Raw genomic sequence first — 57,044 nt, forward strand, 5'->3', positions numbered from 1 at the left:
CGCCGAGTACGGCGTGACGGGCGTCGTCCATCTCGCGGCGCGCAAGCAGGTCGCGGAGTCGGTGGCCCGGCCCACCCGCTACTACCGGGAGAACGTGGGCGGTCTGGCCACGCTGCTGGACGCCGTCGCGGAGGCGGGCGTCGGACGGCTGGTGTTCTCCTCGTCGGCGGCGGTGTACGGCAACCCGGACGTGGACCTGATCACCGAGGACACCCCGTGCGCCCCGGTCAACCCGTACGGCGAGACCAAGCTGGCCGGGGAGTGGCTGGTGCGGGCGGCCGGGCGGGCGCACGGTGTCTCGACGGTCTGCCTGCGCTACTTCAACGTGGCGGGCGCGGCGGCGCCGGAGCTCGCGGACACCGGTGTGTTCAACATCGTGCCGATGGTCTTCGACCGGCTCACCCGTGACGAGGCGCCGCGGATCTTCGGCGACGACTATCCGACGCCGGACGGCACCTGTGTCCGGGACTACATCCACGTCGCCGATCTCGCGGAGGCCCACCTGGCGGCGGCGCGGCGGCTCGCCGCGGGGGATCTCGGCGGCGATCTGACCCTGAACATCGGCCGGGGCGAGGGGGTCTCGGTGCGCGAGCTGATCACCCTCATCGGCGAGGTCACCGGTGACCGCCGGGCGGCCCTGGTCGAGGGCCGCCGCCCGGGGGACGCGCCGCGCGCGGTGGCCTCGGCCGAGCGGGCCGCCGAGACGCTGGGCTGGCGGGCCGGCCGCGGGGTACGGGAGATGATCGAGTCGGCATGGGCGGGCTGGCGCCTGCACCACGGCGGATAGCCGCGGGCACGGCCGGCGGACCGGTCCGGACGCGGGTGGCCGGCGCCACCGGACCGGTGGGTGAGCCGGCACGGCCGGCCCCCGGCCGGCGCGTGAGGCGGCACGGCCGGCCGTCGGCCCGCACCTGATCCGATGTGGCCGTCTCCGGCCCGCAAGCCGGCCGACATGCCCGGCATCGCTGGTCGCGGGGGCGTCCCCCCTTCTGACCTGCGGAACGTTTCCGCAGGTCAGGGCACATGACAACGGTGTTCAGTGCCGCGTTGCCAGATACCCCCCACCCGTAGTTGACTGGGCCTCCGGGCAGGTACACGGAAGGCGGTAGTCATGGGGGCAGGGCACGACCACGGACATGCGCACTCCCACGCGCCGGCTCCGGGTACGGCCACGGCCGCGTACCGGGGCCGGCTGCGGATCGCGCTCGGCATCACCCTCACGATCATGGTCGTCGAGATCGCCGGCGGCCTCCTCGCGGACTCGCTCGCGCTGATCGCGGACGCCGCGCACATGGCGACCGACGCGGTGGGCCTCGGCATGGCGCTGCTCGCCGTCCACTTCGCCAACCGCCCGCCGAGCACCAACCGCACCTTCGGCTACGCCCGGGCCGAGATCCTCGCCGCCCTGGCCAACTGCCTGCTGCTGCTCGGGGTCGGCGGATACGTCCTGTACGAGGCGGCGCAGCGGTTCGCCGAGCCCGCGCAGACCCGGGGCGGCCTGATGATCGTGTTCGGTCTGATCGGCCTGTTCGCGAACTCCGTCTCGCTGCTCCTGCTGATGCGGGGACAGAAGGAGAGCCTGAACGTGCGCGGCGCCTTCCTGGAGGTGGCCGCGGACGCACTGGGCTCGGTGGCGGTGCTGCTCTCGGCGACGGTGATCCTGACCACCGGCTGGCAGGCGGCCGACCCGATCGCCTCGCTGATCATCGGTCTGATGATCGTGCCGCGCACGCTGAAGCTGCTGCGCGAGACGCTGGACGTGCTGCTGGAGGCGGCCCCCAAGGGGGTCGACATGGCGGAGGTCCGATCGCACATCCTGGCGCTGGACGGCGTGGAGGACGTGCACGACCTGCACGCCTGGACGATCACCTCGGGCATGCCGGTGCTCTCGGCGCACGTGGTGGTCAGCTCCGAGGTGCTGAACGCCATAGGGAACGAGAAGATGCTGCACGAGCTGCAGGGCTGCCTCGGCCACCACTTCGACGTGGAGCACTGCACCTTCCAGCTGGAGCCGGGCGGGCACGCGGAGCACGAGGCGCGGCTGTGCCACTGACCCGTACGGACTGCCGTTCGGCGCACCCCCGGACGGTTCCCGGCGGCGGACGCCGGGCACGATGATCTACCGGGTCCGGCTCCCGGTGCCGCGCCGCGCGCGTACGCGCGGACGTGCCGGGAGTGCCGGATTCGTACGGCAGACTTGGGGTGCTAGGACCGAAGCGAAGGATGGGTATGCCGATCACACCTGCCACCGCGACGCACAGCTCGTCGAACGGCACCGCAGAGGCGATTTTGCTGGAACTGGTCGACGAGAAGGGTGTGACGATCGGCACCGCGGAGAAGCTCACCGCGCATCAGCCGCCGGGGCAGCTGCACCGGGCGTTCTCGGTGTTCCTCTTCGACGAACAGGGCCGGCTGCTCCTCCAGCAGCGGGCGCTCGGCAAGTACCACTCCCCCGGTGTGTGGTCCAACACCTGCTGCGGTCACCCGTACCCCGGTGAGGCCCCGTTCGCGGCGGCCGCCCGGCGCACGTACGAGGAGCTGGGCGTGTCGCCGTCGCTGCTGGCGGAGGCCGGCACGGTCCGTTACAACCACCCGGACCCCGCCTCGGGCCTCGTGGAGCAGGAGTTCAATCACCTGTTCGTCGGCCTGGTGCAGGCACCGCTCGGCCCGGACCCGGAGGAGGTCGCCTCGACCGCCTTCGTGACGGCGGCCGAGCTGGCCGAGCGGCACGCCCGCGACCCGTTCTCGGCCTGGTTCATGACCGTGCTGGACGCGGCCCGCCCGGCCGTCAGGGAGCTGACAGGCCCGTCCGCCGGCTGGTGACCTGCCCGGTCCGGTTCAGGGGAGCGCCGCGGGCTTGAGCGGCAGGGCGGCCCAGATCACCTTGCCGCCGCTCGCGGTGTGCTCCACGTCGACCACGCCGCCCGCTTCCCGGGCCACCTCGCGGACCAGGAGCAGTCCCCGGCCGCCGGTCTGGCCGTGGTCGGCCTCCAGGGCGGTCGGCCGGTAGGGATGGTTGTCCTCCACGGACACCCGCACCCACTCGGCTCCCACCGCCACCTCCACGGCGAGCACCGGCGACAGCAGCGCCGCATGCCGTACCGCGTTGGTGACCAGCTCGGAGACGATCAGCAGCAGGCCGTGCACCAGGTCGTCGGAGACCGGCACGCCCTGGCGCAGCAGCAGGTCCCGTACGCCGTGCCGGGCCTGCGGAACCGAGGCGTCCACCGCGGCCGCGGTGAACCGCCAGACGCCTTCGTACGGCAGGGGGTCCGGTGGCCGTTCGCCGCTCCCCGCCGGGCGCGGGCCGTCCCCGCGCCCGTGGTTGTCCATCGTCCGGTCGCCACCCTCGCGCTCGATTGTCACCACACGTCGAGTGTTGGTAACGATGCGCTCCCGCCCGGATACCTGAACACAAGTCAGCGGGTATCGAACGGTTTCTGACCGACTGCGCATGAGCCGGTCGCGGATGGGACTGATCCTGTTCCCTGGACGCCGGTTCGCGAACTAGTCGGGTTGTACGGGTTCGGCCTGCCGCGGCGCGGAGGCCCTCCGCTACGATCCGCCGCATGGAGCCCCAGCTGTCCCACCAGGTCACCGACTCCGTCGCCACCGTGGTGATCCGTCATCCCGCCAAGCGCAATGCCATGACGACGGCGATGTGGCGTGCCCTCCCCCCGATGCTGGACGCGTTGGCCCGTGATCCCGGTGTCCGGGCGCTGGTGCTCACCGGCGAGGGCGGCACCTTCTGCGCGGGCGCCGACATCTCCACGCTCCAGGGCTCACCGGAGGAGGCACCCGCCCTCGCGGTGGCGGCCGAGGAGGCCCTGGCCGCGTTCCCGAAGCCGACCGTCGCCGCGGTGCGCGGGCACTGCGTGGGAGGCGGGGCCCAGCTGGCCGCGGCCTGTGATCTGCGGCTGGCGGAGGAAGGCGCGCTGTTCGGCGTGACCCCGGCGCGGCTCGGCGTCGTCTATCCGGCCTCCTCGACCCGCCGCCTGGTCTCCCTGGTCGGCCCGGCCACCGCCAAGTACCTGCTGTTCACGGCCGAGTTGATCGACGCCCGGCGGGCGCTGGGCACCGGCCTGGTGGACGAGGTGCTGCCCGAGGGCGAGCTGGACAAGCGGATCGCCGAGCTGACCCGGGTCCTGGTGTCCCGCTCGCAGCTCACCCAGGCCGCGGCCAAGGAGTTCGCCGACGGCCGCACCGACCGGGCCGCCCACTGGACCGCTCAGGCCCGCGGCAGCGGCGACACCGCGGAGGGAGTCGCCGCGTTCCTGGAGCGCAGGCAGCCGCGCTTCACCTGGAGCGTGTCTACGTCAGGCTGAAGCGGCTCGCGTCGCGGAACTCCGCGACGAGGTGCGCGGGTGCCTTCTGCGGCGACCCGGCGTCGTACGGCGGCTGGGGGTCGTACTCGGTCAGCAGCTGGACGGCCTGGGCGTGTTCGTCGCCGGCGATGACGCCGAGGAGCGTGAGGCCCATGTCGATGCCGGACGACACGCCCGCGGCGGTGACGTACTTGCCGTCCACGACCACCCGCTCGCCGGTCGGCTCGGCCCCGTATTCGCGCAGAAGGTCCAGGGCGAGCCAGTGCGAGGTGGCGCGGCGGCCGCGCAGCAGCCCGGCCGCGCCCAGCAGCAGCGACCCCGTGCACACGGAGGTGGTCCAGGTGCTGGTGGCGTCGGCCGCGCGCAGCCAGTCCAGCAGCACGGGGTTCTCCATCTGCGGGGTCTGTCCCGGCCCGCCGGGCACGACCACGAGGTCCGGGGACGGCACCTCGGCCAGGGCCCGGTCGGCGGTGATCGCCAGGCACCCGGTGTCGGAACGGACGGGCCCGGTGCGCTCGGCGACGAACACGGTCTCGGCGTCCGGGAGCCGGCCGAGTGTCTCGTAGGGCCCGACGGCGTCGAGGGCGGTGAAGCGGTCGTAGAGGACGATGGCGATCTGCATGCGCTTTCCTTGTCGTCGGGGCGGTGCCGGAAGGCCGGGCCGGGTCAGGTCACGGGGGCCGGACGGAAGCGGCGGCGGTACTCCGCGGGAGAGGTGCCGAGGGTGCGCAGGAAGGCACGGCGCATGGCCTCCGGTGTGCCGTAGCCGCTGGCGCGGGCGACCTGCTCGACACCGTCGGTGGTGTCCTCCAGCAGGCGGCGCGCGTGTTCGAGGCGGACCCGGTCGACGTACCGGCCGGGTGTCGTCCCCGTCTCGGCCTGGAAGGCCCGGGCGAAGTGGCGCGGGGAGAGGGTGGCACGGGCGGCCAGCGCCTCCACGCCGAGGTCGCCGTCCGGGTGCTCGGTGATCCACTGCTGGACGTCCCGCAGGGGCTCCCGCCGGGCCGTCTGGGCGGCCAGCTGGGCGCTGAACTGCGCCTGGTTGCCCGGCCTGCGCAGGAACACCACGAGCTGGCGGGCGACGGCCAGCGCCGTCTCCCGGCCCAGGTCCTCCTCGACCAGCGCGAGGGCGAGGTCGATGCCCGCGGTGACCCCGGCGGAGGTGGCCACGTGCCCGTCCCGGACGAAGATGGGGTCGGGGTCGACGCGGACGGCGGGGTGTTCCCGGGCGAGCTGCTCGCAGTACGCCCAGTGCGTCGTGACGCGCCGGCCGTCCAGGAGCCCGGCCCGGGCCAGCGGGACGGCGCCGGTGCAGACGGAGACCAGGCGCGGGGCCCGCGGGCCGTGCACGCGCAGCCACTCCACCAGCCGCGGGTCCGGGTCGCGGCTGCCCTGACCGCCGGGCACCAGCAGGGTGTGCGGATCCGCCGTGTCCGCCAGCGGCCCGTCCGGTACGAGGGCCAGCCCGCTGGAGGTGCGTACGGGCCCGCCGTCCACGGAGGCCGTGCGGATCCGGTACGAGCCCGGGACGTACAGCTCGGCTCCGGCGAAGACCTCCAGCGGTCCGGTGACGTCGAGACTCTGGAGGCCGTCGAAGAGGGTGAGGAGGACGGTTCGCTGCTCCATGACCCCGATTGTTCGCGGACCCGTGGAGGGCCGCAACGACGCCTTTCCCACCTTTTCGGCCATCCGGGGGTTCCGTGGCGCCGCACGGAGGTACCCGGATCCCGCACCGGTCACCGGGACCGGGCGGGAAGGAGAGTCTCGTGTTCCGTGCCATCGCAGACGTACTGCGGCAGACCGGCGGGGCCGTCGCCACGGTGGTCACGCTGCCGTTCCGGGCGGTCGCCCGGCTGTTCGGCGGAGCGTCGTCCTCCGCACACGGGCGCCGGGCCTGACATCGGCCCGGCGCCCCGCCGGGAGACCGCCCTGATCCCCGCTCGGCGGCGTCACCTGCCACAATTGCCGCGCAACCTCAGTGGAGAAGGCGGTACGGGAACGTGACGACACCCGGATCCATCGAAGCAGGATCCATCGAAGGCAGGATCGCCGGCGAGCTCGGCGTACGTGAGCGGCAGGTGAAGGCCGCGGTGGAGCTGCTCGACAGCGGTTCGACGGTGCCCTTCATCGCTCGCTACCGCAAGGAAGCGACCGAGATGCTCGACGACGCGCAGCTGCGCACGCTCGAGGAACGGCTGCGCTATCTGCGGGAGCTGGAGGAGCGGCGGGCCTCGATCCTGGAGTCGGTGCGGGAGCAGGGCAAGCTCACCGAGGAGCTGGAGGCGCAGATCCGCGGCGCCGAGACCAAGGCGCGGCTGGAGGACATCTACCTCCCCTACAAGCCAAAGCGGCGCACCAAGGCGCAGATCGCGCGCGAGGCCGGCCTGGAGCCGCTCGCGGAGCGGCTGCTGGGCGACCCGTCGGTCGAACCGGCGGCGGCCGCCGCCGCGTTCGTGGACGCGGACAAGGGCGTGGCCGACGCGCAGGCCGCGCTGGAGGGCGCGCGGGCGATCCTCACCGAGCGGTTCTCCGAGGACGCCGACCTGATCGGCGAGCTGCGCGAGCGCATGTGGGTGCGCGGGCGGCTCGCCGCGAAGGTGCGGGACGGCAAGGAGGAGGCGGGTGCCAAGTTCGCCGACTACTTCGACTTCGCCGAGCCGTTCACCGAGCTGCCCTCGCACCGGATCCTGGCGATGCTGCGCGGTGAGAAGGAGGAGGTCCTGGACCTCGTCCTGGAGCCGGAGGAGGCCACCGACGGTCCCTCGTCGTACGAGGGCATCGTCGCGTCGAGGTTCGGGATCGCCGAGCGGGGGCGCCCGGCCGACAAGTGGCTGAAGGACACGGTCCGCTGGGCCTGGCGCACCCGGATCCTGGTCCACCTCGGCATCGACCTGCGGCTCAGGCTGCGGACGGCCGCCGAGGACGAGGCGGTGAACGTGTTCGCGGCGAACCTCAGGGACCTGCTGCTGGCCGCCCCGGCCGGCACCCGCTCGACGCTGGGCCTGGACCCCGGTTTCCGTACGGGCGTGAAGGTCGCCGTGGTCGACGCGACCGGCAAGGTCGTCGCCACGGACGTGATCCACCCGCACGTCCCGGCCAACAAGTGGGACGAGGCGATCGCCCGGCTGGCGCGGCTGGCGCGGGAGCACGCGGTCGACCTGGTCGCCATCGGCAACGGCACGGCGTCCCGGGAGACCGACAAGCTCGCCGGTGAACTGATCGCCAGGCACCCGGAGCTGAAGCTCACCAAGGTCATGGTGTCCGAGGCCGGCGCGTCCGTGTACTCGGCGTCGAGTTACGCCTCGCGGGAACTGCCGGACATGGACGTGTCGCTGCGCGGCGCGGTGTCCATCGCGCGGCGTCTGCAGGACCCGCTGGCCGAGCTGGTGAAGATCGACCCGAAGTCCATCGGGGTCGGTCAGTACCAGCACGACCTGTCCGAGGTGAAGCTGTCCCGTTCGCTGGACGCGGTCGTCGAGGACTGTGTGAACGGCGTCGGCGTGGACGTCAACACCGCGTCCGTGCCGCTGCTGTCGCGGGTGTCCGGCATCTCCTCGGGTCTCGCCGAGAACATCGTGGCGCACCGCGACGCGAACGGGCCGTTCAGGTCGCGCTCCGAGCTGAAGAAGGTGGCGCGGCTCGGCCCGAAGGCGTACGAGCAGTGCGCGGGCTTCCTGCGGATCCGCGGCGGCGACGACCCGCTGGACGGCTCCAGCGTGCACCCCGAGGCCTATCCGGTGGTACGCCGGATGGTGAAGACCGCGGGCCAGGAGGTGGCGTCCCTCATCGGCAACACGGGCGTGCTGCGCTCCCTGCGGCCGGCCGACTTCGTCGACGACACCTTCGGTCTGCCGACCGTCACCGACATCCTCAGGGAACTGGAGAAGCCGGGCCGCGACCCGCGGCCGGCCTTCAGGACGGCCACCTTCAAGGAGGGCGTGGAGAAGATCTCCGACCTGTCCACGGGGATGATCCTGGAGGGCGTCGTCACCAACGTGGCCGCCTTCGGCGCCTTCGTGGACATCGGCGTCCACCAGGACGGCCTGGTGCACGTGTCGGCGATGTCGAAGTCGTTCGTCAAGGACCCGCGCGATGTCGCCAAGCCCGGTGACATCGTCAGGGTGAAGGTCCTGGACGTGGACATCCCGCGCAAGCGCATCGCCCTGACCCTGCGGCTGGACGACGAGGCCGCGCAGCAGGGGCAGGGCGGCGGCCGGCAGCAGCGCGGCGGCGGTGCCCGCCCGCCCCAGCAGCGGCAGGGCGGCGGCGAGCGGCAGAGTGGCGGCCAGCGACAGGGCCGCGGCGGCGACCGCGGTGGACGGCAGGCTCCGGCACCGGCCAACAGCGCGATGGCGGACGCGCTGCGGCGTGCCGGGCTGCTGAACTCGAACGACAAGCGGCGCTGAGCCGGCGGGCGGGGCCGTGCGCACGTCGCACGGCCCCGCCCGTCCTGCCCGGCCCGCGGCCCGGCCTCGGCAGGCCGCGGGCGAGGGGATCTTCCGTCACGGTCAGCGGGGACGCCGTCCGTCACCGGTCAGTGGTGGTGGCCGTAGACGATCGCCCGGGTGCCCGCGCGGGCGCACGCCTCGTCGGCCGCGGCCCGCGCCTCGGCCGCCTCCGCCGACCGGCCCGCCGCCTCCAGGGCCAGGGTGAGATTCGATCCGGTCAGTCCGGTCGCGTACCAGTTGTCGTACTCTCGCCGGATCCGCAGCGCCTCCTGGAGGGCGACGATCGCCTCGTCCGTCCGGCCTGTCGCGTACAGGGCCCAGCCGAGGCTGCTCAGGGAGTCGCCGTGGTAGATGCGGTCGTGGTCCCGGTGGAGTTCGCAGGCCAGTACGAAGGCGGCGGCCGCCTCGGCGTGGTGTCCCCCGGCGTCCAGGGCCAGTCCGATGTTGTGCTGGGCCCGGCCCTCGTTCCAGCGGTCGCCCAGTTCGCGGAACCGGCCGCGGGCCCTGGTGTGGGTGGCGAGTGCCAGGCCCGGATCGCCGGACCTGCGCTGGGCGAGCCCCAGGTTGTTCCAGGCCATGCCCTCGCCCGTCGGGTCGCCCACACGGCGGAAGAGGTGTGCGGCACGGGTGAGCGGTTCGATGGCCTCACCGGCGGCTCCCCCGCGCGACAGGGCCGAGCCGAGCTGGTTGCAGACGGCGGCCTCGGCGCGCTCGTCGCCGAGCCGGCGGGCGAGGGGACGCGCCGCGCGGCCGACGGCGATCCAGTCCTCGAAGAAGCGCCGCCAGCGCAGGTATCCGGCCAGGCTCAGGGCGAGGCCCACCCGCGCCTCGGGTTCGTCGTCCTCCGGCCACAGCACCGCCGCCACGAGATTGGCGTGCTCGCCGTCGAACCAGGCCAGTGCGGCCTCGCGGCGGCGGACGGCGTCGGGGGAAGGGTCGTGCACCGGAGAGGGCATGTGGCGGGCGCACTCCGCGGCCTGCCGGCCGTAGTGCCGGCGCACGCGCGCCCGGGCCGTGCGCGCCGCCGCGACCAGCTCCGGGTCCGTGGCGGCCCGGGCGCAGGCGTAGCTGCGGACGAGCCCGTGCAGGTGCCAGCGCTCCCGGCCCTCGTCGCCCGGCTGGTCCCGGGTCACCAGGTGCGCGCACGCGAGGTCGTCGAGGACGTCGAGGGTCTCGGACGCCGGCAGTCCGGTGACCACCGCGGCCGTGTCCGTGTCGTAGTCCGCGCACGCGATCTGCGCCAGCAGGCACATGGCCCTCGCACGGCCGGCCGTCAGCCTGCGCATGGACGCCTCGAACACGGGCGCCAGCGCCAGCGGCCTGCCGTACTGGTCGACCCCCGGGCCGCGCAGGGTTCCGGTGGGACGGTGCCCGGAGCGCAGCTCCTCGACCAGGGACGCGACGCGGCCCCGTGAGCGGTGGTGCCGCAGCAGCGCCGCGGCGATCTGGAGGGCGAGGGGCATGTGCCCGCACAGCACGGTCAGTTCACCGACCGAGTCCGCCTCCCGCTCCAGCCGGTCGTCCCCGTGCAACGCCTCGGCGATGAGCGCGGAGGAATCGCTCGGGCACAGCGGACCGAGCGACAGCTCCCGGACCGGCAGCGAGGGATGGGACTCCCGGGAGGTGAAGACGACGCGGTGGGCGCCGCTGCCCGGCAGCAGCGGCGGGAGCTGCCCGGGTTCGCGGACGTTGTCGAACAGCAGCAGCACCCGCCTGCCCTGGTCGGCGAGGGTGGCGAGGCGGCTGAGGTACAGGGCGTGCTGGTCGACCTCCTCCGACGGCAGGTGGGCGCTGCCGACCCCCAGGGCGTACAGCAGGGAGGCGACGGCTCTGGCCGGGGACACCGCGGCGTCGTCGTAGCCGGCGAGGTCGAGGAAGAGGACCCCACCGGAGAACCAGCCCGCGTCCCTGGCCGCATGGGCCGCGCGCAGCGCGAGTGCCGTCTTGCCGATGCCGCCGAGTCCGGTCACCGCCCACGGGCGGGCCGGTCCCGGGGCCGCCGTGCCGTCGGGCGGGCGTAAGCCCCGCAGGAGCGCGGCCAGTTCGGCTTCCCTGCCGGTGAACCCGACCGGCGCGGCCGGCAGGGCGGACAGCACCTCCGGTCCGCCCGCCGGCTGCGGGTGGGACGCGCCCAACGACACCGGGCCGTAGAACCGCCCGTCGCGCAGGTCGACATGATCGCCGTACCGGGGGCCGCCCGGGGACTCGCTCTGTGCTGTGTGCACCCGATCCTCCCCCAACCGGTGCCACGCAGGGCCTCTCCGCCTCTTCGAAGCCCCACACGTTAGGGCATTTCGCGGTGCCTCGACCGGTGATCGGAGGATTCCGTCTCGGCCGGGGCCTGTCCGGCGGTCCGCGGCCCTACCGCTCCGTCACCTTGCCGTCGGCCACCTCCAGGCGCCGGGTCACCCGGACCGCGTCCAGCATGCGCCGGTCGTGGGTGACCAGCAGGAGGGTGCCCTCGTAGGCGTCGAGCGCCGACTCCAGCTGCTCGATGGCCGGCAGGTCCAGGTGGTTCGTGGGCTCGTCCAGGACGAGGAGGTTGACGCCCCGGCCCTGGAGGAGGGCGAGCGCGGCGCGGGTGCGTTCGCCCGGGGAGAGGGTCTCGGCGGGGCGCAGCACATGGTCGGACTTCAGGCCGAACTTGGCCAGCAGGGTGCGGACCTCCACCGGTTCGGTGTCGGGGACGGCCGCGCAGAAGGCGTCGAGCAGGGTCTCGGGGCCGTGGAAAAGCTTGCGGGCCTGGTCGACCTCGCCGACCAGGACACCCGAACCGAGGGCCGCGTGTCCGGAGCCGAGCGGGATCCGGCCCAGCAGCGCGCCGAGCAGGGTGGACTTCCCGGCGCCGTTGGCTCCCGTCACCGCGATCCGGTCCCCCCAGTCGACCTGGAGCGACACCGGGCCGAAGGTGAAGTCGCCGCGCCGGACCTCGGCCTCCCGCAGTGTCGCCACGACCGCGCCCGACCGCGGGGCGGACGCGATCTCCATGTGCAGCTCCCACTCCTTGCGCGGCTCCTCGACCACGTCGAGGCGCTCGATCATGCGCTGGGTCTGCCGTGCCTTGGCGGCCTGCTTCTCGCTGGACTCGCTGCGGAACTTCCGGCCGATCTTGTCGTTGTCGCCGCCCGCCTTCCGCCGGGCGTTCTTCACGCCCTTGTCCATCCAGGACCGCTGCATCTGGGCGCGGTCCTGGAGGGCGGCCTTCTTGTCGGCGTACTCCTCGTAGTCGTCGCGGGCGTGCCGGCGGGCCACCTCGCGTTCTTCCAGGTAGGACCGGTAGCCGCCGCCGTAGACGTTGATCTGCCCCTGGGCCAGGTCGAGTTCGAGGACCTTGGTGACCGTGCGGGTGAGGAACTCGCGGTCGTGGCTGACGACGACCGTGCCCGCGCGCAGACCGCCGACGAACCGTTCCAGACGCTCCAGGCCGTCCAGGTCCAGGTCGTTGGTGGGCTCGTCCAGGAGGAAGACGTCGTAGCGGGAGAGCAGCAGGGAGGCGAGGCCGGCCCGGGCCGCCTGGCCGCCGGAGAGGGCGGTCATCGGCTGGTCCAGGTCCACTGCCAGGCCGAGCGAGTCGGCGACCTCCTCGGCGCGCTCCTCCAGGTCGGCGCCGCCGAGTCCGAGCCAGCGTTCCAGGGCGGTCGCGTAGGCGTCGTCGGCGCCGGGAGCGCCGTCCACCAGCGCCTGGGTGGCCTCGTCCATGACCCGCTGGGCCTCGGCGACGCCGGTGCGGCGGGCCAGGAACTCCCGGACGGTCTCGCCCGGCCGGCGCTCCGGCTCCTGCGGCAGGTGGCCGACGGTGGCGGACGGCGGGGACAGCCGGAGTTCGCCCTGTTCGGGCGGGGTGAGTCCGGCGAGCATCCGCAGCAAGGTCGACTTGCCCGCGCCGTTGGCGCCGACCAGCCCGATCACGTCGCCGGGCGCGACGACCAGGTCGAGCCCGGAGAACAGGGGGCGGTCGGCGTGTCCGGCGGCGAGGTTCTTGGCAACGAGGGTGGCAGTCATCAGGACGCCGATCCTAACGGCGGCACGTGTGCGTCTCCGCCACGTTCCCGGCCGGTCGGCGGCACCGGGCGGGCGGCGGCGGGCGGCGGCCGTCCGGGGCTGACGGGGCCGTCCGGGCGGGGCCTATCGTCCTGGCATGGACAGTGGGCCGAGTGACGAAGTGATCGTGGTCGGCGGCGGGATCGCGGGGCTGACGACGGCCGTGCTGCTGGCCGAATCCGGGCGGCGGGTGCGGGTGTGGGCACGGGAACCGGCCGAGCGGACGACCTCCGCGGTCGCGGGCGGCCTGTGGTGGCCGTACCGCATCGAACCGGAGCCGCTGGCCGGCGCGTGGGCGCTGGAGTCCCTGGGCGTGTACGAGGAGCTTGCGGCCCGGCCGGAGGAGACGGGGGTGCGTCTGGTGGAGGGGGTCCACCGCGGGGCCCGGCTGGACGGGCTCGGGAGCTGGGCGGGCCGGGTGCCGGGGCTGCGGGCGGTGGCCGAGGGGCTGGCGGCACGGCTGCCGGTGATCGACATGCCGGTGCATCTGGCCTGGCTGCGGCGGCGGCTGGGGCGGGCGGGCGGCACGGTGGAGGTCCGTGAGGTGACCGACCTGGCGGCCGTGCCCGCCGCCGTGGTGGTCAACTGCACGGGCCTCGGAGCGCGCTCCCTGGTGCCGGACCCGGCCGTGCGTCCCGTGCGCGGACAGCTGGTCGTGGCGGAGAACCCCGGTGTCACCGGCTGGTTCACCTCCGTCGACCACTCCTCGGCCGCCTCCACCTACTTCATTCCGCAACCGGACCGGCTGCTGCTGGGCGGCACGGCCGAGGAGGACGACTGGTCCCTGGAGCCGGATCCGGAGACGGCCGCGGCGATCGTCGCCCGGTGCGCGGCCGTCCGGCCGGAGATCGCCGGAGCCCGGGTGCTCGCGCACCGGGTGGGTCTGCGGCCCGCCCGGGACGAGGTCCGCCTGGAACGGCAGCCCCTCCCCGGCGGACGCGCCCTGGTGCACAACTACGGCCACGGCGGAGCCGGCATCACGGTCGCCTGGGGCTGCGCCCGCCGATCAGCGACCCTGGCCTTCCCGCCCTCCTGAGGAAACACGGGCAACCGCGCGACCGACATCCCCCGGACCAGAAGGGGCGCGGGGAACTGCGCGAGCGGCCCGCCACGGCCCGCGGCCGGACACGGCGACCGGCGCCCCGGCCCGGCCCCCGGCCCGGCTGCGGTGGCGGGCCGGGGACGGGGGTGTCAGGCCGCCGGAACGTGCCGGACGGCACGTGGTGCGCGGACGCCCTCAAGGACCGTCGGCACGGCCGCGACGGCCCCGCCGGACGTGGCCCGGTCGAACGCCGCCGCCCCGCCCACCAGCGGCACCTTCGCCGCCGTGCGGGACAGGTCCACGGTGAGCGTGGGCCTGGTGGACGGCGGGTCGATGAGGTCCTTGTCGGTCCCGGCGACGATCAGCGCCAGTCGGTGCCCCTGCGGCACGACGTGATCGGTGGCCGCGAGGTGAAGCGTCATCGTGTAGGACCTGCCCGGCGTGAGCGGGACGCCCTCGGCCGCCGAGGCGTGGTGCCCGAGGTCGGCCCAGCCACGGCTGACCACCGTGTAGTCGACGGCCGCCGTCTTCGCCCTGGTCTCCTTGAAGCAGGCGCTGTCCCCGGCCGTGCTCTCCCCCCAGCAGTTGCGCCAGGGAAGGGTGGCGATGCCCTCGGCGCTGTCGGCGTAGTCCCGGACGGTGTCCGCGCCCACGTCGACCAGAACGGCGGACAGGTGGGCGGACGTGGTGGTCGGGATCGCGGTGACCGTCACCTCGGCGGAGCCGGCCAGCCGCAGGTCGTGGGTGAAGGGCTCGGTGAGGAAGCCCGCCTTCTCCGGCGTGGGCGTGGTGAGGTGCGCGGCCCAGTCGGTCTCGCTCAGGGCCGGGTCGTCCGTGAAGGTCTCGGTGCCGGCGGCCCGGTGGAGCCCGAGGGTGCCGACGCCGGCCCCGCCGCCCGGGGCCGGGCGCAGGACGGCGGTGCGGGTGCCGTGCGGGGGCCAGGCGGCGGAGGTGACCCACTGGTCGGGGTGGCGTTCGACGTCGGCCGTCGGCTCGCGGTCGATGCCGTTGTCGTAGCCCAGGAGCTCATGGTCGAACCACCGGTGCAGGGTGTCGACCCAGGCGCCGCGCCGGTAGTCGAAGGGGTCGACATGGCCGGTCTGGGACAGCCAGATCTTGCGCTCGACGCCGTTCCGGGCGAGGGCGTCCCACCACTGGCCGAAGTGCTTGGTGCGGACGTTGAGGTCCTGCATGCCGTGCACCAGGAACACGCTGGCGCGCACCTCGGCCGCGTCCGCGACGTAGTTCCGCTCGGTCCACAGCGGGGTCCAGTCGCCGCTGCGCGGGCTGCCGTCGGCGAGCCTGCGCTGGACGGCCGCGCAGTGGGCCCGCGCGTCGGCGCTCTCGACGTAGCCGGCCAGTTCGTCGGGGCCGCCGTCGTAGAGCGGGGCGCCCTGGGCGAAGTAGTAGTCGTACCAGGAGGAGATGGCGCTGATCGGGACGATGGTCTTCAGGCCCCTGACGCCCGTGGCGGCGACGCCGTTGGCGATGGTGCCGTCCCAGCTCTTGCCGATCATGCCGGTTCTGCCGTTGGTCCAGCCGGCCTTCACCGGGGTGCCGCCCGTGCGGCTGCTGTAGGCTCTGGCGCGGCCGTTCAGCCAGTCGATCACGGCCTTGGCGGACAGGATGTCGGAGCGGCCGCCGACGTCGACGCAGCCGTCGGAGCGGTTGGTGCCGGCGAGGTCGACGCCGACGAACGCGTAGCCGCGCGGCACGAAGTAGTTGTCGTAGAACAGCGGCATCTGGACGACATGGCCCTGCGCGTCGTACGTCTTGAGCTGGCTCTCGTTGCCGCGCCCGCAGCACGAGTAGTACGGGCTGGCGTCCATGATGACCGGCACCTTGCGGCCCTGGCGGGCCGGTTCGGCGGGCCGGACGATGTCGGCGGCGACGCGGTCGCTCCTGCCGTCACCGTCCTCGTCGAGCCCCGTGTCCACCCACACGGACTCCCGGACGGCGTCGGCGTAGGAGTAGACGGGCCGGCTCTCCCGGGGTGCGGACTGGGCGGTGGCCGGAGTGAGGAACGCGGCCGTCAGGGTGGCGACGGCCGCGGCCGTCAGCGTTCTCCAGATCGTCGTGCGCGTACGTTTCGGCATGCGCGGACGGTACTCCGGGCAACTCTCGCGCAGAAGACGGCTTTCCGGTACTCGTGACGGCCGAATGGCGATCGTGTGACAGGAGGTGCCGTGGACAGGCCCGGGGACACCGGGACTGAATAGGCTCGTCGAACAGAATTCTGACGAACGGACTTGCAGTCCCGACGACTTGGAGCTGACGTGCACCGCAGAATCATCGCGCCGGGCGCACTGGCGGCGGCCTCCCTCCTGCTGGCGATCCCGGCATCGGCCGCGAGTTACTCCCCCGGCGCGCCGGGCATCGGCGACCCCTACTACCCGAACTACGGCAACGGCGGCTACGACGTCTCCCACTACGACCTGAGGCTGCAGTACCAGCCGAAGACGGACGAGTTGCAGGGCACGGCCACGATCCTGGCGAGGACCACCCGGGACCTGTCCAGTTTCGACCTGGACTTCCTGCTGGACGTGAGCGAGGTGCGGGTCGACGGCGCCAAGGCGTCCTTCACGGCGTCCGGCGAGCACGAACTGGTCGTCACCCCGAAGACGCCGCTGGCCAAGGGCACGACGGTCACGGTCGTGGTCCGCTACAGCGGGGTGCCGTCGACGAAGAGCGCCTACGGCTTCTCCACCTGGCACCGCACGCCGGACGGCGCGGTGGCCGCCGACGAGCCCGAGGCGGCCTGGTGGTGGTTCCCGAGCAACGACCATCCGGGTGACAAGGCGACCTACGACGTGTCGGTCGCCGTGCCGGACGGCACCCAGGCCATCTCCAACGGCACCCTGCAGTCGACCACCTCGAAGCTGGGCTGGACGCGCTACAACTGGCGCCAGAACAAGCCGCAGGCCACCTATCTGGCCACACTCGCGCTCGGCAGGTTCGACATCACCACCGGCACCTCCGACGGCGGGGTGCCCGTCATCAACGCCTACAGCAAGGACCTCGGCGACAACGACGGGGCCGCGCGGGCCAGCGTGGAGCGCACCGGGGAGCTGGTGGACTGGCTGAGCGGCTATTTCGGGCCGTATCCGTTCAGCTCGGCGGGCGGTTACGTCCCGAACACCACCACCGGGTACGCGCTGGAGACGCAGACCCGCGTCTACTACAGCCCCAAGCAGTTCGCGAACGGCTCCAACACGTCCGTGGTCGTGCACGAGCTGGCCCACCAGTGGTACGGCGACGACGTGTCGCTGAAGCACTGGAAGGACATCTGGATCAACGAGGGCTTCGCGCGGTACGCGCAGTGGCTGTGGTCCGAGCACGAGGGCGAGGGCACCGCGCAGGAGCTCGCCGACTACGTCTACGCCTCGCATCCGGCGGACGACGCGTTCTGGACGGTGGCGCCCGGTGACCCCGGTGCGGACCACCAGTTCGACGCCGCCGTCTACGACCGTGGCGCCCTCGCCATCCAGGCGCTGCGCAACACGATCGGCGACGACGCGTTCTTCCGGATCCTGAAGGGCTGGCCGAGGACGCACGCCTACGGCAACGCCTCGGTGGCCGACTTCCAGCGGTACGCCGAGCAGGTGTCGGGCAAGCCGCTGTCCGCGCTGTTCGACACCTGGCTGTTCCAGCCGTCGAAGCCCGCCGCGCCGTCGGCCCGTGCCCTGGCCGGCGCGGGGACGGGTACGGAGGCGACACGGCCGAAGTCGTGGAAGAGGATCGAGGCGACGAACGACGTGCACGGGCACTGACGCTTCACGGCACACCCCCCGGGCGCGCGTCGGCCGGCGCTCGGGGGGTGTGCCAGGTGATCTCACCGGTGACGCCACCGTGGGCGTCACCGGCGGCGAGCCCTACTTCGTGAGCTCGGACAGCTCCTGATCGGTGCTCCGGCCCACCCGGCGGCGGACGGCGAACCATCCGGCGACCAGCATGACGGCGAGCGCCGGGATGAGGTACAGGGTCTTGCGGCCGACCTCGGGGTCGTTCCACATCATGCCGAGACAGACCAGCAGGAACACGATCGTGGCGATCTCGGTGACCGGGCTGAACTTCAGCTGGAAGTGCGGCCGCGCCACCAGGCCCGCGCGGGCACGCCGGACGAACAGCATGTGGCAGAGCATGATGATCACCCAGGTGCTGATGATGCCGAGGGACGCGACGTTCAGCACGATCTCGAAGGCCTGGCTGGGCATCAGGTAGTTCAGGCCGACGCCGAGCACGCAGACCGCGCAGGTCAGCAGGATGCCGCCGTAGGGGACCTGGCTGCGGTTCATCCGGGCGGTGAACTTCGGCGCGGAACCGGCCATGGCCATGGAGCGCAGGATGCGGCCGGTGGAGTACAGGCCGGAGTTCAGCGAGGACATGGCGGCGGTCAGCACGACCAGGTTCATCACGTCGCCGGCGGCCGGCACGCCGATCTTGGACAGCACGGTCACGAACGGGCTCTGGTCGGCGGAGTAGACCGAACCCGGCAGGAGCAGCGCGAGCAGCACGACCGAGCCGACGTAGAACAGGCCCACGCGCCACATGATCGAGTTCACCGCGCGCGGGACGACCTTCTCCGGCTCGGCGGTCTCACCGGCGGCGACGCCGACCAGCTCCAGGGCCGCATAGGCGAAGATCACGCCCTGCATGACCAGCACGACCGGCATCACGCCGTGCGGGAAGACACCGCCGTTGTCGGTGATGACGCTCAGACCGGGGGTGTGGCCGCCGACCTTGTGCTGGGTGGCGAGCAGGAAAATGCTGATCAGCATGAAGCCGACGATGGTGGCGACCTTGATGATCGCGAACCAGAACTCCATCTCGCCGAAGATCTTCACCGAGATCAGGTTCACGGCGAGGACCACCGCGAGGGCGATCAGCGCCAGCACCCACTGCGGGACGGAGGTGAACAGGCTCCAGTAGTGCGTGTAGAGCGCGATCGCGGTGATGTCGGCGATGCCGGTCGTCGACCAGTTCAGGAAATACATCCAGCCGGCGACGTAGGCGCCCTTCTCGCCGAGGAACTCCCGGGCGTAGGACACGAACGATCCGGAGGACGGCCGGTACAGGACCAGCTCGCCCAGGGCCCGGACGACGAAGAACGCGAAGACACCGCAGACCAGGTAGGCCAGGGCGAGCGCCGGGCCCGCGTTGTGCAGGCGTCCTCCGGCGCCCAGGAGGAGTCCGGTGCCGATCGCGCCGCCGATGGCGATCATGTTGACGTGGCGCGCCTTGAGGTCCTTGCTGTAGCCGGCGTCGCCCGCGTCCGCGGGCGTCTGGGCCACCTGGGGGTGGGTGGTGGCCTGTGCCGATTCCACGGCTTCCTTGCTCACGGGTGGTTCCACTTCCTGGTGCGCCCGGGCCTCATGGGCCCGGGGGTCGTGCAGGTCCTGGCCCGCACCACCCTCGTGTCGCGGTACAGACCAAGACGGCAGCTTCCCAGAGAGATCCGCCGGTACGCGGTGGTCCATGTCACAGAGCGTCGCTTCTCACACGATCCACTCAGCGTCCATACGACGTTCACCAGGGGTGTCACACTTCTGGTGAGACAGCGATACTGCTTCGTATGACGACCGAGGCCGGGGACGCGACGCCCCTCACCATCGACGAGCTGGCCGCCCGGTCGGGCGTCACGGTGCGCACGGTCCGCTTCTACGGGAGCAAGGGGCTGCTGCCGCCGCCGGTGATCGGCCCGCGCCGGGTCGGGCACTACGGGCCGGACCACGTGGCCCGGCTGGCCCTCATCGAGGAGCTGCGGCAGCAGGGGATGACCCTGTCGGCGATCGAGCGGTACCTGAAGCAGCTCCCTGACGACCTCACCCCGCACGACCTGGCCATTCACCGGGCGGTCGTCGCGTCCTGGGCGCCGGACGCGGTGGACACGGTGTCGCGGCGGGAGCTGGAGCGGCGGGCGGGACGGCCGCTCGCCGCCGAGGACGTCGAGCGGCTGGCCGCGATGAACGTCGTCGTGGAGGCGGAGGGTGACACCTTCCGTGTCGACTCCGGGCTGCTCCGGCTCGGGGTGCAGCTCCTCGACGTGCCGCTGTCGCACGAGGTGATCCTCGCGGCGCGCAAGGTGCTCGTCGAGCACTCGCGCGCCGCGGCTCACGCGCTCTCCCAGCTCTTCCGCGGCGAGGTGGCCGAGCGTGCCGCCCAGGACGTGAAGTCACTGTCCGCGCACATGCACCCCTTGGTGGTGCAGGCGCTGCTGACCACGTTCCAGCGTTCGCTGCGGGAAGAGCTGGGCGAGTGGGTCACCGGTCCGGGACCGGACCTCAGTCGCTGAACGGCTTCCCCTCCTCGGCCTTCCGCACGAGCAGCGCGGGCGGGGTGAACCGCTCGCCGTAGCGCTCGGCCAGCTCGCGCGCGCGGGCCGTGAATCCGGGCAGGCCGCCCTCGTAGCCGTTGATGTACTGCAGCACACCGCCGGTCCAGCCGGGGAAGCCGATACCGAGGATCGAGCCGATGTTGGCGTCGGCGACCGAGGTCAGGACGCCCTCCTCCAGGAGGCGTACGGTGTCGAGCGCCTCGGCGAAGAGCATGCGCTCCTGCATGTCCCGGAACGGGATCTCGTGGTCCGGCTCGGTGAAGTGCTCGCGCAGGCCCGGCCAGAGTCCGGCCCGCTTGCCGTCCTCGGCGTAGTCGTAGAAGCCGGCGCCGCCGCTGCGGCCGGGGCGGCCGAACTCGTCGACCATGCGGTCGATGACCGCTTCCGCCGGGTGCGCCGTCCAGGTGCCGCCCGCCTCCTCCACGGCTCGCCTCGACTCGTTCCGGATCTTGCGCGGCAGGGTGAGCGTCAGCTCGTCCATGAGGGACAGCACCTTGGCCGGGTAGCCGGCCTGGGCGGCGGCCTGCTCCACGGAGGCGGGCTCGACGCCCTCGCCGACCATGGCGACGCCCTCGTTGATGAAGTGGCCGATCACCCGGGAGGTGAAGAAGCCGCGCGAGTCGTTGACGACGATCGGCGTCTTGTTGATCTGCCGGACCAGGTCGAAGGCGCGCGCGAGGGCCTCGTCGCCGGTGCGCTCACCCTTGATGATCTCGACCAGCGGCATCTTGTCGACCGGCGAGAAGAAGTGCAGCCCGATGAAGTCGGCCTGCCGCTCCACGCCCTCGGCGAGCGTGGTGATCGGCAGCGTGGAGGTGTTGGAGCACAGCAGCGCGTCGGGGGCGACGACGGACTCGATCTCCTGGAACACCTTGTGCTTGAGGGCGGTGTCCTCGAAGACGGCCTCGATGACGGCGTCACAGCCGGCGAGGTCGGCGGCGTCGGCGGTGGGGGTGATGCGGGCGAGCAGCGCGTCCGCCTTCTCCTGGCTGGTGCGGCCCCTGGCGACGGCCTTGGCGCACAGCTTCTCCGAATACCCCTTGCCCTTGACGGCCGCTTCGAGGGCGACGTCCTTGAGGACGACGTCGATGCCCGCGCGGGCGCAGGAGTAGGCGATGCCGGCGCCCATCATGCCGGCGCCGAGGACGGCGACCTTGCGGACCTGGCGGGGCTCGACGCCCTTGGGGCGGTTGGCGCCCGAGTTGACCGCCTGGAGGTCGAAGAAGAACGCCTGGATCATGTTCTTCGCGGTCTGCCCGGCGGCCAGCTCCACGAAGTAGCGGGCCTCGATCACCTGGGCGGTCTCGAAATCGACCTGGGAGCCCTCGACGGCCGCGGCGAGGATGTTGCGCGGGGCGGGGTAGGGGGCGCCGCCCGTCTGCTTGCGCAGGCTGGCCGGGAAGGCGGGCAGGTTGGCGGCGAACTTCGGGTTGGCCGGGGTGCCGCCGGGGATCCGGTAGCCCGGCTTGTCCCAGGGCTGCTGCGACTCGGGGTGGGCGTCGATGAAGGCGCGCGCCTTGGCGAGCAGGTCCTCGGGGGTCTCGGCCACCTCGTGGACCAGGCCGTTCTCCTGGGCGCGCCGCGCGTTGTACTGCGTGCCCTGGAGGAGCACCTTCAGCAGGGCGTCGGCGATGCCCAGCAGCCGGACGGTGCGGACGACTCCGCCGCCGCCGGGGAGCAGGCCGAGGGTGACCTCGGGGCAGCCGATCTTCGTGCCGGGGGTGTCGAGGGCGACCCGGTGGTGGCAGGCGAGGGCCAGTTCGAAGCCGCCGCCGAGGGCCGCGCCGTTGATCGCCGCGACGACCGGCTTGCCGAGGGTCTCGATGCGGCGCAGGTTGCGCTTGATGGCGAGGCCGCCGTCGAACAGGTCCTGCGCGGTCTCGGGCGTGACCCGGATGAGGTCGCGCAGGTCGCCGCCGGCGAAGAAGGTCTTCTTCGCCGAGGTGAAGACGATGCCGCGGATGGAGTCCCGCTCGGCCTCCAGCCGGTCGGTGATCGCGGCGAGGGAGTCGCGGAACGCCTGGTTCATGGTGTTCGCGGACTGGTCGGGGTCGTCCAGGACGAGGGTGACGACACCGGTGTCGTCCTGCTCCCAGCGGATGGTGGTGCTCTCGGTCATGACAGTCGTCTCCGTTGAAGTCGCTTGGTTCCGCAGGGAGTTCAGATGCGCTCGATGATGGTGGCGATGCCCATGCCGCCGCCGACGCACAGCGTGGCGAGGCCGTAGCGCTTGTCCTGGCGCTCCAGTTCGTCGATGAGCGAGCCGAGGATCATGGCGCCGGTCGCGCCGAGCGGGTGGCCGAGGGCGATGGCGCCGCCGTTGACGTTGACCTTGTCCAGGGACAGGCCCATGTCCTTCACGAAGCGCAGCACGACCGCGGCGAACGCCTCGTTGATCTCGACCAGGTCGATGTCGTCGATGGTGAGGCCGGCCTTCGCCAGGGCCTTGCGGGTGGCGGGGGCGGGGCCGGTGAGCATGATGGTCGGCTCGGAGCCGGAGACGGCCGCGGAGACGATCCGCGCGCGCGGGGTGAGGCCGTGGCGCTCACCGACCTCCTTGGAGCCGATCGCGACGAGCGAGGCGCCGTCGACGATGCCGGAGGAGTTGCCCGCGTGGTGGACGTGGTCGATCTTCTCCACCCAGTGGTACTTCTGCAGCGCGACCGCGTCGAAGCCGCCCAGCTCGCCGATGTCGGCGAACGACGGCTTCAGCTTGGCGAGGGAGTCGGCGGTGGTGCCGGGCCGCGGGTGCTCGTCGTGGTCCAGGACGACCAGGCCGCTGCGGTCCTTGACGGGGACCACCGAGCGGTCGAAGCGGCCCTCCTTCCAGGCGGTGGCCGCGCGCTCCTGGGACAGGGCCGCGTACTCGTCCACGTCCCGGCGGGAGAAACCCTCGATGGTGGCGATCAGGTCGGCGCCGATGCCCTGCGGCACGAAGTTGACGGCGAGGTTGGTCATCGGGTCGTTGAACCAGGCGCCGCCGTCCGAGGCCATCGGAACCCGGGACATGGACTCGACACCGCCCGCGAGGACCAGGTCCTCCCAGCCGGAGCGGACCTTCATCGCGGCCATGTTGACCGCTTCGAGGCCCGAGGCACAGAAGCGGTTCTCCTGGACGCCCGCGACGGTGTCCGGCAGTCCGGCGGCGACGGCGGCGATCCGGGCGATGTCGGAGCCCTGGTCGCCGACGGGGCCGACGACACCGAGCACGATGTCGTCGATCGCGGCCGGGTCCAGGCCGGGGAAGCGGTCGCGGATCTCGTGGATGAGGCCGACGACCAGGTCGATGGGCTTCGTGCCGTGCAGGGCGCCGTTCGCCTTGCCGCGGCCGCGCGGGGTGCGGATCGCGTCGTACACGTACGCTTCGGTGCTCACTGGAGTGCCTTTCGGGAGGGTGGGCCGAGCGGGGTGGCGGGATCAGCCGCCGTCGGTGACCGGGTCGTCGGTGGGGTGCGCCGGTGTCCCCCAGTCCCGGGCGACCGCCGCCGTGTCCGCGCCGGGGCGGGCGGGGCCGGTGCGGACGGTGGTGGGGGTCGCGGAGAACCGGGGGGCGGGGGCGGGCTGGGTGATGCCGCCGTGGCCGGTGAAGGTGCCGCGGGCGGCGAGGTGCGGGTGGTGCGGGGCCTCGCGCAGGCTCAGGACGGGCGCCACGCAGGCGTCGGAGTCCTCGAAGACGGCGGTCCACTCGTCCCGGGTGCGCGACTTGAAGACGGCGGCGATCCGTTCGCGCAGCTCGCCCCAGCGGGTCCAGTCGGTGCGGGCGGAGGCCAGGCCGTCGAGGCCGAGCAGGCGCAGGAACTCCTCGTAGAACTTGCCTTCGAGGGCGCCGACCGCCATGTACCGGCCGTCGGCGGTCTGGTAGGTGCCGTAGTACGGGCAGCCGCCGTCCAGGAGGTTGGCCGCGCGCCGGTCCTGCCAGCCGCCGGCGGCGAGCATGCCGTGGATCATCGCCGACAGGTGGGCCGTGCCGTCGACGATGGCGGCGTCGACCACCTGGCCGGTGCCGGTCGCGCGCGCGTGGTGCAGGGCGGCGAGGACGCCCACGACCAGGTACAGGGAGCCGCCCGCGTAGTCACCGAGGAGGTTGGCCGGCACGGCCGGGGGCTCGTCCGGGCGGCCGATCATGCCGAGGGTGCCGGTGAGCGCGATGTAGGCGACGTCGTGGCCGGCGCGGTGGGCGAGGGGGCCGTCCTGGCCCCAGCCGGTCATGCGGCCGTAGACCAGGCGGGGGTTGCGGGCGTGGCAGTCCCCGGGGCCGACGCCGAGCCGTTCGGCGACGCCCGGGCGGTAGCCCTCGATGAGGATGTCGGCCCGCTCGGCGAGGTCCAGGACGCGCGCGGGGCCGTCCGGCGCCTTCAGGTCGACCAGGATCGAGCGCTTGTTGCGGTTGGTGACGTCGTGGGCCGGATCGATGCCGAGGCCCACGCCGCCCGGACGGTCCACCCGGACCACGTCGGCGCCCAGGTCGGCCAGCAGCATGGCGGCGAACGGGCCCGGCCCGATGCCGGCCAGCTCCACCACGCGCACGCCCGCGAGCGGACCGGTGCCCGGTGCCGGCGGCGTCCCTGCCGTTGTCATGCGTCCAGCCCCCAAGGGTGTGTGACACAACTGATGTAACACCGGTGATGCTAGGAACGCGTTCCACCGGACACAAGACCTGAACGAGCAAGCGCTTAGCCAAGTGCCCGGCGCGCGGTTCTTCACCCGGGAGAGTGACGGGCCGCCGAGCGGCCTCCGCGGGCGCGGCCGGGCCCCGCAGTGGCCGGACCTGCCGGTTCGTCCCGGCCCCGGTCCCGCCGCCCGGGCGCCCGGCGGCCGCCCGGGCCGCAACGCGGGCGCTATCTCCCGCTTCGTCAGGGCATTCCTGGCTACGGCCACAGCTGCCTTTCGGGCTGGTCTTCGAACTGCGCGCTCCTCACGCTAGCCTCGGCCCCCGACAGCGGCGCGGGCTGCGCGGCGGGCGCACGAACCAAGGGGTGTCATGAGCAGGATGAGCAGGACGGACCGTCCCTATGACCTCGTGCTCTTCGGAGCCACCGGCTTCGTGGGCGCGCTCACGGCCCGCTATCTCGCCGCGCACGCGCCGGAGGACCTGCGCTGGGCGGTCGCCGGCCGCGACGAGCGGAAGCTGGAGCGGCTGCGCGAGAGCCTGCCCGGCGGCGCGGACGTCGGCGTGCTGCGGGCCGACGTGGGGGAACCGGCCACCCTGCGCGCCCTCGCCGAGCAGGGGCGCGTGGTCGCCACGACCGTGGGGCCCTACGTGCTGTACGGCGAGGAACTCGTCGCCGCCTGCGCCGACACCGGCGCCGACTACCTGGACCTCACCGGCGAGCCGGAATTCGTGGACCTGATGTACGTCCGGCACGACGCACGCGCGCGGGAGACGGGCGCCCGCCTTGTGCACGCCTGCGGTTTCGACTCGGTGCCGCACGATCTGGGCGCCTACTTCACGGTCCGGCAGCTGCCCGAGGGCGTGCCGCTCACCGTGGACGGCTATGTGACCGTGGACGCGGCCTTCTCCGGCGGCACCCTCGCCTCGGCGCTGAACCAGCTGGCCCGCGGGCGCCGCATGCTGTCGGCGGCGCGCGAGCGGGCCCGGCACGAGCCCCGGCTGCCCGGCCGCCGGGTGACGGCGCCGGCGGGCGCGCCGAGGTTCGCCGCGGAGGTCGGTGCGTGGGCGCTGCCGCTGCCCACCATCGACCCGCAGGTCGTGCGCCGTTCGGCGCGGGCGCTGGAGCGGTACGGTCCGGACTTCCGCTACCGGCACTACGCCGCCGTGAAGCGCCTGCCGGTGGCCCTCGGCGGGGTCGCCGCCGTCGGCGCGGTGGCGGCCGCGGCCCAGCTGCCGCCCGTGCGGCGCCTGCTGTCCGCCCGGCTGCAGCCGGGCGACGGACCGAGCCCGGAGAAGCGGGCGAAGAGCTGGTTCACCGTGCGGTTCGTCGGCGAGGGCGGCGGACGCCGTGTGTTCACCGAGGTCGCGGGCAAAGACCCCGGATACGACGAGACGGCCAAGATGTTCGCCGAGGCGGCGCTGTGCCTGGCCTTCGACGACCTGCCGCCGGCGGCCGGCCAGGTCACCACGGCCGAGGCGATGGGCGACGCCCTGACCGCACGGCTGCGCGCAGCCGGGATCACCTTCCGGGTGGCGGCGGAGCGCTAGGAGTGCCGTCCGGGCGGGTCGGTGCGCCGGGCCGCCCCCGGGCCGCCTCCCGCAGGGCCTGCCGGCACAGGGCGTCCGCCCGGCGCGTGGTCTCCGGGAGCCTGAACCGGGGGGTCAGCGCGAGGGTGTGCGCCAGGGCGCCGGCCAGGCTCACGCGGTGGCCGACGGAGACGAAGACGGGCTTGACGCCGTCCCGGGTGCGCAGGGCGCGCCCCACCTCCTCGGCCCCGGCGAGCAGCGGTGCGGAACTGCCCCGGGCCGGCGCCGGTTCGTCGTACGTGAACGTGAACGGGTTCTTGGCGACGCCGATGGCCGGCAGGTCCGTGAGCACGCCCAGGTGGCTCGCCAGGCCGAAACGCCGCGGGTGGGCCAGGCCGTAGCCGTCGCACACGACCAGGCCGGGCGGGCACGGCAGCCGGTCCAGGACGGCGCTGACGGTGGGCAGCTCACGGAAGGCGAGCAGCCCGGGCACGTACGGGAAGGACACCCGGCCGACGGCCGTCGCCTCCGCGACGACGTCCAGGGTGGCCGCGTCCAGCACGACGGCCGCCGCCGCGACCAGGTCCAGTTCGTCGTCGTAGGCGACGTCGACGCCCGTGACGCGGCCCGTCCCGGGCGGCGGGCCGGGCTGGCCGAGCACCACGCGTCCGCGCAGCTCGTCCTGTACGGCGCGGGCCTCTTCCTCGCTCGCGGGCCAGCCCGCGGGTACGCCAACGATCGTCATGCCGGGTGACTGTACGGGGCCGCCGCGCACCGGCGGCCCCGCGGGGGTGGGTCCGCGATCATGACCACGTCGCGTGGGGCCCGTCTCCCGTACGGCGGCCTCGGCCGTACGGGAGACGGGCCCGCGTATCCCACACCTCTTTTCGTGAACGCCTCTTTCCGTGAACGCCGCCCCGAACCGCGTCGCTCCGCGGCGGATCAGCCCTTCTTGGCGTCCAGGGCGCGCTGCAGCTCGCCCTTGTTCATGTGCGAACGGCCTTCGATACCGCGCTGCTTGGCCTCGTTGTACAGCTGGTCGCGGGTCGGGCCCTGCGGGCCCGTCCGGTTGCCGGACCGCTGGCCGCCACGCTTGCCGGACGACATGTCCTCGGTCGAGCTGCGGCTGGCGGTCTTGGACTCGCCGGAGCGGGCGCGTTCCTTGTTCACCGTCCGCGCGGCGATCTCCTCGGCGCGCCCGGTGCTCTCGCCCCGGTCCTGCGCGCTCTTCTTGATGTGCTCGTACTGACGCTCGCGCTTGGGGCTGGAACCGGCTGGCATGATCGCTCCTTTCCTTCGCGGCGGGAGACGAGTACCCGTGTCCACGGCACTTACCTCACCGTTGCGGCCGCCGTCTCACCGCTCCAGCCGTGCCGCCCGCCCCTGTTCGCCGGCCGCCCAGCAGCTCAGGTCGGGGGTGCAGGACACGGTGTCGTACGAGCCGGTGTCGATCGTCCGCCAGCTGCGGCCGCCGTCGGTGGTCAGATCGGTGCCGGTCGGGCCGACGGCCAGCGCGGCGGTGCGGCTGTGCGGCAGCCAGGCGGCACCGGAGCGGTACGCGGGCGGCGGAGTCGCGGCGGGCCGCCAGGTACGGCCGCCGTCGGCCGTGACCGCGGCGGCCTTTGGCGAGGGCTGACCGGTGCGGTAGTCGCCGCCGACCGCGAGGCCGTGGGTGCGGTCGCGGAAGGCGAGGGCGAAGACCCCCTTCGCCGGATCGGCCGCGGGAACCGGGGTGTCGGCGGCCGTCCAGGTCAGCCCGCGGTCCGCGGAGTGCAGTACGCGCGCGCGGGGGCCGCCGCCGGTGGCCAGCCAGGCGTCCTTCGGGCCGGAGGTGACCAGGCACTGGCCGCTCGCGGCGAATCCGGCCTCGCCGTCCAGGGCGGGCGGCATGCCGTCGGCGGGCAGCACCCGCCAGGTGCGTCCGCCGTCGGCGGTGGACAGGACGCGGAACCTTCCGTCCACCGGGTCGCTCAGGGCGAGTCCGTACCGGCGGTCGAAGAAGGCGAGGCAGTCGTAGAACGCCTTCGGGTCGGTGTTGCGGAAGGACTCCGTCCAGGTCGTGCCGCCGTCGTCGGTGCGGTAGACGCGGGACGCCTCGCCCTCACCGATGGCCAGCACCACCGCGCGTCGCGCGTCGAACGCCTGCACATCTCTGAACTCCAGGCCGGCCGCGCCCGGTGGAGAGACGTTCCGCCAGCTCGCGCCGCCGTCCGTGGTGCGCAGGACCGTGCCGCCGGTGCCGGCCAGCCAGGCGGTGTGCCGGTCGACGGCGGCGAGACCGCGGAAGCGGGTCTGCGGGGTCCCGGTGTCCTTCACCGCCCAGTGCGCGCCGCCCCGGCCGGCGTCCGGCTGTCCGAGTGGCCGGGCCTCGGCCGCCGGGACCGTCAGGGCGGCCAGCGCCGCCCCGCACACCACCCCCGCCGCCGCCAGCCGGTTCGCCCGTCCCCTGCGTCGCGTGCTCCCCAAGCGCCTCATGGCGGGCGAAGCTAGCCCAGTCCCCCGGCCCCGTCCAGAGGGCCCAGTGGCCGGAGCGCGGCGAGCGACGCGCGGGAACGGGGGTGCGCCGGCCATGCATGAAGGCGGTGACCGAGGTCACTCGTTCCGGGTGTGCACGCATCGGCCGTTTCCGTCGTCTCTCCCTGTGCCGGGTGCCGCACACCCGGGTGCAGTCCAGCCGTCACGAGGGAGCAAGGCGTTGTCCACCGTCATCGAGCAGCCCGTAGAGGCCCGCCTCGTCGCCGCCGCACCGCGCATGCCGAACATTCCCGCCACCCTGCGCTACGACCGGCGCGACCCGTTCGCGGTCCGCATGACGTTCCCGGCCCCGGCCACCCTGGAGGGTGTCGAGGTGTGCTGGACGTTCTCCCGTGAGCTGCTGGCGGCCGGCCTGCAGGGCCCCGAGGGCCACGGCGACGTCCGCGTGCGGCCGTACGGGTACGACCGCACGGTGCTGGAGTTCCACGCCCCGGAGGGCACCGCGATCGTGCATGTGCGCTCGGGTGAGATACGGCGGTTCCTGGAGGCGGCCGGCGACCTGGTCCCCGTCGGGCTGGAGCACCTTCAGCTCGACCTGGACCACGACCTGGCCGAGCTGATGCGGGACGCCTGCTGAGCGGCACGCGCGCGTGGACCGCGCGTCCGGCCCGGCGTCTCCCCGGTCAATTCCTTTGACAGTTCCCCCGGCCCCTCCTACGGTGTACAGCGGTTCTGTTGCCGTCGATTGGAGAAGGACGTTGCTCGTCTGAGGTCCTGAGGCACCGCGTCGCACCGGTGAGGTGTGCGCGGCGTACGACCTCGGCGTCCGAGCCGTCCCCCGGCACAGGGCCTTTTCACGTGGCCCCTCCGTGCCCAGACCTTCGGTTTCCGCCTCGCGGTGTCTCGATACGCGTCCACACCGACCGCATCTTCCTCACGAGGCGCCCATGTCTGCTTCCCTCACCTGTACCTCCCTGTCCTTCACCTGGGCCGACGGCACCGCCGTCTTCGACGGCCTGGACATCGCCTTCGGTCCCGGCAGGACCGGGCTCGTCGGTGTCAACGGATCGGGAAAGTCCACCCTGCTCAAGCTGCTGGCCGGGGAACTCGTCCCGGCCGACGGCGGTGTCAAGGCGGCCGGCGAGATCGGCTACCTCCCGCAGAACGTCACGCTCGACACCACGCTCCGCGTCGACCAGGCCCTCGGCATCGCCGAGCGGCGGGCCGCCCTGCACGCCATCGAGGCGGGCGACGTCGCCGAGGAGCACTTCGAGACCGTCGGCGACGACTGGGACGTCGAGGAGCGCGCCCTGGTCACCCTCGGCGAACTGGGCCTCGGCCACATCGGCCTGGACCGGACCGTCGGCGAGGTGTCCGGCGGCGAGTCGGTGCTGCTGCGGCTCGCCGCGCTGCTGCTGCGCCGCCCCGACATCCTGCTGCTCGACGAACCCACCAACAATCTCGACCTGTACGCGCGCCGCCGCCTCTACCAGGCCGTGGCCTCCTGGCCGGGCGTCCTGGTCGTGGTCAGCCACGACCGGGAACTGCTCGACCTGGTCGACCAGATCGCGGAGCTGCGCTCCGGGGAGGTCGCCTGGTACGGCGGCAACTTCTCGGCCTACGAGGAGGCCCTCGCCGTGGAGCAGGAGGCGGCCGAGCGGATGGTGCGGGTCGCCGAGGCCGATGTGCGCAAGCAGAAACGCGAACTGGCCGACGCCCAGGTCAAACTGGCCCGCCGCAAGCGGTACGGACAGAAGATGTACGAGCAGAAACGCGAACCGAAGATCGTCATGGGCGCACGCAAGCGCGCCGCCCAGGAGTCGGCGGGCAAGCACCGCATCATGCACGAGGAGCGGCTCGCCGAGGCCAGGGAGCGGCTGGACGACGCGGTGGAGGCCGTGCGGGACGACGACGAGATCCGTGTCGACCTGCCGTACACGGCCGTACCGCCCGGCCGGCAGGTGCTCACCCTGGAGAACCTGGAGACGGCCTGTCACGCGCGCGTGGCGGGCATCCTCGATCTCCGTGGCGCGGAGCGGATCGCGCTCGTCGGCCGCAACGGTTCCGGCAAGACGACGCTGCTGCGGACCGTCGCCGGGGAGCTGGCGCCGCTGAGCGGCACGGCGACGGCCCACGTGCCGCTCCGGTTCCTGCCGCAGCGGCTGGACGTGCTCGACGACGGCCTGTCGGTCGCCGAGAACGTGGCCCGGTTCGCGCCGGGCGCCACCAACAACCGGATCCGGGCCCGACTCGCCCGCTTCCTGTTCCGGGGCGCGCGCGCCGACCAGAAGGCGGCCACCCTCTCGGGCGGCGAGCGTTTCCGGGCGGCCCTGGCCGCGCTGATGCTCGCGGAGCCCGCGCCCCAGCTGCTGCTGCTCGACGAGCCGACCAACAACCTCGACATCGCCAGCGTCCGGCAGCTGACCACGGCTCTGGAGTCGTACGAGGGCGCGCTGATCGTGGCCAGTCACGACCTGCCGTTCCTGGAGTCGATCGGGATCACGCGGTGGCTGCTGATGGAGGGAGGAGAGCTGACCGAGACGACACCCGAGGAACTCGCGGATCCGGCCTGACCGGCCGGCCGGGGTCTCAGGAGGGGCACAGCCCGGCAACGACGGGTTTTGCCCTGGCCGGGGCGCCCTGCATGATGACGGACCGGCGCCTTGTGCGAGGCGCCGGACACCGCACCAGCCCGCCGACCGATTCGAAAGGTCCCTCGTGCCCAGCAAGAAGGCCCTCGTCCGCCGCCCCGGCCCCCGCCTCGCCGACGGTCTGGTGACGCACATCGAACGGGAGAAGGTGGATGCCGGGCTCGCCGGCGAGCAGTGGGAGGCCTATGTCGAGGCCCTGCGCACGCACGGCTGGGAGACGATCGAGGTCGACCCGGCCGACGACTGCCCGGACTCGGTGTTCGTCGAGGACACCGTCGTGATGTACCGGAACGTGGCCCTGATCACGCGGCCGGGCGCCGAGTCCCGGCGGGCGGAGACCGCCGGTGTGGAGGAGGCGGTGGCCCGCCTCGGCTGTTCGGTGAACTGGATCTGGGAGCCGGGCACGCTGGACGGCGGTGACGTCCTGAAGGTCGGCGACACCGTGTACGTCGGCCGCGGCGGGCGGACGAACGCGGTCGGCGTGCAGCAGCTGCGGGCGGCCTTCGAGCCGCTGGGCGCACGCGTGGTGGCCGTGCCCGTGAGCAAGGTGCTGCACCTGAAGTCGGCGGTGACCGCGCTGCCCGACGGCACCGTGATCGGGCACATCCCGAAGGTGGACCGGCCGTCGCTGTTCCCCGGCTTCCTGTCGGTGCCGGAGGAGGCCGGCGCGCACGTGGTGCTGCTCGGCGGCGGCAAGCTGCTGATGGCGGCGAGCGCCCCGAAGACGGCGGAGCTGCTGAGCGATCTCGGCCACGACGTGGTGACGGTCGACATCAGCGAGTTCGAGAAGCTGGAGGGCTGTGTGACCTGTCTCTCCGTGCGCCTGCGGGAGCTGTACACCTGACCGGGTGAACCTGTCGCGTCGACAGCCCCGGGACCTGCGGGTCCCGGGGCTTCGCGGCATGCCGGTCAAGGGGCCGCGCGGGTGGGCTGATCAGCGATTCTTTACGGTCGCCTTAACCTACGGCTTCGTAACCTACGGGCTCGTAGCCTACGATCACGTAGGTTTCCGGCACCGCTCGCCGGACCTCCCCTCCCCTTTCCCCTGGTTCAGCGTCCCCTGGAGTTCCCGTGACGATCACCTCCCCTCACCTCGGCAGCCCGTCCGTGTGGACCGACGCGCGGCTGCTGTACGCACTGGAGGAAGTGGTCGAGAAGGAGCTGAACCGGCATCTGGCGGTCGCCAAGGACTGGATGCCGCACGAGTACGTGCCGTGGAGCGACGCCCGCAACTTCCCCGGCCTCTTCGAGGACGGTGAGGCCTGGGACAAGGAGCAGTCCCAGGTGACCGAGATCGGCCGGATCGCCCTCGTGGTCAACCTGCTGACCGAGGACAACCTTCCGAGCTACCACCACGAGATCGCCTCGCTCTTCGGGCGCAACGGCGCCTGGGGCACCTGGGTGCACCGCTGGACGGCCGAGGAGGGCCGGCACGGCATCGTGATGCGGGACTACCTGCTGGCCTCGCGCGCCGTGGACCCGGACAAGCTGGAGCAGTTCCGCATGTCGCACATGAGCGAGGGCTTCGAGTCCGACAACCGGCACTCCATGCTGCACTCGATCGCCTACGTCGCCTTCCAGGAGCTGGCCACCCGCATCTCGCACCGCAACACCGGCCACCAGTCCGGGGACCCGGTCTGCGACCGCATGCTGGCCCGCATCGCGACCGACGAGAACCTGCACATGGTCTTCTACCGCAACCTGCTCAGGGCCGCGTTCGAGCTCGCCCCCGACCTGACCATGCAGGCGGTCCGGGACGTCGTGGTGAACTTCCGGATGCCCGGTCACGGCATCCCCGGCTTCGAGCGGGCCGCCGCGCAGATGGCGATCGGCGAGGTCTACAACCTGCGCATCCACCACGACGACGTGCTGCAGCCGGTGCTGCGCTTCCTGAAGATCATGGAGATCGACGGCCTCGGTCCCGAGGGGCGCCAGGCACAGGAGGAGCTCGGCCTGTTCATGGGCGGACTCGACGCGGAGGCCTCGAAGTTCGACGAGAAGCTGGCCGCGCGCAAGGCCCGGATGGCCGCGCGCGCCGGGGGCTGACGCCCCGCGAGGGAGGTGTCAGGGGGCGGTGCGCCGGATGGCGAGCCGCTCCTTCTCCGACAGGCCGCCCCAGACACCGAACCGCTCGTCGTTGGAGAGCGCGTAGTCCAGACAGGCGGGGCGCAGCTCGCACATGGCGCAGATGCGTTTCGCCTCGCGCACCGAGCTGCCGGGCTCGGGGAAGAAGAAGTCCGGCCCGGTCTGCGCGCACAGGGCCTGTGCCTGCCAGGTGTCGTCGGCCGGGGTGATGGTTTCGATGTGCATGGCCAGGAGCCTGCCCCACACCGAAAAACGTTCGATCAACGCCGGCTCAACGGCGGCCCCGGAGCCTGCGGCCGCCCCGATGATGCTCCCGCGGGGCCGGCGCGCGCACGGCGGCGCGCGGAGCGGTGCGAAAACCGTGAGAACCCGTGCCGTCACGCCGGGCGAGAGCGGCTGGGGACCGGCGGCTAGGCGGAGGCGCGGCGTATCAGGGTGGTCGGCAGGATCACGCCGCTGCCGGGTGCGCCCTCGGCGTAGCCGGCGCCGGCCGGCGGGTGCTCCCGGACCCGGCCGTCGGTCAGGCCCCGCAGCAGCAGGCGTGCCATCAGCCGGCCCATCTCCTCGATGTCCTGACGGACCGTCGTCAGCGGTGGATCGGTCTGCTCGGCGACCGGCACCATGTCGTCGAAACCGACCACGGCCACGTCCTCGGGCACACGCCGGCCGTTCTCCCGCAGCACCCGCAGGGCGCCCAGCGCCGTGAGGTCGTTGGCGGCGAACACGGCGTCGACGTCCGGGCAGCGGCCGAGGAGTTCGCGCATGGCGCGCTCGCCGCCGGCCGGGGTGAAGTCGCTCTCCACGACCAGCCGGGGATCGCTCTCCCCCAGGACGTCGGCCATGACGTCCCGGTAGCCGTCGAGCCGGTCCACCGCCGACGTCTGGTCCAGCGCGCCGGTGATGTGCGCGACGCGCCGGCGGCCGAGGTCCACGAGATGCCGTACCGCCGTGTGCGCCCCGCCCCGGTTGTCGCAGTCGACATAGACCACGCCCCGGTCCTGCGCCCCCGCCCGGCCGGAGCCGTCGGTCCCGGAGGCCTCGCCCCAGTCGGGGCGCCCGCCGAACACGGTGCGCACACCGGCGTCGCGGATGAGACCGGGCAGCGGGTCGTCCAGGTGCAGGGAGAAGACGAGCGCGCCGTCGACATGTCCGCCGGCGAGATAGCGGGCCACGCGCGCGTGGTCGGCACGGCCCTCGGTGAGCAGCAGCACCAGCTGGTTGTCGTGCGCGGTCAGCTCCTTGCTGATGCCCCGTAGCTGCAGTGCGAAGAAGGGGTCGGCGAAGACCCGGCTCTCGGGCTCGGCGATGACGACCGCGACGGCGTCGTGCCGCCGGGTGACGAGGCTGCGCGCCGCCTGGTTGGGGACGTAGCCCAGTTCCTCCACGGCCCGCCGGACCCGCTCGGCCAAGGGCTCGCGGACCCCGTCGCCGCCGTTGACCACCCGTGAGACGGTGGCCCGGGAGACGCCGGCCCGTGCGGCCACGGCCTCCAGGGTGGGACGCGACACTGCCTCGGTCACTTCGGCACTCCTCATCGGCGGCTGGCGATCAGGATAGCCGCGGGGTCCCGGTCCGGCCGGTGCCCGAACGCACCGGTCCCGGCCGGCTCGGCCCGGGCGCCTCACGGCACCGCGTCAGGACTTCGGTTCGCGGCGGGCCCGGCTCGGCTGGACGCGCTTGGGCTCGCCGGGCATCTTCGGGTACTCCGGCGGGTACGGCAGGTCGCCCAGGCCGTGGTCGTGCTCGTCGCGCCGGGCCAGTTCCAGCAGCGCGTCCAGGGAGTAGGCGTGGTCGTCCATGTCGGCGTGCACGTCGCCGAGTTCGGCGAACCGGCCCGGCATGGTGGCGAGGTCGAAGTCGCGGGGATGGGCGACACCGACCTCCTCCCAGCGCAGCGGCGCCGAGACGGGGGCGTACGGGCGGGGCCGGACGGAGTAGGCGGAGGCGATGGTGCGGTCGCGGGCGGTCTGGTTGTAGTCCAGGAAGATGCGTTCGCCGCGCTCCTCCTTCCACCACTTGATGGTCACCCGCTCGGGCATCCTGCGCTCCATCTCCCGGCCGACCGCGATCGCCGCGCGGCGCACCTGGGTGAAGGTCCAGCGCGGTTCGATGGGGACGAAGACGTGCAGGCCCCGGCCGCCCGAGGTCTTGGGCCAGCCGCGCAGCCCGCCGAACTCGTCCAGGACGGCCCGGAGTTCACCGGCGGCGCGGGCCGCGTCGGCGTAGTCGGTGCCGGGCTGCGGGTCGAGGTCGATGCGGAGTTCGTCGGGGTGGTCGACATCGGCGGCACGGACCGGCCAGGGGTGGAAGGTGAGGGTGCCGTACTGGGCGGCCCACACCACGGCGGCCTCCTCGGTCGGGCACATCTCGTCGGCGCTGCGCCCGCTGGGGAAGGTGATGTGGGCGGTCGGGATCCAGTCGGGCATGCCCTTGGGGGCCCGCTTCTGGTAGAACCACTCGCCGCCGACGCCGTCCGGGTAGCGCTCCAGGGTGGTGGGGCGGTCGCGCAGGGCGCGCAGGATGCCGGGGGCGACGGACGCGTAGTACCGGGCGAGGTCCAGCTTGGTGAAACCACGCTCCGGGAAGAACACCTTGTCCGGGCTGGACAGCCGTACGGTGCGGCCGCCCACCTCCAGTTCCACCGCAGCACCCATGCGGCAACGGTAGGCGTAGCGCGCATTCCCCGCACACCGGGCGAACCCGTGTGCATGCGAGCAGAATCGGTTCCATGGATCTTCCCGTCATGCCGCCCGTGAAGCCGATGCTCGCCAAGTCGGTGGCGAGGATCCCGCCGGGGATGCACTACGAGGCGAAGTGGGACGGTTTCCGGGCGATCGTGTTCCGGGACGGGGCCGAGGTCGAGCTGGGCAGCCGTACCGGCAAGCCGCTGACCAGGTACTTCCCCGAGCTCGTGGAGGCGCTGAGGGCGCGGGTGCCGAAGCGGTGCGTGCTGGACGGGGAGATCGTGATCGCGCGCGACGGCAGGCTGGACTTCGACGCGCTGACCGAGCGGATCCACCCGGCGGCCTCCCGGGTCAGGACGCTGGCCGAGCGGACCCCGGCCTCCTTCGTCGCCTTCGACCTGCTCGCGCTGGACGACCACGCCCTGCTCGACGTGGAGCTGACCGACCGCCGCGCCCTGCTGGACCGTGCCCTCGCCGGCGCGACCCCGCCCGTGCATCTGGCGCCCGCGACGACCGACCTCGAGGTGGCCCGCCAGTGGTTCGAGCAGTTCGAGGGAGCCGGTCTCGACGGAGTCGTCGCCAAGCCGCTCACCCTGCACTACCTGCAGGACGAACGGGCCATGTACAAGATCAAGCACGAGCGGACGGCGGACGTCGTCGTCGCCGGGTACCGCTTCCACAAGTCCGGCCCGGTGGTCGGCTCGCTGCTGCTGGGGCTCTACGACGAACACGGCCGGCTCCAGCACGTGGGGGTGTCGGCGGCCTTCGCCATGAAGCGGCGCGCCGAGCTGGTGGAGGAGCTGGAGCCGCTGCGCATGGACGACGCGTCCGGGCATCCGTGGGCCGCCTGGACGGAGGAGGCCGCGCACGAGACGGCCCGGCTGCCGGGCGCGCCCAGCCGCTGGTCCGGCAAGAAGGACCTGTCCTGGGTGCCGGTCCGCCCGGAGCGGGTCGCCGAGGTGGCGTACGACCACATGGAGAACGGGCAGCGGTTCCGGCACACGGCCCGCTTCCGCCGCTGGCGCCCGGACCGTACGCCGGAGAGCTGCACGTACGCCCAGCTGGAGGAGCCGGTGCGCTACGACCTGGCGGAGATCCTCGGCGAGAGGGACCGCGACTGAGCCTACGGCTACGGCTACGGCTACGGCTGCATGACGACCTTGACAGCGCCGTCCTGCTTGCGCTGGAACATCTCGTACGCGTGCGGGGCCTCCGCCAGCGGCAGCCGGTGGGTGGCGAAGTCGTCCACGCCGAGCGGATCCTCGTCCGTCAGGTAGGGCATGATCACGTCGGTCCAGCGGCGGACGTTGGCCTGCCCCATGCGCAGCTGGATCTGCTTGTCGAAGAGGGTGAGCAGCGGCATCGGGTCGGCCATGCCGCCGTAGACACCGCTGAGCGAGATCGTGCCACCGCGGCGGACCAGGTCGATGGCCATGTAGAGGGCACCCATCCGGTCGACGCTGAAGCGTTCGGCGAGCGGGCCGCTGAGCTTGCGCGGCATCAGCGCGGCGGTCTGCTGGATGAGCTTGGCGGCGTGGCTCCCGTGGGCCTCGGTGCCGACGGCGTCGATGACGGCGTCCGGTCCCCGGCCGGCGGTCTCGTCCTGGATCGCGTGCACCAGCGCCTTCTCGTCGTCGAAGGCCCTGAGGTCGTACGTCTGCACACCGCGCCGGTTCGCCCGGGCGAGCCGCTCCGGGACCAGGTCGACGCCGAAGACCCGCTCGGCGCCGCGTGCCTTGGCGATCCGGCAGGCCATGTCGCCGATCGGCCCAAGGCCGAGCACGGCGAGGGTGCCGCCGGGCGGGACGGCGGCGTACTCGACGGCCTGCCAGGCGGTGGGCAGCACGTCGGAGAGGTAGAGGAACCGGTCGTCCGACGGCCCCTCGGGCACCTTGATCGGGCCGAACTGGGCCTGCGGAACGCGCAGATACTCGGCCTGCCCGCCGGGTACGGCGCCGTACAGACGGGTGTAGCCGAACAGTGCGGCACCCATGCCCTCGCCGGTAACCTGCGTGGTCTCGCACTGGGTGAACAGCCCGGTGTCGCACATGAAGCAGTGCCCGCAGGCGATCTGGAACGGCACGACGACACGGTCGCCGGGCCGCAGGTTCGTCACCTCGGAGCCGACTTCCTCCACGATCCCCATGGGCTCGTGACCGAGGATGTCACCCGGGGTCATGAACGGGGTGAGCACCTCGTACAGGTGCAGGTCGGAGCCGCACAGTCCGGTGGAGGTGATCCGGATGACGGCGTCCGTGGGTTCCTCGATGCGCGGGTCGGGCACGTCCTCCACCCGGACGTCCCGTTTTCCCTGCCAGGTGACTGCCTTCATGGGTCGCGCTCCCTTGGTCACGTTCGGCTGCGTCCCGTGTGCGGTGGCGCCCGGGTACCCGTGCCCCCTGTCGTCGAACCCCGGTGCGTTCAGCCCTGGGCGGCCAGTGGCCCGGCCGGGTCGCGCAGGCCCTCGGCCGCGTCGGCGACCCGGCCGATCAGGTCGAAGAACACGGTCCGTTCCTCGGCGGACAGGGGGGCGAGGAACACCTGGTTCATCCGCGCGGTGCGCACGGTCAGCTTGCGGTGGGTGCGCAGCCCCTCGTCGGTGAGGCGGAGCAGGAAGCGCCGGCCGTCCCGCGGGTCTCGCTCCTTGTGCAGCAGCCCGCGGCGGTCGAGGCGGCTGATGACCTCGGCGATGGTCGACCGGTCCAGGCCCACCCGCTCCCCCACGGTCCGCTGGTCGAGTCCCGGCTCGGCGACGAGCGCGTTCAGGACCGCGAACTGCGGCGAGGTGATCTCCTCCGAGACCATCGTGTTCCACAGCAGGTAGTGCGCCTGCTGGAGCCGCCGGGCCAGGTGCCCGGGATGGGTGGCGAGGTCCACCGCGGCCATGTGCACTCCCCTGATCGATCCGTACGTGGACTGAACAATACCCGGCAGCCGGACCGGCCGTCCCTCTCGGTCGTCCTGTCACGGCGCGGCTCTTGACGGCTTCCGGCTCCGGTGGGAGCGTGAGCGGCACCTCGCTGAAATACTCAGTGCGCTGACTATCGGTCGGGTACGGGTGAACCGGAGAGACGGAGCATCACGGATGGACAAGGTGGTCGCCACGGCCGTGGATGCGGTGGCCGATGTGCCGGACGGCGCCTCCCTCGCCGTCGGCGGGTTCGGGCTCAGTGGTGTGCCGAACGTGCTGATCCAGGCGTTGTACGAGCGCGGCGCCGGCGGGCTGAGCGTGGTGTCGAACAACTGCGGCGCGATGGAGTCCGGGCTGGCGGTGCTGCTGGCCGCGGGGCGGATCGCCCGGGTGACCGGCTCCTACATCGGCGCCAACAAGGAGTTCGCCCGCCAGTATCTGGCCGGTGAGCTGGAGGTCGAGCTGATCCCGCAGGGGACGCTGGCCGAGCGGCTGCGCGCCGGCGGCGCCGGCATCCCCGCCTTCTACACGCCGGCCGGGGTCGGCACCCAGGTCGCCGAGGGCGGACTGCCCTGGCGCTACGACGGATCCGGCGGGGTCGCGCTGGCCTCGCCTCCGAAGGAGGTGCGGGAGTTCGACGGCGTGGAGTACGTGCTGGAGCGGGGCATCCGCACGGACTTCGCGCTGGTCAGGGCCGCGAAGGGGGACCGGCACGGCAACCTCGTCTTCCACAGGTCCACCCGCAACTTCAATCCGCTCGCCGCCATGGCCGGCCGGATCACGATCGCGGAGGTGGAGGAGCTGGTCGAGCCGGGCGAGATCGACCCGGACGCGGTGCACGTGCCGGGGATCTTCGTGCGGCGGGTCGTGGCGCTCACCCCCGAGCAGGCGGCGGACAAGCGGATCGAGCGGCGGACGGTGAGCGGCTGATGGCCTGGACACGCGAGGAGATGGCCGCCCGCGCGGCCCGCGAGCTGCGGGACGGCCAGTACGTCAACCTCGGCATCGGTCTGCCGACGCTGATCCCGAACCACCTCCCCGACGGGGTCGAGGTGGTGCTGGAGTCGGAGAACGGCATCCTGGGCACGGGCCCGTACCCCGCCGAGGACCGGGTCGACCCCGATCTGATCAACGCCGGCAAGGAGACCGTGACCGTCCTGCCGGGCGCGTCCTTCTTCGACTCGGCGCTGTCCTTCGCGATGATCCGGGGCGGGCACATCGACGTGGCCGTGCTCGGCGCGATGCAGGTGTCCGCCGGTGGCGACCTGGCCAACTGGGCCGTGCCGGGCAAGCTGATCACCGGGATCGGCGGCGCGATGGACCTGGTGCACGGCGCCCGCCAGGTGATCGTGGTGATGACACACACCGCTAAGGACGGCTCGGCGAAGATCCTCAAGGAGTGCACGCTGCCGCTCACGGGCAAGGCGTGTGTGAACCGGGTCATCACCGACCTGGCCGTGCTGGACGTCACGGACGCGGGGCTGAGGCTGATCGAGACGGCGCCGGGTGTGCGCGTGGACGACGTTCTCGCCCGGACCGACGCGGAACTGAGCATCGCGGAGAAGCTGCTGAACCCTGTTCACACCGTCGACGCGGTACGCACCCCGACCGGCCGCCACCACAGCACCCCGTCCGCCGTCCGCCCCGACGACCTGGCCGCCCACACCCTCCGCGCCCCCTCCGGTGCCCGGCCCGCCGGCATCGTCCTGGAACGACAAGGAAACGTCGACACCGCCATGGCTCTCACCCAGCAGGACATCGACCAGGAGATCGCGGCCGGGCACGCCGCCTACGCCGAGCGCCTCGCCGACGGCGCCCCCGTCGAGCACCATCCGCGCCGCGACTACCCGCCCTACCGCTCCTCCGTGCTGCGCCACCCCAGGCAGCCGCCGGTCGCCATCGACACCGCCCGGGACCCGGAACTGGTGGAGCTGCACTCCCCCGCCTTCGGGGAGCGCGACATCACCGAGACCGACGACGACCTCACCCGGCAGCACCGGGGCGAGCCGGTCGGCGAGCGGATCACCGTCTCCGGGCGGCTGCTGGACCGCGGCGGGCGCCCGGTCCGCGGCCAGCTGATCGAGATCTGGCAGGCCAACGCGGCCGGCCGCTACGCCCATCAGCGTGAACAGCACGACGCCCCGCTGGACCCGAACTTCACCGGTGCCGGCCGCACCCTCACCGACGCCGACGGCCACTACCGCTTCACCACCGTCCGGCCCGGCCCCTACCCGTGGCGCAACCACGTGGGCGCCTGGCGGCCCGCCCACATCCACTTCTCGGTGTTCGGTTCGGCGTTCACCCAGCGGCTGGTGACGCAGATGTACTTCCCGAACGACCCGCTGTTCCGGTACGACCCGATCCTGCAGTCGGTGACGGACGACGCGGCCCGGCAGCGGCTGGTCGCCACCTACGACCACGGCCTGTCGGTGCCGGAGTTCTCCCTCGGCTACCGGTGGGACATCGTGCTGGACGGCCCGGCCGCCACCTGGACCGAGGAAGGACGCTGACCGCCATGACCGTCATCGACACGAACGGCCCGGAGCGGGTGCTGCCCACCCCGTCCCACACGGTCGGCCCGTTCTACGGCCACGCGCTGCCGTTCCGCGGCAGTGAGGAGATCGCCCCGCTGGGCCACCCGGACACCGTCACCGTGCACGGCCACGTCCTCGACGGCGACGGCTCCCCGCTGCCCGACGCGCTGCTCGAGCTGTGGGGCCCGCGCCCCGACGGCACGGTGCCGCGGACGGACGGCTCCATCCGGCGCGACCCGGCCACGGGCGGCCATCTGGGGCGCAACGGCGTGGAGTTCACCGGCTGGGGGCGCATCCAGACCGACGCGAACGGCCACTGGTACGCGCGCACACTGCGTCCCGGCGCGCGGGGCGGCAACGCGCCGTACCTCAGCGTCTGTGTCTTCGCGCGCGGCCTGCTCGTCCACCTGTTCACCCGCGTCTACCTGCCGGGCGACGAGGCCGCCCTGGCCGCCGACCCGCTGCTCGCCCGGGTGGGCGACCGGCGCGACACGCTGATCGCGGCCGACGAGGGGGCCGGCGTCCACCGTTTCGACATCCGCCTTCAGGGCGAGGGCGAGACGGTCTTCCTGGAGTTCCAGTGACAGCTGCGTTCCCTCCGCACGCCGACACGGGCCTGCTCGCCCCCGGGCGGGAGCTGTCGGGCGCCGCGTCCGAGACCGGTGACCCGGCGTATCTGCGGGCGCTGCTCGACGCCGAGGCCGCGCTGACCCGGGCGCAGGCCGCGCTGGGTCTCGCCCCGGCCGCGGCGGCGGCCGCGGTGACCGGGGCGGCCGTCCCGGACGGGTTCGACGTCCGCGGCCTGGCCGCCCGGGCCGCGCAGGGCGGCAACCCGGTCATCCCGCTGGTCGCCGACCTGACCGGGGCGGTCGGCGAGGAGTACGGCCCCTACGTCCACCGGGGCGCCACCAGCCAGGACATCATGGACACCGCGACGATGCTGGTCGCCGTGCGCGCCCTGGAGCCGGTCCTCGCCGATCTCGGCCGCACCGAGCGGGCGCTGGCCGGGCTCGCCGCCGAGCACCGGGACACGGTGATGCCGGGACGGACACTCACCCAGCACGCCGTTCCGACCACGTTCGGGCTGAAGGCGGCGGGCTGGCGCTCCCTGGTCCTGGACGCCCGGGACCGCGTCACCCGGGTGCGGGAGACCCTTCCGGCCCAACTCGGCGGTGCTGCCGGGACACTGGCGGCGTTCGGGGCGTACGGCGCCGGGGACGCCGAGGCCCTGACGCGCGCGTACGCCCGGGAAACCGGCCTCGCGGCGCCGGTGACGCCCTGGCACACGCTGCGCACGCCGATCGCCGACCTGGCGGGCTGCCTGGCCTTCACGGCGGGGGCGCTGGGCAAACTCGCCGTGGATGTCCTCACCCTGTCGCGGACCGAGATCGGCGAGGTGAGCGAGGGCACCGGCGGCGGTTCGTCGGCCATGCCGCACAAGGCGAACCCGGTGAGCGCCACGCTGCTGGTGGCCGCCGCCCGGCGCGCCCCCCAGCTCGCGGCCACGCTGTACGGCTCCCTCGTCGCCGAGGACGAGCGGCCGGCCGGGGCCTGGCACGCCGAGTGGGAGCCGCTGCGCGACCTGCTCCGGCTGGTGGGCGGCGCGGCCGGCCACGCGGCCGGGCTGGCCGAGGGGCTGCGCGTGCACCCCGCCGCGATGCGCCGGAACCTGGACGCCACCCGGGGCCTGATCGTCGCCGAACGCCTGTCGGCCGCCCTCTCCCCGGTCCTCGGCCGGGCGCGCGCCAAGGAGCTGCTGACCGAGCTGGCCCGCCGCGCCCACACGGAGGACCGGCCGCTGCGCGAACTCCTGTCCGAACAGCAGGAGTTGCGGGGTGTCGACCTGGACGACATGAGTGACCCCGCCCGCTGCACCGGCTTCGCCGGGATCCTCACCGACCGTGCCCTGGAGCGACGTTGACCGTGAAACTCCTCAATCATCTGGAAGAAGGGCCGGCTTCGGCGCCGCCCCTGCTGCTCGGGCCCTCGCTCGGCACCTCCCTCGCCCTGTGGGACGGGGTCGCGACCGAGCTGTCCGCGTCCCACCGGGTGGTCCGCTGGGACCTGCCGGGGCACGGGGGTTCCGCGGCGGACCTGATCGGGCCGGGCGCGACCGTCGGCGACCTCGCCGGTCTGGTGCTGGCGCTCGCCGACGCGCTCGGCATCGACCGGTTCGGTTACGCGGGCGTGTCCCTGGGCGGTGCGGTCGGCCTGCACCTGGCGGTCCACCACCCGCAGCGGCTGTCCTCGCTGGCGGTCCTGTGCTCCTCCGCCCACTTCGGCGGGGAGGCGCCCTGGCGGGAGCGGGCGGAGCGGGTGCGCCGCGAGGGTCTGGAGTGGCTGGTGGAGAGCGCCGACGCGCGCTGGTTCACGCCCGGGTTCAGCGTGCCGGGGCTGGTGCGGGATCACCGGGAGGCCGACCCGGAGGCGTACGCCGCCTGCTGCGACGCGCTCGCCGCGTTCGACCTGCGCGACCGGCTGGCCGGGATCACCGTACCGACGCTCCTGGTGGCCGGCCGGCGGGACGCCGCGACGCCGCCCGCGCACCTGCGGGAGATCGCCGACCAGCTGCCGGCGGCGACGCTGGTGGAGCTGCCCGGCGCGGCCCACCTGGCGCCGGCGCAGTGCCCGCAGGCCGTGCTGACCGCGCTGCGCACGCAGCTGGACGGGCCGCCGGCGAGCGGGACGGCGGTGCGCCGGGAGGTGCTGGGCGACGCCCACGTGGACCGGGCGCAGGCCCGGCAGACCCCGTTCACCGCCCGCTTCCAGGACTTCATCTCCCGCTACGCCTGGGGGGAGATCTGGACCGACCCGACGCTGTCCCGCCGCGAACGCAGCATGATCACACTGACCGCGCTGGTCGCGCACGGCCACCACGACGAGCTGGCGACGCACGTCCGGGCGGCGCGGCGCAACGGGCTGACGCCCGAGGAGATCGGCGCGGTGCTGCTGCAGACCGCGGTGTACTGCGGGGTGCCGGCCGCCAACTCGGCGTTCGCGACGGCACAGCGGGTCCTCGCCGAGGAGGAGGCGGGCTGAGACACAAGGGTGATCCTGCTGGTCGTACCCCCGGCAGCAGCTCGTTCCCGGCGCTCCGGCGTGCCTAGGCTGGCGGTATGTCCACTGTCCTGATCACCGGCGCGACCTCGGGGCTCGGCCGGTACGTCGCCTTCGAACTGGTCCGGGCCGGCCATCTCGTGCTGGCCCACGGGCGCGACCGGGCCCGCACCGAGCGGCTGGTCGAGGAGCTGCGCGCACAGGGCGAGGCCGAGGGGTTCGTCGCCGACCTGGCCCGGCTCGCCGAGGTGCGCGAGCTGGCCGCGCGGGTGGCCGCCGCCCGGCCCGGGCTGGACGTGCTGATCAACAACGCCGGACTGGGCGGCGGCCCGCCCGGCTCCGGCCGGGAGACCAGCGCGGACGGGCACGAGCTGCGGCTGGCGGTGAACTACCTCGCGCCGGTCGTGCTGACGCGGGAGTTGCTGCCGGTGCTGCGGGCGAATCCGCCGGCCCGGATCGTGAACGTCGGCTCGGCGGCCCAGGAGCCCGTCGACCCCGCCGATCCGGAACTCACCCGCGGCTACGACGGGTTGTCGGCCTACTGCCGCAGCAAGTTCGCGCTCGCCGCGTACACGTTCACACTGGCCGAGGAGCTGGCGGGCAGCGGGGTGGCGGTCAACGTGCTGCACCCCGCCACCCACATGGACACGGCGATGGTCCGCGAGTGCGGGATCAGCCCGTGGAACTCGGTCGCCGACGGAGCGCCGGGCGTGCTGGCCCTGGCCACCGGGGAGCCGGGCAGCGGCGGCTACTACGACGGAACCCGGCCCGCGCGGGCACACCCGGCGGCATACGACGGGGAGACACGGCGCCGGCTCGCCGCGGTCACCGAGCAGCTGCTGGCCCTGTGAGCCCGGCCCGACCTGCCCCCGCCGGGCACCCGCCCACCGAGCCGCCCGGCGGCCTGCCGCACTCCCGCGTGTGACGCGACGGCTCGGCGGGCGGGTGCCGGGTGCGTGGCGGTGGGTCAGTGCAGGCCGCGTCCCGTCTCCAGCACCTCCCGTGCCTGGGTCACCAGGCCCTCCGCGCCGCAGGCGCGGGCGAGGTCCAGGCCCCGGTTGAGTTCCGCGATCGAGCGGGCGGCGATGCCGTACTCGACGCGGGCCGCCGCGTGTTCGTACTGGCAGGGCGACGCCTCCAGATAGGTGACGGCCCGCGCGGCGAGCTGCACCGCGCGCTGCCCCGTCTCCAGGGCGGCGGCGCAGCGCAGGGCCTCGCCGATGGCGGTGTCCGTGCCGAACCGCTCGGCCTGCCGGCGGGCGTCGGCCGCGAGCTGGGCGGCGCGGGCGGGGTCCTGCCCGGCGAGGGCCTTGGCGAGGTCGATGGACCAGGGCGCGAGGACCGGATTGTGGCCGCCACGGGAGCCGGCGGTCTTCTCCGCGGCCTCCAGTTCGTTGACGCCCTCCTCGGTGCGGCCGACGGCGAGCAGCAGCCGGCCGCGCACGGAGCGGATGTCGGGCAGCACGATGGTGGACGGGTACGGCGGCGCGAAACCGTACTGTTCGGCGACCGACCAGGCCTCCTCGACCCGCCCCCTGGCCAGCAGCGTGTCGACCAGACCGCAGGTGGAGGACCAGTAGAGCGGCAGACGGCGGCCGACGCGTTCGGCGAGGACCAGGCCCTCGCGCAGAGTGGACTCGGCGTCGCGCAGCCGGCCCTGTCTGCGGTAGGCGAGCCCGAGGAAGGCGTTGGCCAGGGAGAGGTGGCCGCCGCGCCAGCCGGCCGTGGTGTAGACGCGCCGGGCCTCGGCGAACAGGCTCTCCGCGCGGTCGAGCCGGTCGGCGTAGGCGTATGCGCTGCCGAGCATCATCAGCAGCTCCATGCCCCACTCGGGGTCGGTCCAGCCGAGGCCGGGCGCGAGGCGGCCGTTGACGAGGGCGCGGTCGCACAGTTCGATGACGACGTCGGCGCTCTCGCCGTGGGTCATGGCGTCGAAGCCGCGCAGGATCAGCAGGGCGCGCTCGGCGTTGTCGCGTCCCGCGCAGGTGCTCGCCAGCTCGGCCAGGCGCCGGGAACGGGCCGGGGAGACGGTCTCGCCGTGGATGCCCTCCCACATGAACTGGAAGGCCTGCAGCCGCATCCGGACGGGACCCGCCTCGTGCCGGGCGGCCTCGGCCTCGACCGTGCGGACGGCCTCCTCCAGCTGATCGTTGTGGAGCAGCGCCTGGGAGAGGCGGACGACGGCGTCGACCCGGTCGTCCACGTCGAGACCGCGCATGCCGAGCGCGCTCTGCAGCTGGTCGATGGTGACCGCGGGGTTGGTCAGCAGGGTGGCGCAGCCCAGTTCGTACAGGACGTGCGCGTGCACCTCGGGGCGGGGCGGTTCCTCCAGCGCGCGTTCCAGGCAGCGGCGGGCGGCGTCCGGCGCGCCGACGGCGAGGTGTTCGCGGGCGGCTTCGCGCAGCTGCTCGACGAGTTCCTCGTCGTCGTCCGGGTGCACTTTCAGCAGGTGCCGCGCGGCCTCGGCGGCACCGCGGCCCAGCTCGGTGATGATCTGCGCGGCGACGCCGTGCATGGCGGTGCACACGCCGGGCGGGATGGAGTTGTAGACGGCGGTGGCGATGAGCGGGTGGACGAACTCCAGCTCGACGTCGCCCCGTTCGGTGCCGCCGGCCGGGTCGGGCTCGGTGAGGATCCGGGCGTCGCAGAGGAGTTCGGCGCAATGCCCGGCGAGGTCGTCGTTCATGGTGGCGAGGCGGGCGACCATGTCGACGGTGATGCCGGTGCCGAGGATGGCGGCGGCCCAGGCGAACCGGGTCGCCTCCAGCCCGAGTCCCTTGAGCCGGTCGACGAGTCCGCCGCCGCGGGCCGCGCGGTTGAGCGCGCGCAGTTCCCCGGCCTGTGCCTCGACCGGGGGAGTTCGCTGTCCTGCACCTTGGCGAGGAGTTCCACGGTGTCGTAGGGGTTGCCGCCGGTGACGGCCCAGACCTCGCGGCAGAACGCGTCGTCGGCGTGCCTGCCGAGGGTGGCGCGGGTGAGCCCGGCGGTCGCGTCCGGGGTGAGGGCGCTGAGGTTGCTGACGGAGCGGCCCGCGGCCTCGGCCACGGTGTCGAGCAGCCGGGCGCCGTCGCCGCTGACCTCACCGGGGCGGCGGGTGACCACGACGAGGACGGACACGTCGTCCAGGCGTTCGACGAAGGCGGCGAGCCAGCGCAGGGTCTCCTGGTCGGACCAGTGGGCGTCGTCGAGGAGCAGCACCAGCGGCCATTCGCGGCGGGCCAGCCGGCGCACCGCGGCGACGAGTCCGTCGCAGACGTACTGCGGGTCGGCGCTGCCCTCCTGCGGGTCGGCTATGCCGAGGGCGGGGCCGGCGATGTCGTACCAGTCGCCGAGGTACTCGCGGGCCTCCTCCGGCAGTAAGGACAGCAGGGCCGGCTGGAGCAGCTGCCGTACGACGTGGAACGGGACGGACCTCAGCGTCTCGGCGCCGCGGGCGGACCAGACGGCGCAGCCGCGGCGTTCGGCGATGCGGCGGGTCTCGGCCAGCAGCGCGGTCTTGCCCAGTCCCGCCTCGCCGCGGAGGACCAGCAGACTGCCGGCGGACGTCTGGTCCGCGCACAGGACGTCGAGTGCCTGTGCGACGGTGGCGATCTCGGCGTCCCGCTCCCACAGGGGAGCCGAGCCGGCCGTCGGGGGCCGTCCCTCCGTCATCCCGATACCTCCCCAGGTCGCCCGAATGACGTACAGACACCGAGCGTAGCCGTCCGGCGGGGCCCGCGGTGGCAGGTCGCGGCAGCTGTTGCCCGGCCGGGTGAAAGAGGCCGCGGGCAGGCGACACCGCTCCCGGCCCGACCAGCGGACGGAGCGTCAACTGTGCCCGGGGCGGGCCGCCGCGGGCGCTCCGGGGTGGACGCGAGGAGGGGAGGAACGTCGGGAGGCACCGGAGCGACCGGGGAGCGGGGCGAGACAGGCGGACGGGCGCCCACGGGAAGCGCGGAGCGAGCCGAGGGCGCCCGCAGGAGGCCTGCGGGGCGGCGCAGGGACAGCCGGCGGGGGCGCGTGCGCCGGTCCGAACGCGTCGCCCGGGAGGCGCGTGCGCGGCGGTGGGTGGCGGGTCCCGCAGAAAAGGGCGGCAGAAATGTCCGGGTCCGCCCGCTTGGCGGCGGATCCTCTCATCCCGCTTTCACCGTCGCCTCATACGGTGGGGGCATGACGCAGGTGACTCCTCCCGGGTGGTACCCCGACCCCGGGCAGACGAACGACGCTCCGCCCACCGAGCGCTGGTGGGACGGCAGGGCCTGGACGGACCAGACCCGCCCCGCCGGCACGGCCGCCGCGTGGGGTTCCCCGGCGCCGTCGCCCCAGCCGGCCGGCCCGTACCCCGCGGCTTCCCCGGGGTACGGCGCGCACCCGGGGTATCCGGGGTATCCCGCCGTGCCTCCGGCCCGGTCCCGGCGCGGGCTGCGCACGGGCATAGCCGTCGCGGTGGCGGCCGCGGTACTCACGTGCATAGGGGTCGGCGTGTACGCCCTCTCCAAGGACGACGGCGGCAGCGGCGACCGCGCGGGGGCGGGGCAGGGACCCGGCGACGGTGGCCGGGGCGGGCCGTTCGGCGGGCCGGGCGGGGGCTCGGGCGGCTCGGGCTCGGGCGGCTCGGGCTCAGGGGGCTCGGGCTCAGGGGGCTCCGGTTCCGGCGGCTCGGGCGGGTCCGGCGGGGCCTCGCCGTCCCCGGGGCAGTCGCAGGCGCCGAGGTTCGAGGGCGGCGGCTCGGTGCCGGACCCGGTCAACGGCATCAGCCTGCCGGTGCCGCAGGGCTGGACGGGGGAACTGCTCACCGTCGGCGCGCAGGTGACCTCCGACGACTCCTACAAGTGCCCGGGCAACACGGCCAAGACGTGCACCGCGGGCGGCGCCTACTCGGCTCCGGCGACGGAGCTGGGCATCAAGAAGGGCACGGCCGAGGAGGTCGCGAAGGCGGACATCGCGGCCAACGCCGAGCAGTCGTACGGCGACGCGGCCTACGGCAGCATCACCGCGCACCAGGTGCTGGCCTCCGAGGCGGTGACGGTGGCCGGGCAGAAGGGCTACCTGGTGCGCTGGAAGGCGGTGACCAGCAAGGGCGCCGACGGCTATGTCGAGTCCGTCGCCTTCCCCTCGCCCAACGACCCCGAGCGGATCGTGGTGGTCCGCTTCGGCCTGGACGTCGGGCAGAAACTGTCCGTCGTCGACGAGATCCTCAAGGGCATCAAGGTCTCGTCCGGCGGCGGGAACGGCCAGGACGTCTGAGACACGGACCGGCCGACACACGGATCGGCCGGGTGGGACTCCCCTCCGCTCAAGGGGAACCCCACCCGGCCGGGGGGTGCGCGCCGCCCCCGTCCCCACGGTGCGGCGCGGCAGGTCACCGTTCAGTCATCCCGTGAACGGCGGCCTGGGTCTCATCTCCGTCCGAGCGCGGGCAGCACGACGGCCTCCACGAAGCGGACCAGGTAGTCGGCGTCGGCGTACTGGCCGTTGAGCACCGGCCGCACGCGCAGCACGCCGAACATCATGGCGGGGACGTACTCCAGCGCGGGGTGGCCGGCGGGGACCTCGCCGCGGGCCACGCCCCGGGCGAGCATCTCCTCCAGCGCGGCGATCTCCGGGTGGACGAGCGCCTCGCGCAGCGCCTGGGCCAGTTCCTGGTCCGAGGTCACGGCGTGCCCCAGCGCCTGCAGCAGCCTGGTGTCCTTGCCGGACCAGTCCCCCGCGGCCCGCGCGGCCTGGCGCAGGTCCTCGGCGAGGGATCCGGTGTCGATGCCGGCGAACCGCACCCGGCGGCTGGCGCGCAGCGCCGCCGCGACGAACTGCGGCTTGGTCTTCCACTGCCGGTAGAGCGTGGACTTGCTGCACCGGGTGCTGGCGGCGACGCCCTCCATGGTGACGGAGTCGTAGCCGCACTCGCGGATCTGTTCCAGCACGGCGTCGAAGAACTCCCGCTCACGCTCCGGCGTGATCTTGGAGCGGCGCGAGGCGGCGACCGTCTCCGGTTCGTCCGAGGCCTGCGACGTCATGCGCTGCTTCCCCTCACTCGTGGTGTCTCCAGTGTGGCGCACATCAATCGATACGCCAGTGTACCGGTACTCGGCCGTATCGGTACACTGGCGTATCGGTACGGCAACGTATCGATGAGTCGCGGTCCTCGTGCCGGGGCTCTGGTGCACCCGCACCACACCACGCACCACCGTCAGCGAAGGGGCCGGGGGATGAATGCCCGAACCGAGCCTGCGGAGGCGGAAACCGCACCGGGAGATCCGGCACGCCCGCCTCTGATACGTGAGTTCCTGCTGGTCGCCGGACTCTTCCTGGTCTACAAACTCGGCCGCCGGCTCGCCGTCGGCCACACCTCGGAAGCGTTCGGCAACGCCGGCCGGGTGTGGCACCTGGAGCGGACCGCGCACCTCCCCCACGAGAACGCCGTGCAGTCCGCACTGCTGCACGGCGACACCCTCGTCCATCTGGCGAACACCTACTACGCGGCCGTCCACTTCCCGGCCACGCTCGCCTTCCTGGTCTGGCTCTACCTGCGCCGGCCCGCGCACTACGTGTGGGCCCGCCGGGTGCTCGCGGTCGTCACCACCGCCGCCCTGGTCCTGCCGTTCACCTTCCCGCTGGCCCCGCCGCGGATGGTGACCGGGACGGGCCTGGTGGACACGGCCCGGGTCTACGGCCCGTCCGTGTACGGACCGCCGGCCGGCGACCACCTCTCCAACCAGTTCGCGGCGATGCCCTCGCTGCACTTCGGCTGGGCGCTGATGGTGGCGATCGGCCTGATCGCCGCCACCCGGTCCCGGTGGCGCCCGCTGTGGCTGCTGCACCCGCTGATCACCCTGCTGGTGATCGTGGGCACCGCGAACCACTACTGGCTCGACGCGATCGTCGCGACGGCCATGCTCGGTCTCGCCCTCGCGCTCGTCCATCCGCCGCGCCGCACGGCCGGCACGCCGGGACGCGCCGCCGGCCTGCCGGTCACCCGCGAGCCCGTCCTGGCGGGAGCGGGCCGATGAGTGCCGCCGCCCTTGCCGCCCTCGCGCTGTCCCTGGTGTCGGCCGTCGCCTACGCGCTGGCCGCCGTGGCGCAGGAGCGCCTCGCGGCACGCAGCTCCGGGACCGGCCTGCTGCGACTGCTGGGCACCGGCGCCTGGTGGTCGGCGGTCGGGCTGAACGCCGCCGCCGCGCTGCTGCACGTCGTCGCCCTGAAGTACGGCCCGCTGACCGTCGTCCAGCCCCTGGGCGCGCTCACCCTGGTCGCGGCCGTGCCGCTGGGCGCGCGGGCGGCCGGGCGGCGGGTGAGCGCGGTGGAGTGGCGCGGCACGGCGCTCACCCTGCTCGGGCTGGCCGCGCTGCTGGTCACCGCCTCCGGTCCGGCGCCCGCCCGGGTGCTGTCGCTGACCGGGGCGCTGGCGGTCGCGGGGACGACCGCCGCCGCGATCGGCCTTCTGTCCTGGCCCGGCGCGCGGCCGGGCCTCAGGCACGCGACCGCGGCCGGCTTCGCCTCCGGGGTCGCCTCCGCGCTCACCCAGACGGTCACCGTGGCGGCCACGGACCGCTCGGGACCGGCCCTGAGCACCGAGGTGGTCGTGGTCGCCGTACTGGTCGCCGCGTTCGCCGTGGGCGGGCTGCTGCTCTCCCAGACGGCCTACCGCGGGGGTCTCGGCGGCCCGCTGGCCGTCGTCACGCTCACCAATCCGGTGGCCGCCGCGGTGATCGGCCTCACCCTGCTGGGCCAGGGACTGCGGGGCGGCGCCGGCGGGGTGCTGCTGGCCCTGGCCGGCGCGGGGCTCGCCGCGTGGGGCGTGCTGCTGCTCACCCGGAGGGCCCCGGAACCCGGCCCCGCGGAGCGGTCCGGGGAGCCGGACGAACGCGACGAGCACCCGGTGGCGGCGGTGCTGGCGCTGGAGCCGGGGACGGCGACCGCCGAGCCGGCGCTGGTGCCACGGCAGCCGGAACAGCCGGGCCATCTCACGGCACTGTGAGCACACGGCGGCGGCCGGTGGGCGGAGATCCTCCGCGCACCGGCCGCCGTCGTCGTACCGGTCCGGGAGCCGGTCAGCCCCAGCCGCGCGCGTCCTGCTTCAGCGCGGTGTCGACCGTCAGCGCCGTCGCCACCACGAGGCTCAGCAGCGGCTCGGGCAGCTGGTAGTGGATCTGCAGGACGTAGTTGTCCGCGGTCGTGAACAGCGTCTTGGCGAGGCCTTCCCAGGTCTTGGTGATCCGGGCGACCTCGTTGTCCGCGTGGTCGACGATCGCGAAGTTCCAGGCCCGCCAGTTCTCCGCCTTGATCGCGCCGACCTGCTGGCCGTTCGCCATCATCGCGAAGTTGATCTTCCCGATCATGTTCTTCTGGACGATCTCGCCGACCGGCGAGCCGTCCGGGCGGGTCACGATCACCCGGGACTTGAAGATCTTCGCGGGCCGGGTCAGCAGCAGCTGCGGCTGGCCGTAGGCGTCACGGATCTCCAGCTTGTGGGTGAGGAACTGGTCCAGGCTGGAGACGAAGCGCAGGATCTTGCGCAGCACGCCCTGCCCGACCTGGGTGACCGAGCCGATCTCCCGGCCGCTCTGATCCATGACCTTGTACTCGTTGGTCAGCTCGATCAGCTTGGCCTTCTGGTTCACCACCAGGACGGGCTCGGTGAACAGGGTGCCGCCGCCGGGGCCGCCGGCCGCGACACCGGCCTGCTGCTGCACCTGCCGCTGCACCTTGGGGTCGGCGCCCTGCTGCTGCGGGAAGGCGGCCTGCTGGGCCGGGGCCTGCGGCGGAACCTGCCCGGCGGCCTGCTGGGCCGGGTTGGTGTGGTCGGTCCACTGCGCGCCGTCCCAGTACCGGAGCGTCTGAGGCGCTCCGTGCGGATCCGGGTACCAGCCTGCAGGAGTGTTCGATTGCGTGGTCACCGGGGCACACTACCTTGATGTGACCGGTACCTGACCAGTCCGCTCGGAACGGTGTTCATCGCCCGTTCACCCCGTCACGATCGCCGGGTCACTGACGCCCGGCTGCCCGTTCTCCACGTGCCCGGCGAAGCCGCGCAGGAAGGCCGGGTCGGCGTCCGAGGTGACGCTCAGGTCGTACCAGCGCCCGGAGGCCGCGAGACCGACGGTCTGCCGCACGGTGGCGCCCGGCCGCACGGACACGGTGACGGGACCGCCGCCGTAGCCGTTGACCAGCTTGAGCCTCACCGTGCCGGAACCCTTGTTGGTGAAGGTGAGCTCGACGTCGTCGCCGCTGTGCCGGGCGGTGACCTCCGGGCCCGCGACCTTGTTGCGGCCCTTGAAGACGCGCAGGAAGCCGTTGGGGCCGTGCACGGAGAGGTCGTAGTTGCCGCCGGAGTAGACCGAGTTCCAGGTGTCCGAGAGCGTCTTGCCGGCCTCCGTCGTGTACGTCCAGGGGCCGTCGGTACGGCTGTTGGACGTGACGAGGAAGGCCGCGCCGGCGTTCGCCCCCGAGGCGAACGTGAGCGTGAACTTGCCGGCCGAGGTGTCCGCCGAACCGTCCACCAGCGGGGCGTACTTCAGCGCGCGGGTGGGCCGGCTGCCGGACTCCTGCGCGGGCAGCGTCCCCTTGGCGGGCGGCTTGGGCACGTAGTCCGGGTGGCGGTTGCGGTCGGCCGGCTCGTAGGCGGCCGTCGAGGGCAGCGCGACCGGCGCGGCGTCCTGGCGGGAGAAGTCGAAGGCGCTGGTCAGGTCGCCGCATATGGCGCGCCGCCAGGGCGAGATGTTGGGCTCCTGGACGCCGAAGCGGCGCTCCATGAACCGGATGATCGAGGTGTGGTCGAGGGTCTCGGAGCAGACGTAGCCGCCCTTGCTCCACGGGGAGACGACGAGCATCGGCACCCGCTGGCCGAGCCCGTAGGGACCGGCGGCGTGGCCGAGGTCGCCCTTGAACAGGTCCAGGGCCGGGTCCACCGTCGACTTGCCCTGGGCGGCCGAGGACGGCGGGTAGGGCGGGACGACGTGGTCGAAGAACCCGTCGTTCTCGTCGTAGGTGATGAACAGCGCCGTCCTGCTCCACACGTCGGGGTTGGAGGTGAGCGCGTCCAGGACCTGGGAGACGTACCAGGCACCGTAGTTGGCGGGCCAGTTGGGGTGCTCGGTGAAGGCCTCGGGGGCGACGATCCAGGAGACCTGGGGCAGCCGGTCCGCCTGCACGTCCGCCTTCAGCCGGTCGAAGTAGCCCTCGCCCGTGCGGGCGTCGGTACCGGTGCGGGCCTTGTCGTAGAGCGGGGAGCCAGGGGCCGCGTTGCGGTACTGGTTGAAGTAGAGGAGCGAGTTGTCGCCGTAGTTGCCGCGGTAGGCGTCGTCGATCCAGCCCCAGGAGCCGTTCGCGTCCAGGCCGTTGCCGATGTCCTGGTAGATCTTCCAGGACACCCCGGCCTGCTCCAGGCGCTCGGGGTAGGTCGTCCAGCCGTAGCCCTTCTCGTCGTTGCCGAGGACCGGGCCGCCGCCCTTGCCGTCGTTGCCGACGTACCCGGACCACATGTAGTAGCGGTTGGGGTCGGTGGAGCCCATGAAGGAGCAGTGGTAGGCGTCGCAGATGGTGAAGGCGTCCGCGAGCGCGTAGTGGAACGGGATGTCGTCGCGCGTCAGGTACGCCATCGTGGTCGAGCCCTTGGCGGGCACCCACTTGTCGTACTTGCCGTTGTTGAACGCGGTGTGGGTGTCGCTCCAGCCGTGCGGGAGGTCCTGGATGAAGGCCAGACCCAGGTCGTCGGCGTCCGGGTGGAAGGGCAGGACGTCCTTCGAGCCGTCGGACTGCTTCCAGACGGACCGGCCGTTCTGGGTCACCGAACGGGGGTCGCCGAAGCCGCGGACTCCACGGAGCGAACCGAAGTAGTGATCGAAGGAACGGTTCTCCTGCATCAGCACGACGATGTGCTCGACATCGTCCACCGATCCGGTGCGGTAGTGGGCGGGCAGGGCCGCCGCGCGCTGGATGCTGTTGGACAGCGCCGTGAACGCCGTGGTGGCGCCGGCGAGTTGGAGAAAGCGCCGCCGGTTGACTTCGGGCATGGGTGAGGGTCCTCTCGTCCTGACGTACGGGATGCCGTCACATGACGGAATCTGCGCGGAGCGAGTGTTCCAAGAGCAGCAAACGTCAGGGAAGGGTCTGGTGGCGTCCATGTGAAACTCGGCGGTCCGTGTGGTGCCCTCAACGCCGGGCGGCGGCGCTCTTCTTCTCCTCCTCCCCGGCCCGGACGACTTCCTCCGCCGTCCTGACGAGGTGGGCAGGGTTTCCGGTCAGGAGGCGGGTGAGGGCGTAGACCTTGGGGTCCATGGTGATGTAGCGGACCGGGCGTTCGATGATCCGGAGGGCATTGCCCTGCAGGATGACGACCTTGTCGTTCCACTGGAAATCCGGCTTGGCCCAGAAGCGGTTGTCGAACAGGGACGGCAGATCGTAGGACACCTGGCGGGCGTTGGTCACCACGAGCGTGGACGACTGCTTGCCCTTGCCGTTCTTCTTGATGGCCTTCAGGATGTTCTCGGCCTTGCCGGCCCGCTCCACTCGATAGAGTTCGGCGAATTCGTGGCCCCAGATGGTGTCGGCGTACTTGACGCCGTTGACCTGGGGCATCTTCGTCTGCGGATCGACGGCAAGGTTCCGCACGAACTCGTCGTAGTCCTGCGGGTGCATCTCCGGAACCGACACGACACGCTTGTTGCTCAGCCGGCTCAGATCCTCCATCATCGCCCGTTCGTGCGCCGCGACGACGACGTTCGGCGGACGCTTGAGCGCACGCACGTCGGTGAAGGCCGTCCCCAGGTCCCTCTCGATGATCCTCAGCCACTGGGCGAGACGCGAGGTCAGGTTGAGGCGCGAGACGTAGAAATTGAGAGCCGTCTCCTGCTCCGGGGCGAGCCGTCCGACGACGCGGATGATCCCGAGGAACTTCTCGTACGACTCCTTGGGGAAGGACCGCAGGGCGATCACCATGTCGGCGGTGAAGCGGTCGAGCTTCGCGGCGACGGAACCCGGGATGCGGCGCGCCAGGTTGACCCGGAAGTTCCGGAGGAGGACGCCACCCACCTTCGGCACCTGTTTGACCAGCGCGCCGAGCACGGGAGGGAGGACGAGCCCCAGGAAGGCCATCAGCCGCTCGGGCTCGGACAGCCCGCGGCCGCCCACCAGCCGGCGGCGGAAGGCGACCTCGTACCCCAGCACGAACTCACCGATCACGGGCACCGTACTGAGCACGAACTCGGCGAAGTCGTGCAGCACCTCGTCCGGCCGGCCGATGGCCGCTTCCGGCAGGGGGAGTTCTCCCTCGATGACCTGGAGCGGCTCGAACGCCGTGCAGAGCCACTGGAGCCACACCAGCGGCCAGGCGCCCCTCAGCGA

The 57,044-nt window shown here is 73.0% G+C and carries 46 protein-coding genes and 2 pseudogenes (2 of these 48 only partly in view); 25 read left to right on the forward strand and 23 right to left on the reverse strand.

Annotation, left to right across the window (positions count from 1 at the left end; genetic code table 11):
- The 3 genes from galE to idi all read left to right on the forward strand — a co-directional run.
- Positions 1-787, forward strand: the 3' portion of a protein-coding gene (gene galE, locus FHS34_RS24795) for a UDP-glucose 4-epimerase GalE (RefSeq protein ID WP_184969146.1). The gene continues 185 nt to the left of window position 1, outside the view; only the last 787 of its 972 coding nucleotides appear in the window; its start codon lies beyond the left edge, outside the window; its stop codon occupies positions 785-787.
- Positions 788-1,111: 324 nt separating this feature from the next.
- Positions 1,112-2,053, forward strand: a complete 942-nt coding sequence (locus tag FHS34_RS24800; protein ID WP_184969148.1) for a cation diffusion facilitator family transporter — start codon at positions 1,112-1,114, stop codon at positions 2,051-2,053.
- Positions 2,054-2,229: 176 nt separating this feature from the next.
- Positions 2,230-2,823, forward strand: a complete 594-nt coding sequence (gene idi, locus FHS34_RS24805) for an isopentenyl-diphosphate Delta-isomerase (protein ID WP_184969150.1) — start codon at positions 2,230-2,232, stop codon at positions 2,821-2,823.
- Positions 2,824-2,838: 15 nt separating this feature from the next.
- Here idi and FHS34_RS24810 read toward each other — a convergent pair whose 3' ends face one another.
- On the reverse strand, positions 2,839-3,333 hold the full coding sequence (locus FHS34_RS24810) for an ATP-binding protein (RefSeq protein ID WP_184969625.1): 495 nt from the start codon (positions 3,331-3,333) through the stop codon (positions 2,839-2,841).
- Positions 3,334-3,569: 236 nt separating this feature from the next.
- Between FHS34_RS24810 and FHS34_RS24815 the strand changes: the two genes are divergently transcribed.
- Positions 3,570-4,325 (forward strand): enoyl-CoA hydratase/isomerase family protein, encoded by a 756-nt coding sequence (locus FHS34_RS24815; protein WP_184969152.1) that lies wholly within the window; start codon positions 3,570-3,572, stop codon positions 4,323-4,325.
- Here the strand turns inward: FHS34_RS24815 and FHS34_RS24820 are convergent.
- Positions 4,312-4,947: a DJ-1/PfpI family protein gene (locus FHS34_RS24820; RefSeq protein ID WP_184969154.1), complete on the reverse strand. Its 636-nt coding sequence runs from the start codon at positions 4,945-4,947 to the stop codon at positions 4,312-4,314. The genes FHS34_RS24815 and FHS34_RS24820 overlap by 14 nt on opposite strands.
- Before the next feature lie 44 nt (positions 4,948-4,991).
- Entirely contained in the window at positions 4,992-5,951 is a 960-nt protein-coding gene (locus FHS34_RS24825) for a GlxA family transcriptional regulator (RefSeq protein WP_184969156.1), read from the reverse strand.
- Between the two features lie 140 nt (positions 5,952-6,091).
- Between FHS34_RS24825 and FHS34_RS43500 the strand changes: the two genes are divergently transcribed.
- Together FHS34_RS43500 and FHS34_RS24830 are read left to right on the forward strand one after the other, a co-directional pair.
- Complete coding sequence (locus tag FHS34_RS43500; RefSeq protein WP_308288329.1) at positions 6,092-6,223, forward strand: LPFR motif small protein; 132 nt, start codon at positions 6,092-6,094, stop codon at positions 6,221-6,223.
- Positions 6,224-6,325: 102 nt separating this feature from the next.
- Entirely contained in the window at positions 6,326-8,731 is a 2,406-nt protein-coding gene (locus FHS34_RS24830) for a Tex family protein (RefSeq protein WP_184969158.1), read from the forward strand.
- Between the two features lie 128 nt (positions 8,732-8,859).
- On the opposite strand, the gene FHS34_RS24835 is transcribed toward FHS34_RS24830, so the two are convergent.
- Together FHS34_RS24835 and FHS34_RS24840 are read right to left on the reverse strand one after the other, a co-directional pair.
- Positions 8,860-10,998, reverse strand: coding sequence for a tetratricopeptide repeat protein (locus FHS34_RS24835; RefSeq protein ID WP_184969160.1), 2,139 nt, complete (start codon positions 10,996-10,998; stop codon positions 8,860-8,862).
- A 136-nt stretch (positions 10,999-11,134) separates the two neighbouring features.
- On the reverse strand, positions 11,135-12,775 hold the full coding sequence (locus FHS34_RS24840; RefSeq protein WP_184969162.1) for an ABC-F family ATP-binding cassette domain-containing protein: 1,641 nt from the start codon (positions 12,773-12,775) through the stop codon (positions 11,135-11,137).
- A gap of 136 nt (positions 12,776-12,911) precedes the next feature.
- On the opposite strand from FHS34_RS24840, the gene FHS34_RS24845 reads away from it, so the two are divergent.
- Positions 12,912-13,850 (forward strand): FAD-dependent oxidoreductase, encoded by a 939-nt coding sequence (locus FHS34_RS24845; protein ID WP_184969164.1) that lies wholly within the window; start codon positions 12,912-12,914, stop codon positions 13,848-13,850.
- Positions 13,851-14,005: 155 nt separating this feature from the next.
- Here FHS34_RS24845 and FHS34_RS24850 read toward each other — a convergent pair whose 3' ends face one another.
- Positions 14,006-15,952 (reverse strand): Xaa-Pro dipeptidyl-peptidase, encoded by a 1,947-nt coding sequence (locus FHS34_RS24850; protein WP_184969166.1) that lies wholly within the window; start codon positions 15,950-15,952, stop codon positions 14,006-14,008.
- A gap of 180 nt (positions 15,953-16,132) precedes the next feature.
- Here FHS34_RS24850 and FHS34_RS24855 point away from each other — a divergent pair, with 180 nt between their 5' ends.
- Positions 16,133-17,626: a M1 family metallopeptidase gene (locus tag FHS34_RS24855; protein WP_184969168.1), complete on the forward strand. Its 1,494-nt coding sequence runs from the start codon at positions 16,133-16,135 to the stop codon at positions 17,624-17,626.
- Positions 17,627-17,728: 102 nt separating this feature from the next.
- Here FHS34_RS24855 and FHS34_RS24860 read toward each other — a convergent pair whose 3' ends face one another.
- Positions 17,729-19,195, reverse strand: a complete 1,467-nt coding sequence (locus tag FHS34_RS24860) for an amino acid permease (RefSeq protein ID WP_184969170.1) — start codon at positions 19,193-19,195, stop codon at positions 17,729-17,731.
- Between the two features lie 233 nt (positions 19,196-19,428).
- Here FHS34_RS24860 and FHS34_RS24865 point away from each other — a divergent pair, with 233 nt between their 5' ends.
- Complete coding sequence (locus tag FHS34_RS24865; protein WP_184969172.1) at positions 19,429-20,148, forward strand: MerR family transcriptional regulator; 720 nt, start codon at positions 19,429-19,431, stop codon at positions 20,146-20,148.
- On the opposite strand, the gene FHS34_RS24870 is transcribed toward FHS34_RS24865, so the two are convergent.
- From FHS34_RS24870 to FHS34_RS24880, 3 genes are read right to left on the reverse strand one after another with little or no spacing between them, the layout of a single operon-like run.
- A complete protein-coding gene (locus tag FHS34_RS24870; protein WP_184969174.1) occupies positions 20,138-22,309 on the reverse strand; it encodes a 3-hydroxyacyl-CoA dehydrogenase NAD-binding domain-containing protein in 2,172 nt (723 codons plus the stop codon). The genes FHS34_RS24865 and FHS34_RS24870 overlap by 11 nt on opposite strands.
- 41 nt (positions 22,310-22,350) lie before the next feature.
- Positions 22,351-23,565, reverse strand: coding sequence for an acetyl-CoA C-acetyltransferase (locus FHS34_RS24875; protein ID WP_184969176.1), 1,215 nt, complete (start codon positions 23,563-23,565; stop codon positions 22,351-22,353).
- Positions 23,566-23,607: 42 nt separating this feature from the next.
- On the reverse strand, positions 23,608-24,768 hold the full coding sequence (locus FHS34_RS24880) for a CaiB/BaiF CoA transferase family protein (protein ID WP_184969178.1): 1,161 nt from the start codon (positions 24,766-24,768) through the stop codon (positions 23,608-23,610).
- A gap of 403 nt (positions 24,769-25,171) precedes the next feature.
- Between FHS34_RS24880 and FHS34_RS24885 the strand changes: the two genes are divergently transcribed.
- Entirely contained in the window at positions 25,172-26,350 is a 1,179-nt protein-coding gene (locus FHS34_RS24885; protein WP_184969180.1) for a saccharopine dehydrogenase family protein, read from the forward strand.
- Here the strand turns inward: FHS34_RS24885 and FHS34_RS24890 are convergent.
- The 3 genes from FHS34_RS24890 to FHS34_RS24900 form a co-directional block, all read right to left on the reverse strand.
- Positions 26,322-27,074 (reverse strand): endonuclease V, encoded by a 753-nt coding sequence (locus FHS34_RS24890; RefSeq protein ID WP_184969182.1) that lies wholly within the window; start codon positions 27,072-27,074, stop codon positions 26,322-26,324. The genes FHS34_RS24885 and FHS34_RS24890 overlap by 29 nt on opposite strands.
- Before the next feature lie 197 nt (positions 27,075-27,271).
- On the reverse strand, positions 27,272-27,610 hold the full coding sequence (locus FHS34_RS24895) for a plasmid stabilization protein (protein WP_184969184.1): 339 nt from the start codon (positions 27,608-27,610) through the stop codon (positions 27,272-27,274).
- A 75-nt stretch (positions 27,611-27,685) separates the two neighbouring features.
- Positions 27,686-28,804: a WD40/YVTN/BNR-like repeat-containing protein gene (locus FHS34_RS24900; RefSeq protein WP_372478612.1), complete on the reverse strand. Its 1,119-nt coding sequence runs from the start codon at positions 28,802-28,804 to the stop codon at positions 27,686-27,688.
- A gap of 220 nt (positions 28,805-29,024) precedes the next feature.
- Between FHS34_RS24900 and ssgD the strand changes: the two genes are divergently transcribed.
- From ssgD to FHS34_RS24920, 4 genes are all read left to right on the forward strand, one after another.
- Positions 29,025-29,441: a spore wall synthesis regulator SsgD gene (gene ssgD, locus FHS34_RS24905; protein ID WP_184969186.1), complete on the forward strand. Its 417-nt coding sequence runs from the start codon at positions 29,025-29,027 to the stop codon at positions 29,439-29,441.
- 310 nt (positions 29,442-29,751) lie between these two features.
- Positions 29,752-31,377, forward strand: a complete 1,626-nt coding sequence (locus FHS34_RS24910) for an ABC-F family ATP-binding cassette domain-containing protein (protein WP_184969188.1) — start codon at positions 29,752-29,754, stop codon at positions 31,375-31,377.
- 145 nt (positions 31,378-31,522) lie between these two features.
- A complete protein-coding gene (gene ddaH, locus FHS34_RS24915; protein WP_184969190.1) occupies positions 31,523-32,299 on the forward strand; it encodes a dimethylargininase in 777 nt (258 codons plus the stop codon).
- Positions 32,300-32,526: 227 nt separating this feature from the next.
- Positions 32,527-33,501, forward strand: coding sequence for an acyl-ACP desaturase (locus tag FHS34_RS24920; RefSeq protein WP_184969192.1), 975 nt, complete (start codon positions 32,527-32,529; stop codon positions 33,499-33,501).
- A gap of 18 nt (positions 33,502-33,519) precedes the next feature.
- Here FHS34_RS24920 and FHS34_RS24925 read toward each other — a convergent pair whose 3' ends face one another.
- The 3 genes from FHS34_RS24925 to ligD form a co-directional block, all read right to left on the reverse strand.
- On the reverse strand, positions 33,520-33,765 hold the full coding sequence (locus FHS34_RS24925; RefSeq protein ID WP_184969194.1) for a WhiB family transcriptional regulator: 246 nt from the start codon (positions 33,763-33,765) through the stop codon (positions 33,520-33,522).
- A 185-nt stretch (positions 33,766-33,950) separates the two neighbouring features.
- The gene (locus FHS34_RS24930) at positions 33,951-35,060 is read right to left on the reverse strand and encodes a LacI family DNA-binding transcriptional regulator (RefSeq protein WP_184969196.1); all 1,110 of its coding nucleotides are present in this window, start codon (positions 35,058-35,060) and stop codon (positions 33,951-33,953) included.
- Between the two features lie 114 nt (positions 35,061-35,174).
- Positions 35,175-36,194, reverse strand: a complete 1,020-nt coding sequence (gene ligD, locus FHS34_RS24935; RefSeq protein WP_184969198.1) for a non-homologous end-joining DNA ligase — start codon at positions 36,192-36,194, stop codon at positions 35,175-35,177.
- Between the two features lie 74 nt (positions 36,195-36,268).
- Here ligD and FHS34_RS24940 point away from each other — a divergent pair, with 74 nt between their 5' ends.
- Entirely contained in the window at positions 36,269-37,345 is a 1,077-nt protein-coding gene (locus FHS34_RS24940; RefSeq protein ID WP_184969200.1) for an ATP-dependent DNA ligase, read from the forward strand.
- 20 nt (positions 37,346-37,365) lie between these two features.
- Here FHS34_RS24940 and FHS34_RS24945 read toward each other — a convergent pair whose 3' ends face one another.
- Positions 37,366-38,556, reverse strand: coding sequence for a zinc-dependent alcohol dehydrogenase (locus tag FHS34_RS24945; RefSeq protein ID WP_184969202.1), 1,191 nt, complete (start codon positions 38,554-38,556; stop codon positions 37,366-37,368).
- Between the two features lie 89 nt (positions 38,557-38,645).
- On the reverse strand, positions 38,646-39,110 hold the full coding sequence (locus FHS34_RS24950) for a MarR family winged helix-turn-helix transcriptional regulator (protein WP_184969204.1): 465 nt from the start codon (positions 39,108-39,110) through the stop codon (positions 38,646-38,648).
- A gap of 199 nt (positions 39,111-39,309) precedes the next feature.
- On the opposite strand from FHS34_RS24950, the gene FHS34_RS24955 reads away from it, so the two are divergent.
- The 7 genes and pseudogenes from FHS34_RS24955 to FHS34_RS24985 all read left to right on the forward strand — a co-directional run bounded on the left by FHS34_RS24955 (position 39,310) and on the right by FHS34_RS24985 (position 45,577).
- A complete protein-coding gene (locus FHS34_RS24955) occupies positions 39,310-40,065 on the forward strand; it encodes a CoA transferase subunit A (protein WP_184969206.1) in 756 nt (251 codons plus the stop codon).
- Positions 40,065-40,703, forward strand: a pseudogene (locus FHS34_RS24960) (CoA transferase subunit B); the annotation flags it as partial. The gene FHS34_RS24955 and the pseudogene FHS34_RS24960, both read left to right, overlap by 1 nt.
- Before the next feature lie 168 nt (positions 40,704-40,871).
- Entirely contained in the window at positions 40,872-41,645 is a 774-nt protein-coding gene (gene pcaH, locus FHS34_RS24965; protein WP_184969630.1) for a protocatechuate 3,4-dioxygenase subunit beta, read from the forward strand.
- Between the two features lie 5 nt (positions 41,646-41,650).
- Positions 41,651-42,253: a protocatechuate 3,4-dioxygenase subunit alpha gene (pcaG, locus tag FHS34_RS24970; protein WP_184969209.1), complete on the forward strand. Its 603-nt coding sequence runs from the start codon at positions 41,651-41,653 to the stop codon at positions 42,251-42,253.
- Positions 42,250-43,590 carry a 3-carboxy-cis,cis-muconate cycloisomerase gene (gene pcaB / locus FHS34_RS24975; protein ID WP_184969211.1) on the forward strand — a complete coding sequence of 447 codons (1,341 nt, stop codon included), beginning with the start codon at positions 42,250-42,252 and terminating at the stop codon, positions 43,588-43,590. The genes pcaG and pcaB overlap by 4 nt, the downstream gene beginning before the upstream one ends.
- Complete coding sequence (pcaDC, locus tag FHS34_RS24980; RefSeq protein WP_184969213.1) at positions 43,587-44,708, forward strand: bifunctional 3-oxoadipate enol-lactonase/4-carboxymuconolactone decarboxylase PcaDC; 1,122 nt, start codon at positions 43,587-43,589, stop codon at positions 44,706-44,708. Before pcaB ends, pcaDC begins: the two co-directional genes overlap by 4 nt.
- A 77-nt stretch (positions 44,709-44,785) precedes the next feature.
- Positions 44,786-45,577, forward strand: coding sequence for an SDR family NAD(P)-dependent oxidoreductase (locus FHS34_RS24985; protein ID WP_184969215.1), 792 nt, complete (start codon positions 44,786-44,788; stop codon positions 45,575-45,577).
- 116 nt (positions 45,578-45,693) lie between these two features.
- On the opposite strand, the pseudogene FHS34_RS24990 reads toward FHS34_RS24985, so the two are convergent.
- Positions 45,694-48,377 (reverse strand): annotated as a pseudogene (locus FHS34_RS24990) (ATP-binding protein).
- A gap of 498 nt (positions 48,378-48,875) precedes the next feature.
- On the opposite strand from FHS34_RS24990, the gene FHS34_RS24995 reads away from it, so the two are divergent.
- Positions 48,876-49,952, forward strand: coding sequence for a DUF2510 domain-containing protein (locus FHS34_RS24995; RefSeq protein ID WP_184969217.1), 1,077 nt, complete (start codon positions 48,876-48,878; stop codon positions 49,950-49,952).
- Positions 49,953-50,104: 152 nt separating this feature from the next.
- Here FHS34_RS24995 and FHS34_RS25000 read toward each other — a convergent pair whose 3' ends face one another.
- On the reverse strand, positions 50,105-50,719 hold the full coding sequence (locus FHS34_RS25000; RefSeq protein WP_184969219.1) for a TetR/AcrR family transcriptional regulator: 615 nt from the start codon (positions 50,717-50,719) through the stop codon (positions 50,105-50,107).
- Between the two features lie 192 nt (positions 50,720-50,911).
- Here FHS34_RS25000 and FHS34_RS25005 point away from each other — a divergent pair, with 192 nt between their 5' ends.
- Positions 50,912-51,712: a phosphatase PAP2 family protein gene (locus tag FHS34_RS25005; protein ID WP_184969221.1), complete on the forward strand. Its 801-nt coding sequence runs from the start codon at positions 50,912-50,914 to the stop codon at positions 51,710-51,712.
- Positions 51,709-52,680, forward strand: coding sequence for a hypothetical protein (locus FHS34_RS25010; RefSeq protein WP_184969223.1), 972 nt, complete (start codon positions 51,709-51,711; stop codon positions 52,678-52,680). The genes FHS34_RS25005 and FHS34_RS25010 overlap by 4 nt, the downstream gene beginning before the upstream one ends.
- A 73-nt stretch (positions 52,681-52,753) precedes the next feature.
- Here the strand turns inward: FHS34_RS25010 and FHS34_RS25015 are convergent, their stop codons facing one another.
- From FHS34_RS25015 to FHS34_RS25025, 3 genes are all read right to left on the reverse strand, one after another.
- Entirely contained in the window at positions 52,754-53,599 is an 846-nt protein-coding gene (locus FHS34_RS25015) for an LURP-one-related family protein (protein ID WP_184969225.1), read from the reverse strand.
- A 66-nt stretch (positions 53,600-53,665) separates the two neighbouring features.
- The gene (locus FHS34_RS25020) at positions 53,666-55,714 is read right to left on the reverse strand and encodes a phosphocholine-specific phospholipase C (RefSeq protein WP_184969227.1); all 2,049 of its coding nucleotides are present in this window, start codon (positions 55,712-55,714) and stop codon (positions 53,666-53,668) included.
- Positions 55,715-55,853: 139 nt separating this feature from the next.
- Positions 55,854-57,044, reverse strand: the 3' portion of a protein-coding gene (locus tag FHS34_RS25025; RefSeq protein WP_184969229.1) for a hypothetical protein. The gene runs 384 nt beyond the window's last position; the window shows 1,191 of its 1,575 coding nt (coding positions 385-1,575); its start codon lies off the right edge, out of view — the gene reads right to left on this strand; the stop codon is at positions 55,854-55,856.

Source organism: Streptomyces echinatus, from assembly GCF_014203595.1.
Taxonomy (GTDB): Bacteria; Actinomycetota; Actinomycetes; order Streptomycetales; family Streptomycetaceae; genus Streptomyces; species Streptomyces echinatus.

Excerpts from the sequence above, each read along its gene's own strand:
- FHS34_RS25000 (WP_184969219.1), bottom strand. The coding sequence starts at position 50,719 with ATGACGTCGCAGGCCTCGGACGAACCGGAGACGGTCGCCGCCTCGCGC.
- FHS34_RS24885 (WP_184969180.1), top strand. The coding sequence starts at position 25,172 with ATGAGCAGGATGAGCAGGACGGACCGTCCCTATGACCTCGTGCTCTTC.
- FHS34_RS24895 (WP_184969184.1), bottom strand. The coding sequence starts at position 27,610 with ATGCCAGCCGGTTCCAGCCCCAAGCGCGAGCGTCAGTACGAGCACATC.
- FHS34_RS24880 (WP_184969178.1), bottom strand. The coding sequence starts at position 24,768 with ATGACAACGGCAGGGACGCCGCCGGCACCGGGCACCGGTCCGCTCGCG.
- FHS34_RS25005 (WP_184969221.1), top strand. The coding sequence starts at position 50,912 with ATGAATGCCCGAACCGAGCCTGCGGAGGCGGAAACCGCACCGGGAGAT.
- FHS34_RS24985 (WP_184969215.1), top strand. The coding sequence starts at position 44,786 with ATGTCCACTGTCCTGATCACCGGCGCGACCTCGGGGCTCGGCCGGTAC.
- FHS34_RS24815 (WP_184969152.1), top strand. The coding sequence starts at position 3,570 with ATGGAGCCCCAGCTGTCCCACCAGGTCACCGACTCCGTCGCCACCGTG.
- FHS34_RS24940 (WP_184969200.1), top strand. The coding sequence starts at position 36,269 with ATGGATCTTCCCGTCATGCCGCCCGTGAAGCCGATGCTCGCCAAGTCG.
- FHS34_RS24995 (WP_184969217.1), top strand. The coding sequence starts at position 48,876 with ATGACGCAGGTGACTCCTCCCGGGTGGTACCCCGACCCCGGGCAGACG.
- pcaG (WP_184969209.1), top strand. The coding sequence starts at position 41,651 with ATGACCGTCATCGACACGAACGGCCCGGAGCGGGTGCTGCCCACCCCG.
- FHS34_RS24850 (WP_184969166.1), bottom strand. The coding sequence starts at position 15,952 with ATGCCGAAACGTACGCGCACGACGATCTGGAGAACGCTGACGGCCGCG.
- FHS34_RS24825 (WP_184969156.1), bottom strand. The coding sequence starts at position 5,951 with ATGGAGCAGCGAACCGTCCTCCTCACCCTCTTCGACGGCCTCCAGAGT.
- FHS34_RS24890 (WP_184969182.1), bottom strand. The coding sequence starts at position 27,074 with ATGACGATCGTTGGCGTACCCGCGGGCTGGCCCGCGAGCGAGGAAGAG.
- pcaH (WP_184969630.1), top strand. The coding sequence starts at position 40,872 with ATGGCTCTCACCCAGCAGGACATCGACCAGGAGATCGCGGCCGGGCAC.
- FHS34_RS24840 (WP_184969162.1), bottom strand. The coding sequence starts at position 12,775 with ATGACTGCCACCCTCGTTGCCAAGAACCTCGCCGCCGGACACGCCGAC.
- FHS34_RS24870 (WP_184969174.1), bottom strand. The coding sequence starts at position 22,309 with ATGACCGAGAGCACCACCATCCGCTGGGAGCAGGACGACACCGGTGTC.
- FHS34_RS24945 (WP_184969202.1), bottom strand. The coding sequence starts at position 38,556 with ATGAAGGCAGTCACCTGGCAGGGAAAACGGGACGTCCGGGTGGAGGAC.
- FHS34_RS24900 (WP_372478612.1), bottom strand. The coding sequence starts at position 28,804 with ATGAGGCGCTTGGGGAGCACGCGACGCAGGGGACGGGCGAACCGGCTG.
- FHS34_RS24955 (WP_184969206.1), top strand. The coding sequence starts at position 39,310 with ATGGACAAGGTGGTCGCCACGGCCGTGGATGCGGTGGCCGATGTGCCG.
- FHS34_RS24910 (WP_184969188.1), top strand. The coding sequence starts at position 29,752 with ATGTCTGCTTCCCTCACCTGTACCTCCCTGTCCTTCACCTGGGCCGAC.
- ligD (WP_184969198.1), bottom strand. The coding sequence starts at position 36,194 with ATGGGTGCTGCGGTGGAACTGGAGGTGGGCGGCCGCACCGTACGGCTG.
- FHS34_RS24925 (WP_184969194.1), bottom strand. The coding sequence starts at position 33,765 with ATGCACATCGAAACCATCACCCCGGCCGACGACACCTGGCAGGCACAG.
- idi (WP_184969150.1), top strand. The coding sequence starts at position 2,230 with ATGCCGATCACACCTGCCACCGCGACGCACAGCTCGTCGAACGGCACC.
- FHS34_RS24810 (WP_184969625.1), bottom strand. The coding sequence starts at position 3,333 with ATGGACAACCACGGGCGCGGGGACGGCCCGCGCCCGGCGGGGAGCGGC.
- FHS34_RS24950 (WP_184969204.1), bottom strand. The coding sequence starts at position 39,110 with ATGGCCGCGGTGGACCTCGCCACCCATCCCGGGCACCTGGCCCGGCGG.
- FHS34_RS25010 (WP_184969223.1), top strand. The coding sequence starts at position 51,709 with ATGAGTGCCGCCGCCCTTGCCGCCCTCGCGCTGTCCCTGGTGTCGGCC.
- FHS34_RS24865 (WP_184969172.1), top strand. The coding sequence starts at position 19,429 with ATGACGACCGAGGCCGGGGACGCGACGCCCCTCACCATCGACGAGCTG.
- FHS34_RS24820 (WP_184969154.1), bottom strand. The coding sequence starts at position 4,947 with ATGCAGATCGCCATCGTCCTCTACGACCGCTTCACCGCCCTCGACGCC.
- FHS34_RS25020 (WP_184969227.1), bottom strand. The coding sequence starts at position 55,714 with ATGCCCGAAGTCAACCGGCGGCGCTTTCTCCAACTCGCCGGCGCCACC.
- FHS34_RS24845 (WP_184969164.1), top strand. The coding sequence starts at position 12,912 with ATGGACAGTGGGCCGAGTGACGAAGTGATCGTGGTCGGCGGCGGGATC.
- FHS34_RS24800 (WP_184969148.1), top strand. The coding sequence starts at position 1,112 with ATGGGGGCAGGGCACGACCACGGACATGCGCACTCCCACGCGCCGGCT.